Source organism: Thermococcus sp., from assembly GCF_027012695.1.
Classification (GTDB): Archaea; Methanobacteriota_B; Thermococci; order Thermococcales; family Thermococcaceae; genus Thermococcus.
Map to the genome: position 1 here is coordinate 1 of NZ_JALUYR010000053.1, position 45486 is coordinate 45486.

Annotated in this window: 60 protein-coding genes; 44 read left to right on the forward strand and 16 right to left on the reverse strand. The window is 53.9% G+C overall.

Annotated features, from left to right (window positions below; genetic code table 11):
- The 4 genes from MV985_RS04255 to prf1 all read left to right on the forward strand — a co-directional run.
- Positions 1-248, forward strand: a 248-nt coding sequence (locus MV985_RS04255) for a hypothetical protein (RefSeq protein ID WP_297463524.1), incomplete at its 5' end; no start/stop codon positions are given.
- A gap of 42 nt (positions 249-290) precedes the next feature.
- Positions 291-863 carry a hypothetical protein gene (locus tag MV985_RS04260; RefSeq protein WP_366085186.1) on the forward strand — a complete coding sequence of 191 codons (573 nt, stop codon included), beginning with the start codon at positions 291-293 and terminating at the stop codon, positions 861-863.
- An 80-nt stretch (positions 864-943) separates the two neighbouring features.
- The gene (locus MV985_RS04265; RefSeq protein ID WP_297463525.1) at positions 944-1180 is read left to right on the forward strand and encodes a pro-sigmaK processing inhibitor BofA family protein; all 237 of its coding nucleotides are present in this window, start codon (positions 944-946) and stop codon (positions 1178-1180) included.
- Between the two features lie 63 nt (positions 1181-1243).
- A complete protein-coding gene (prf1, locus tag MV985_RS04270) occupies positions 1244-2491 on the forward strand; it encodes a peptide chain release factor aRF-1 (RefSeq protein ID WP_297463630.1) in 1248 nt (415 codons plus the stop codon).
- A gap of 267 nt (positions 2492-2758) precedes the next feature.
- On the opposite strand, the gene MV985_RS04275 is transcribed toward prf1, so the two are convergent.
- The gene (locus MV985_RS04275) at positions 2759-4687 is read right to left on the reverse strand and encodes an arginine--tRNA ligase (protein WP_297463632.1); all 1929 of its coding nucleotides are present in this window, start codon (positions 4685-4687) and stop codon (positions 2759-2761) included.
- A gap of 70 nt (positions 4688-4757) precedes the next feature.
- Here MV985_RS04275 and MV985_RS04280 point away from each other — a divergent pair, with 70 nt between their 5' ends.
- Positions 4758-5036, forward strand: coding sequence for a lipoate protein ligase C-terminal domain-containing protein (locus MV985_RS04280; RefSeq protein WP_297463527.1), 279 nt, complete (start codon positions 4758-4760; stop codon positions 5034-5036).
- A 4-nt stretch (positions 5037-5040) separates the two neighbouring features.
- Entirely contained in the window at positions 5041-5601 is a 561-nt protein-coding gene (locus tag MV985_RS04285) for a stage II sporulation protein M (protein ID WP_297463529.1), read from the forward strand.
- Here the strand turns inward: MV985_RS04285 and MV985_RS04290 are convergent.
- The gene (locus MV985_RS04290) at positions 5533-6660 is read right to left on the reverse strand and encodes a DUF354 domain-containing protein (protein ID WP_297463531.1); all 1128 of its coding nucleotides are present in this window, start codon (positions 6658-6660) and stop codon (positions 5533-5535) included. The genes MV985_RS04285 and MV985_RS04290 overlap by 69 nt on opposite strands.
- A 283-nt stretch (positions 6661-6943) precedes the next feature.
- On the opposite strand from MV985_RS04290, the gene MV985_RS04295 reads away from it, so the two are divergent.
- A complete protein-coding gene (locus MV985_RS04295; protein WP_297463634.1) occupies positions 6944-8224 on the forward strand; it encodes a UDP-N-acetyl-D-mannosamine dehydrogenase in 1281 nt (426 codons plus the stop codon).
- Entirely contained in the window at positions 8221-9354 is a 1134-nt protein-coding gene (gene wecB, locus MV985_RS04300; protein WP_297463533.1) for a UDP-N-acetylglucosamine 2-epimerase (non-hydrolyzing), read from the forward strand. The genes MV985_RS04295 and wecB overlap by 4 nt, the downstream gene beginning before the upstream one ends.
- Here the strand turns inward: wecB and MV985_RS04305 are convergent.
- Together MV985_RS04305 and MV985_RS04310 are read right to left on the reverse strand one after the other, a co-directional pair.
- Entirely contained in the window at positions 9340-10020 is a 681-nt protein-coding gene (locus MV985_RS04305) for a hypothetical protein (protein ID WP_297463535.1), read from the reverse strand. The two genes, wecB and MV985_RS04305, sit on opposite strands and share 15 nt — an antisense overlap.
- A gap of 40 nt (positions 10021-10060) precedes the next feature.
- Positions 10061-11320, reverse strand: coding sequence for a radical SAM protein (locus MV985_RS04310; RefSeq protein ID WP_297463537.1), 1260 nt, complete (start codon positions 11318-11320; stop codon positions 10061-10063).
- 163 nt (positions 11321-11483) lie between these two features.
- Between MV985_RS04310 and MV985_RS04315 the strand changes: the two genes are divergently transcribed.
- From MV985_RS04315 to MV985_RS04385, 15 genes are all read left to right on the forward strand, one after another.
- Entirely contained in the window at positions 11484-11984 is a 501-nt protein-coding gene (locus MV985_RS04315; RefSeq protein ID WP_297463635.1) for an ACT domain-containing protein, read from the forward strand.
- Between the two features lie 221 nt (positions 11985-12205).
- Entirely contained in the window at positions 12206-12736 is a 531-nt protein-coding gene (locus MV985_RS04320) for a Na+/H+ antiporter subunit E (protein ID WP_297463539.1), read from the forward strand.
- Complete coding sequence (locus MV985_RS04325; protein ID WP_297463541.1) at positions 12733-12987, forward strand: monovalent cation/H+ antiporter complex subunit F; 255 nt, start codon at positions 12733-12735, stop codon at positions 12985-12987. The genes MV985_RS04320 and MV985_RS04325 overlap by 4 nt, the downstream gene beginning before the upstream one ends.
- A complete protein-coding gene (mnhG, locus tag MV985_RS04330; protein WP_297463543.1) occupies positions 12984-13376 on the forward strand; it encodes a monovalent cation/H(+) antiporter subunit G in 393 nt (130 codons plus the stop codon). Before MV985_RS04325 ends, mnhG begins: the two co-directional genes overlap by 4 nt.
- Positions 13373-13657, forward strand: coding sequence for a DUF4040 domain-containing protein (locus MV985_RS04335; protein WP_297463545.1), 285 nt, complete (start codon positions 13373-13375; stop codon positions 13655-13657). Before mnhG ends, MV985_RS04335 begins: the two co-directional genes overlap by 4 nt.
- A gap of 2 nt (positions 13658-13659) precedes the next feature.
- A complete protein-coding gene (locus MV985_RS04340; RefSeq protein ID WP_297463637.1) occupies positions 13660-14367 on the forward strand; it encodes a Na(+)/H(+) antiporter subunit B in 708 nt (235 codons plus the stop codon).
- Complete coding sequence (locus MV985_RS04345) at positions 14364-14708, forward strand: NADH-quinone oxidoreductase subunit K (RefSeq protein ID WP_297463547.1); 345 nt, start codon at positions 14364-14366, stop codon at positions 14706-14708. Before MV985_RS04340 ends, MV985_RS04345 begins: the two co-directional genes overlap by 4 nt.
- Positions 14705-16192 carry a proton-conducting transporter membrane subunit gene (locus tag MV985_RS04350; protein ID WP_297463549.1) on the forward strand — a complete coding sequence of 496 codons (1488 nt, stop codon included), beginning with the start codon at positions 14705-14707 and terminating at the stop codon, positions 16190-16192. The genes MV985_RS04345 and MV985_RS04350 overlap by 4 nt, the downstream gene beginning before the upstream one ends.
- Positions 16189-18030, forward strand: a complete 1842-nt coding sequence (locus MV985_RS04355) for a proton-conducting transporter membrane subunit (protein ID WP_297463550.1) — start codon at positions 16189-16191, stop codon at positions 18028-18030. The genes MV985_RS04350 and MV985_RS04355 overlap by 4 nt, the downstream gene beginning before the upstream one ends.
- Positions 18031-18924, forward strand: coding sequence for a respiratory chain complex I subunit 1 family protein (locus MV985_RS04360; RefSeq protein ID WP_297463552.1), 894 nt, complete (start codon positions 18031-18033; stop codon positions 18922-18924).
- Between the two features lie 9 nt (positions 18925-18933).
- A complete protein-coding gene (locus tag MV985_RS04365; RefSeq protein ID WP_297463558.1) occupies positions 18934-19524 on the forward strand; it encodes an NADH-quinone oxidoreductase subunit B in 591 nt (196 codons plus the stop codon).
- Entirely contained in the window at positions 19515-20084 is a 570-nt protein-coding gene (locus tag MV985_RS04370) for an NADH-quinone oxidoreductase subunit C (protein ID WP_297463563.1), read from the forward strand. The genes MV985_RS04365 and MV985_RS04370 overlap by 10 nt, the downstream gene beginning before the upstream one ends.
- A gap of 10 nt (positions 20085-20094) precedes the next feature.
- Positions 20095-21279 (forward strand): NADH-quinone oxidoreductase subunit D, encoded by a 1185-nt coding sequence (locus tag MV985_RS04375; RefSeq protein ID WP_297463639.1) that lies wholly within the window; start codon positions 20095-20097, stop codon positions 21277-21279.
- A 5-nt stretch (positions 21280-21284) separates the two neighbouring features.
- Positions 21285-21914, forward strand: a complete 630-nt coding sequence (gene nuoI, locus MV985_RS04380) for an NADH-quinone oxidoreductase subunit NuoI (protein ID WP_297463641.1) — start codon at positions 21285-21287, stop codon at positions 21912-21914.
- A gap of 78 nt (positions 21915-21992) precedes the next feature.
- Entirely contained in the window at positions 21993-22622 is a 630-nt protein-coding gene (locus MV985_RS04385; RefSeq protein ID WP_297463643.1) for a DUF996 domain-containing protein, read from the forward strand.
- Between the two features lie 36 nt (positions 22623-22658).
- Here MV985_RS04385 and MV985_RS04390 read toward each other — a convergent pair whose 3' ends face one another.
- Positions 22659-23225 carry a glutaredoxin gene (locus tag MV985_RS04390; RefSeq protein WP_297463570.1) on the reverse strand — a complete coding sequence of 189 codons (567 nt, stop codon included), beginning with the start codon at positions 23223-23225 and terminating at the stop codon, positions 22659-22661.
- 114 nt (positions 23226-23339) lie between these two features.
- Between MV985_RS04390 and MV985_RS04395 the strand changes: the two genes are divergently transcribed.
- The 5 genes from MV985_RS04395 (at position 23340) to MV985_RS04415 (ending at position 26153) form a co-directional block, all read left to right on the forward strand.
- Positions 23340-23804 carry a hypothetical protein gene (locus MV985_RS04395; RefSeq protein WP_297463645.1) on the forward strand — a complete coding sequence of 155 codons (465 nt, stop codon included), beginning with the start codon at positions 23340-23342 and terminating at the stop codon, positions 23802-23804.
- A gap of 99 nt (positions 23805-23903) precedes the next feature.
- Positions 23904-24173, forward strand: coding sequence for a PQ-loop domain-containing transporter (locus MV985_RS04400; RefSeq protein ID WP_297463580.1), 270 nt, complete (start codon positions 23904-23906; stop codon positions 24171-24173).
- Positions 24174-24217: 44 nt separating this feature from the next.
- The gene (locus MV985_RS04405; RefSeq protein ID WP_297463582.1) at positions 24218-24679 is read left to right on the forward strand and encodes a DUF2284 domain-containing protein; all 462 of its coding nucleotides are present in this window, start codon (positions 24218-24220) and stop codon (positions 24677-24679) included.
- Positions 24680-24688: 9 nt separating this feature from the next.
- Positions 24689-25174 carry a hypothetical protein gene (locus MV985_RS04410; protein WP_297463584.1) on the forward strand — a complete coding sequence of 162 codons (486 nt, stop codon included), beginning with the start codon at positions 24689-24691 and terminating at the stop codon, positions 25172-25174.
- Positions 25158-26153 (forward strand): PIN domain-containing protein, encoded by a 996-nt coding sequence (locus MV985_RS04415; RefSeq protein ID WP_297463647.1) that lies wholly within the window; start codon positions 25158-25160, stop codon positions 26151-26153. Before MV985_RS04410 ends, MV985_RS04415 begins: the two co-directional genes overlap by 17 nt.
- Here MV985_RS04415 and MV985_RS04420 read toward each other — a convergent pair.
- The 5 genes from MV985_RS04420 to MV985_RS04440 all read right to left on the reverse strand — a co-directional run bounded on the left by MV985_RS04420 (position 26150) and on the right by MV985_RS04440 (position 29947).
- Positions 26150-26443, reverse strand: coding sequence for a hypothetical protein (locus tag MV985_RS04420; RefSeq protein ID WP_297463585.1), 294 nt, complete (start codon positions 26441-26443; stop codon positions 26150-26152). The two genes, MV985_RS04415 and MV985_RS04420, sit on opposite strands and share 4 nt — an antisense overlap.
- A 440-nt stretch (positions 26444-26883) precedes the next feature.
- Positions 26884-28206, reverse strand: coding sequence for a RuvB-like helicase (locus tag MV985_RS04425; protein ID WP_297463586.1), 1323 nt, complete (start codon positions 28204-28206; stop codon positions 26884-26886).
- Between the two features lie 155 nt (positions 28207-28361).
- A complete protein-coding gene (locus MV985_RS04430; RefSeq protein WP_297463588.1) occupies positions 28362-29123 on the reverse strand; it encodes a 7-carboxy-7-deazaguanine synthase QueE in 762 nt (253 codons plus the stop codon).
- Positions 29120-29386 carry a hypothetical protein gene (locus MV985_RS04435; protein ID WP_297463590.1) on the reverse strand — a complete coding sequence of 89 codons (267 nt, stop codon included), beginning with the start codon at positions 29384-29386 and terminating at the stop codon, positions 29120-29122. Before MV985_RS04435 ends, MV985_RS04430 begins: the two co-directional genes overlap by 4 nt.
- Positions 29387-29446: 60 nt before the next feature.
- The gene (locus MV985_RS04440; RefSeq protein WP_297463648.1) at positions 29447-29947 is read right to left on the reverse strand and encodes a hypothetical protein; all 501 of its coding nucleotides are present in this window, start codon (positions 29945-29947) and stop codon (positions 29447-29449) included.
- Between the two features lie 784 nt (positions 29948-30731).
- Here MV985_RS04440 and MV985_RS04445 point away from each other — a divergent pair.
- The 15 genes from MV985_RS04445 to MV985_RS04515 all read left to right on the forward strand — a co-directional run bounded on the left by MV985_RS04445 (position 30732) and on the right by MV985_RS04515 (position 40000).
- Positions 30732-30992 carry a 50S ribosomal protein L37ae gene (locus tag MV985_RS04445; RefSeq protein ID WP_297463650.1) on the forward strand — a complete coding sequence of 87 codons (261 nt, stop codon included), beginning with the start codon at positions 30732-30734 and terminating at the stop codon, positions 30990-30992.
- A 27-nt stretch (positions 30993-31019) separates the two neighbouring features.
- The gene (locus tag MV985_RS04450; protein WP_297420343.1) at positions 31020-31169 is read left to right on the forward strand and encodes a DNA-directed RNA polymerase subunit P; all 150 of its coding nucleotides are present in this window, start codon (positions 31020-31022) and stop codon (positions 31167-31169) included.
- Positions 31170-31222: 53 nt separating this feature from the next.
- Positions 31223-31861: a ribosomal biogenesis protein gene (locus MV985_RS04455; protein ID WP_297463652.1), complete on the forward strand. Its 639-nt coding sequence runs from the start codon at positions 31223-31225 to the stop codon at positions 31859-31861.
- Complete coding sequence (gene pcc1 / locus MV985_RS04460; protein ID WP_297463592.1) at positions 31807-32082, forward strand: KEOPS complex subunit Pcc1; 276 nt, start codon at positions 31807-31809, stop codon at positions 32080-32082. The genes MV985_RS04455 and pcc1 overlap by 55 nt, the downstream gene beginning before the upstream one ends.
- Positions 32083-32156: 74 nt before the next feature.
- Entirely contained in the window at positions 32157-32510 is a 354-nt protein-coding gene (locus tag MV985_RS04465; RefSeq protein WP_297463594.1) for a prefoldin subunit beta, read from the forward strand.
- A gap of 23 nt (positions 32511-32533) precedes the next feature.
- Positions 32534-32869: a DUF3194 domain-containing protein gene (locus tag MV985_RS04470; protein ID WP_297463596.1), complete on the forward strand. Its 336-nt coding sequence runs from the start codon at positions 32534-32536 to the stop codon at positions 32867-32869.
- Positions 32870-32904: 35 nt separating this feature from the next.
- The gene (locus MV985_RS04475) at positions 32905-33888 is read left to right on the forward strand and encodes a bifunctional oligoribonuclease/PAP phosphatase NrnA (protein ID WP_297463598.1); all 984 of its coding nucleotides are present in this window, start codon (positions 32905-32907) and stop codon (positions 33886-33888) included.
- 179 nt (positions 33889-34067) lie between these two features.
- Entirely contained in the window at positions 34068-34685 is a 618-nt protein-coding gene (locus tag MV985_RS04480; protein ID WP_297463600.1) for a hypothetical protein, read from the forward strand.
- The gene (locus MV985_RS04485; protein WP_297463603.1) at positions 34682-35032 is read left to right on the forward strand and encodes a hypothetical protein; all 351 of its coding nucleotides are present in this window, start codon (positions 34682-34684) and stop codon (positions 35030-35032) included. Before MV985_RS04480 ends, MV985_RS04485 begins: the two co-directional genes overlap by 4 nt.
- 295 nt (positions 35033-35327) lie before the next feature.
- Complete coding sequence (locus tag MV985_RS04490) at positions 35328-35660, forward strand: hypothetical protein (RefSeq protein WP_297463605.1); 333 nt, start codon at positions 35328-35330, stop codon at positions 35658-35660.
- Positions 35661-35665: 5 nt separating this feature from the next.
- Positions 35666-36778 (forward strand): tetratricopeptide repeat protein, encoded by a 1113-nt coding sequence (locus tag MV985_RS04495; protein ID WP_297463607.1) that lies wholly within the window; start codon positions 35666-35668, stop codon positions 36776-36778.
- Positions 36705-37430 (forward strand): tRNA-binding protein, encoded by a 726-nt coding sequence (locus tag MV985_RS04500; protein ID WP_297463609.1) that lies wholly within the window; start codon positions 36705-36707, stop codon positions 37428-37430. Before MV985_RS04495 ends, MV985_RS04500 begins: the two co-directional genes overlap by 74 nt.
- Before the next feature lie 171 nt (positions 37431-37601).
- On the forward strand, positions 37602-38864 hold the full coding sequence (locus MV985_RS04505; protein ID WP_297463654.1) for a C39 family peptidase: 1263 nt from the start codon (positions 37602-37604) through the stop codon (positions 38862-38864).
- Between the two features lie 327 nt (positions 38865-39191).
- On the forward strand, positions 39192-39500 hold the full coding sequence (locus tag MV985_RS04510) for a hypothetical protein (RefSeq protein WP_297463611.1): 309 nt from the start codon (positions 39192-39194) through the stop codon (positions 39498-39500).
- A 320-nt stretch (positions 39501-39820) separates the two neighbouring features.
- Positions 39821-40000, forward strand: a complete 180-nt coding sequence (locus MV985_RS04515) for a hypothetical protein (RefSeq protein WP_297463613.1) — start codon at positions 39821-39823, stop codon at positions 39998-40000.
- A gap of 317 nt (positions 40001-40317) precedes the next feature.
- On the opposite strand, the gene MV985_RS04520 is transcribed toward MV985_RS04515, so the two are convergent.
- The 4 genes from MV985_RS04520 to MV985_RS04535 form a co-directional block, all read right to left on the reverse strand.
- Complete coding sequence (locus MV985_RS04520) at positions 40318-40821, reverse strand: hypothetical protein (RefSeq protein WP_297463615.1); 504 nt, start codon at positions 40819-40821, stop codon at positions 40318-40320.
- A complete protein-coding gene (locus MV985_RS04525; protein ID WP_297463617.1) occupies positions 40802-41800 on the reverse strand; it encodes a hypothetical protein in 999 nt (332 codons plus the stop codon). Before MV985_RS04525 ends, MV985_RS04520 begins: the two co-directional genes overlap by 20 nt.
- Before the next feature lie 130 nt (positions 41801-41930).
- A complete protein-coding gene (locus MV985_RS04530; RefSeq protein ID WP_297463619.1) occupies positions 41931-43790 on the reverse strand; it encodes an aldehyde ferredoxin oxidoreductase family protein in 1860 nt (619 codons plus the stop codon).
- Positions 43790-44617, reverse strand: coding sequence for an aldo/keto reductase (locus MV985_RS04535; RefSeq protein ID WP_297463621.1), 828 nt, complete (start codon positions 44615-44617; stop codon positions 43790-43792). Before MV985_RS04535 ends, MV985_RS04530 begins: the two co-directional genes overlap by 1 nt.
- Before the next feature lie 247 nt (positions 44618-44864).
- Between MV985_RS04535 and MV985_RS04540 the strand changes: the two genes are divergently transcribed.
- On the forward strand, positions 44865-45032 hold the full coding sequence (locus MV985_RS04540; RefSeq protein WP_297463623.1) for a hypothetical protein: 168 nt from the start codon (positions 44865-44867) through the stop codon (positions 45030-45032).
- Here the strand turns inward: MV985_RS04540 and MV985_RS04545 are convergent.
- Positions 45029-45217 carry a hypothetical protein gene (locus MV985_RS04545; protein WP_297463625.1) on the reverse strand — a complete coding sequence of 63 codons (189 nt, stop codon included), beginning with the start codon at positions 45215-45217 and terminating at the stop codon, positions 45029-45031. The two genes, MV985_RS04540 and MV985_RS04545, sit on opposite strands and share 4 nt — an antisense overlap.
- A 23-nt stretch (positions 45218-45240) precedes the next feature.
- Positions 45241-45486: winged helix-turn-helix domain-containing protein (locus tag MV985_RS04550; protein ID WP_297463626.1), on the reverse strand; the 246-nt coding region annotated here is incomplete at its 5' end.

Sequence of the window (45486 nt, forward strand, 5' to 3'; positions counted from 1 at the left end):
ACGCCCAGTACATCGTCGTCCGCCTCAACTCCACCGGCAGGTGGGAGGATTTAAAGTCCAGGTCGGTATCCCTTTCCGAGTCCGGCGGAAAGACCACCTGCACCGTCCCGGGAACACCTTACTCGGGAACCTACTCCGGAAGCATCGGCTACGACACGACCGGAAAAACGCTGGAAGGGATCTACAATGATTGCATGGACGGAAACGCTGAGGCCTGCAGGGTGATAATCTGTGCCCTGGGAAGGTGAGATTTCAGAAAAGGCTTTAACCCCTATCGGGTATTCCCAACGGTGGTGAAGGTGGGGCTGTTTTCATTCGGGTCAAAAAAGGGCAAGATGAGGAAGCTCATCGAGGAGGAGCGCTTCGACGAGGTCGTCGGCCAGGTTCTGAAGGGAGGGAAAAACCTCCAGACTCTCCTGGAACTCCTCGATGACCCCAACCCTGGAATCGTCGGCGATGCCCTTCTGTTGCTCACCAACGTCCTTCGCGAGAGCCCGGAAACCCTCGCGCCGCTCATGAACACCGAGACCTTTCAGAAACTCCTCTCCCTCATGGAGAGCAGGAACCCCTACGTGAGGGAGAACGCGATGCTCCTCTCCTACGAGATCGTCAAAACCTTCCCAGAAGTCGTGGAGAAATACCGGGACTGGATAGTTCGGGCAGTCGAGCGGGGCCTTGAGGAGGGTGGTAAGGACCAGAAGGGCTTCCTTCTTCTCGTAATTGAGGAGCTCGAACTAAGGGAGCTCGTGCCAAAGGTTGAGGAGCTGGTGAACGTCGAGGACAAGGTCATTCTGCCATTCGAGGGCAGGAAGTGGGTGAAGCTGGGCGACATAGCCAGGGAGGTCCTTGAACGGCTCTCCTGAGCGATTCCGGTTTCATTTTACTATCTACCACCTGCGAAAAACTAATAAGGGGGTTTGCCACCAGTTATCCGGGTGATACCATGCTTGAGGAGATACTGCTGCTGTTCTTCCTCTTCCTGGCCGTCATGCTGGTGGTCAAGGTTGGATTCGGGGTTATCAAGTACCTGGTTGCGAACGCGGTTATAGGGCTCATAATACTCTGGTTCACCAACTGGATCGGCATCTCCGATGTGCCCCTGACGGCCCTGAATCTGCTGGTGGTTGCAATAGGCGGCATCCTGGGCGTCATAGCCCTGATAATCGTCTACTGGTTCTAGCCCCTAAACTTTTATAAGTTCCCTTCTTTCCATCTTCCGGGAAACTATCCGGGAGTGATGCTCATGTCTCACAAGTCAGCCGAGATGTATGAACTGAAAAAGAAGGTCGAGGAGCTCAAAAGCTATCGAGGTCGTGCCACCGAACTGGTGAGCCTCTACATTCCAGCGGGATACGACATTAACAAGGTCATGCAGCAGCTACGCGAGGAGTACGGAACCGCTCAGAACATAAAGAGCAAATCAACGCGAAAGAACGTTCTCGGTGCGTTGGAGAGGGCGATGCAGCACCTCAAACTCTACCGGAAGACCCCCGAGAACGGCCTCGCGTTGTTCGTCGGAAACGTCAGCGAGCAGGAGGGGATGAGCGACATAAGGCTCTGGGCTATAGTTCCTCCGGAACCCCTCAAGGTCCGCCTGTACCGATGCGACCAGACCTTCGTTACCGAGCCACTTGAGGAGATGCTCCGCGTTAAGGATGCCTATGGGTTAATCACCGTCGAGAAGAACGAGGCGACCATTGGTTTGCTCCGCGGAAAGAGGATAGAGGTCATTGACGAGCTCACCTCAAACGTCCCCGGAAAGACCCGCGCTGGAGGTCAGTCCGCGAGGCGTTACGAGCGCATTAGGGAGCAGGAGACCCACGAGTTCATGAAGCGCATAGGAGAACACGCCAACAAGGCCTTCCTCCCGCTCCTCGAGAGAGGCGAGCTGAGGGGCATCATAATCGGCGGCCCCGGACCGACAAAGGAGGAGTTCGTTGACGGTGACTACCTCCACCACGAGCTCAGGAAGAAAATCATCGGCGTCGTCGACATAAGCTATCACGGCGAATACGGACTGAGGGAACTCGTTGAGAAGGCCAGCGATATCCTCAGGGATCACGAGGCCGTCAAGGAGCGCCACCTCATCCAGGAGTTCTTCAGGCACCTCGTCAAGGACACCGGGATGATAACCTACGGCGAGAGGGAGGTCAGACAGGCCCTCGAGCTCGGGGCAGTAGATACTCTCCTCATCAGCGAGGGCTACGATAAGGTTCGCGTCAGAGCGAGGTGCAACAACTGCGGCTGGAGCGAGGAGAAAACGATGAGCGAGAGCGAGTTCCACATCTACCGGAAGAAGCTCACCCACTGTCCGAAGTGCGGCAGTCAGAACATAACCTTTGAGAAGTGGGACGTTGCTGAGGAGTTCATAAAGATGGCGGAGGAGGCAGGATCGAACGTCGAGATAATCTCCCTTGACACGGAAGAGGGCCAGCAGTTCTACAGGGCCTTCGGCGGAATCGGTGCCTTCCTGAGGTACAAGATACGGTGAGGCCATCAAGGGCCTCTGCCAGCAGCTTTTCCTGTCTCTTCTTCCGTTCCCTCACCGTCCGGCTTCCACTACTGGGGGATTCCATCATACTCAGGGCGATAGCGATGGGCTGACCGGATGGAGCACCATCGGGGAATACGTTGAGGCCAAAGCCGGTCCCTAACCAATGCAAGACCGAGCGAACTTCTGAGAAACCTGGAAAAGATGGGGTGGATAACCGGGAAAACGGAAAATAGGGGATTATAGACCCCGTTGTGGAAAAGCAGCTCACATCCTCTCAGGGGCTTCGATTCCGAGGAGTTCCAGGGCGTTCTTCAGGACACGCTTCACCGCGAGGACGAGGAGCAGCCTCTCCTCCACGATGCCCTCCTCTGCCTTGAGCACGGGGTGGTCCATGTAGAACCTGTTGAAGAGCGAAGCGAGTTCGTTGGCGTACCAGGGGATGAGGTGTGGCTTGACGTCTTTTCCTGCCTGCTCAACAACCTCCGGGAACCTGGCCAGGAGCTTTATTAACTCTTTCTCGCGGTTGGTGAGCTTCGAGAAGTCGGCCCTCTCGATGAGCCCCTTCCAGTCCGTTTCGATGCCCTTCTCCCCCGCCTTCCTGATTATTGAGGCACAGCGCGCGTGGGCGTACTGGATGTAGGGAGCGCTCTCGCCCTCGAAGTTGAGAACGTCATCCCAGCGGAAGGTGATTATCTTATCCGGGCTGTACTTGACGAGGTTGAAGCGCACCGCCCCAACGCCAACGGCCTCGGCTATCTCGTCTTTTTCGGCTTCACTCAGGCTCGGGTTCTTCTCTTCAACGAGCTCTCTCGCCCTCTGAACGGCCTCGTTGAGGATCTCGTCAACGGTGAAGCCGACCCAGGTTCCCTTTCTGCCGGAGAAGGACCCCTCAGGCCTGACCACGTGCTCGTAAGCCAAATGGTGGAAGTTCTTCGCCGAATCCTCGAAGCCGAGGAGCTGGAGGGCGTACTTTATCGCCATCTGTGGATGCCTCTGCTCGGCCCCGATCACGTTGATTACTATATCGGCCCTTCCGAACTTCCCCGGCATTTCCTTCCCGTCTGGAGCAGTCGTCCAGGTCTCGTGGTTTTCCCGCTTATCCCAGAGTTTGTAGAGCATATCCGCATTAACCTTGCCGAACTTCCAGAGGTGATAGGCTATGTCCTTACCCGTGTATGTGGCGGTGCCATCGCTCCTCCTGAGGACGAGGAAGGGGTTCTTCATGTCCGGGAAGAGCTTTCTCAAATCCATCACGAAGGCACCCTTATATTTGCCTTCCTCAGCCCAGAAGAAGTTCTCGTTCTTCTCGATGAGCTCGTAGGCTTCCCTGAAGATTCCGCTCCTCATTATGTCGCTCTCCCAGCTGAGTAAATCATAGGCGATGCCCATTCTGTAGGTGGTCAGCATCTGGGCCTTGACGACTCTCTCGGCCAGTTTCCTTCCAATCTCGGCTATCTCGTTGTCGCCTTCCTCGAGCTTCTTCATCAGCTCGCGGACTTCCCTATCGACATCGGGACTCTCCTCGAGTTTTTTGTTCACCTCGACGTAGAGCAGTCCCATGGCGTGGTCTATGAAGTCCTCCTTGAGACCTTTCTCTCGGAGCTGGGCTTCGATGGCCTCAAACCTCTCCCTCATGTTGAGGTAGCCCCAGAGAACCTGGGCGAACTGCACTCCAAGGTCGTCTATGTAGTTCTGAACCTCGACGGTGTAGCCGAGCTTTCTCATTATCCTCGCCATCGTGTCGCCGAGGACAGAGTTCCTCGCGTGCCCCATGTGGAGGGGCTTGGTAGGATTAACCGAGGTGTGCTCAACGATGACCTTCTTTCCCTTTCCGACCTCGCTCTCACCGTAGGAGAAGCCATTTTCAAGTATCTCCCGAACGAGTTCCCTGCCAAAGCGGTCGTAGTCCAGGTAGAAGTTTATGTAGCCGTTTACCGCTTTGACATCCGCTATCTCCTCCGGAAGCCTCTCCCTAAGGCGCTCCACGATCTCCTCCGCTATGAGCTTCGGCGCCTTCCTGAAGACCCTCGCGAGCTGGAAGGAAACCGTCGTCGCGAAGTCCCCAAGTTCAATGCTTGGAGTTTCATCGAAGGTTATTTCGCCCTTCCATTCCGTCCCTGCCCCGGTGAGCATGTCTTCAAGTGTTTCCCGAAGGAGGAGCCTGGCCCGTTCCTTAACATCACCATAACCCATTCTCACCACCGGCCCCAGTTGGGCCCAACCTTTAAAAACTTCCCCGCTTACTCCATGAGGGGGTGATAGGATGAGGCACCACGTGGGCGAACACAAAGCTAAGAAGGGCCTCATAAGGATAGAGTTTGACGAAGAAAATGGCATAGCGGAGCACGTCAAAATTACCGGGGACTTCTTCATGCATCCTGAGGAAGCGGTGCACGAGCTTGAGGAGAGACTCGAGGGGCACAGGGTTGAGGAGCTCGAGCACCTTATTGACGAGTTCTTTGCGATGAGGCTCGACGTGGAAATGCCCTATGTTAACGTTGAGGACTTCAAAATCGCCCTCAAGAAGGCCCTCAGGGAGTGATCGGATGGACTCCCCGAAAATACCAGTGAGAACCTTCGGATTAATGCTGCTGACGTTTCTGATTTTTTCCTTCCTGGGCTATGCCATTGGAAGCGCCAATCCCGAAACGGCCCTCAGGACCGTGAAAAAACTCATGGAACAGATAGGACCGATATCCGATTCCAGCTTCGAGAATTTCATCAAAATATTCGTCAACAACTCAAGCGTCGCACTCCTGATGTTTCTCTCGGGGTTGTTCTTTGGCATCGGGCCCTGGGTGATAACGGCCTTCAACGGCCTGGTCGTGGGACTCGTGGTCTACGCGGTTCACCGGAGGGGAATACCGATGGGGCAGATACTCCTAGGTCTCATCCCCCACGGGATCATTGAGATACCCGCCATCGTCCTGGCCGGTGTGGGGGGAATAGTCTGGTACAGGGAGCTGGTTGGGGGTGAGGGAAGCGCCCTGGAACGGTTCCGGAGGGGAGCCATCAGAGGGTTCAAGTTATTCCTGCTCTCACTGGGGCTCCTGCTCGTTGCGGCCTTCATAGAGGCCTACGTAACCCCGAGGGTTGCCGGCCTCTGAGTCGAGGGGCGGAACGCTGAAGCGTCCCGATTCCTCGAAGGTTTCTATTTCCCCCAGGATCACGTCCATCGGGTTTTCGAGGGAACCCACGATGCTCCTGATGTAGGAGCGGTAGCTTCCGTTGAGATCCATCATTCTCTCCGCCATTGAGGCGACCTTAATCGGGTCGGTGGAGTGAAACTTGAGTCCCATCTCGACGAGCCATCTCGTCACCGCGAGAAGCCTTCCCGGATAGGTTGAGATGGTCGGCGTTCCGAGGGCTATGGCCTCCCTGTTCATCGTCCCACCGGCCCCTATCATCAGCTTGGCGTAGTGGAGAAGGTTCAGGCTGTCAACGGGGCTTTCCGGCATTATCAGGTTGTCAAAGCGCTCAAACCTCTTCCTCTGTTCGCTGGTCCTCGGAAAGAGGACTACCGGGACATCGGGCAGGAGCGGGATGACGTCCTCGAGGACGCTCTTCTCGGGGCCGTTGAAGTAGTTGGCCTTGACCGGCTCCGTTCTCATCACGATGTAGCCGTTTTTTCTAACCCCGAGCTCCCTCAGGACTCTCCTATCTGGCCTGAACCCGTAGAGGTGGGCCAGCTCAGAGAAGCCGTTGACGGGCTTAATCCCGTTGGGATCCGCGCCGCCCCGGAGGAGGTCGTAAACGTCAATGGCCCTGGGATACAGGAGGAGCTTCGTGTAGGGGAGAATAAGCTTGTTCTGACCGATGGCCGTTTCATTGTCGATGAAACCAATGGAGGGGATCTGAAGACCAAAGGCGACGCGGGGCGCTTCGGCCGAGTGTTTGTAAAGTGAGAGATCGGGCTTTTCCTCGATTATCAGCTTGCTCAACCGGTACATCCTCTCGGTTCCGGCTATGAGCTTGCCCTCCAGGGTGGCCCCCCCGTGCCTGCCTACGACGTAGTAGTCGAAACCGTGCATGTCGAGGATCTCCGTGAGACCGTCGAACTCCCGGGTTGTGATCAGAACCTCATGCCCGGCCCTTTCAAGCTCCCGGATGATGCCCTTGAAGAAGTGGACGTGGGGGGCGTTGGTGATATCAATCCAAACCTTCATCTCTCACACCGTACTACTGGACAGCCCTGTTCAATATAAGGGTTTCCCAAAAACGGTTGCCCGACTCCGGTTTTTCGGCTCTGAACAGCCGTCTCTGTCAAAGAGATCGTTCAAAACGCTTTCTCTTGATGAAAATGTGTTCCACCACGGACTCATGGAGAAACCCGGGCATGGCTCGTTCCGGACAGGAGATTCTACCGCCCCCGGGCGGGAAAACGACCTGGAAACCGTTTTCTGGAAAAGGCTTTTATGGATCCCGGCCCAGACTGAAGCGGTGGAAAAGATGGGAAAAGACGGTCAATCCGGGGAGATAGCGGTCATAGGTCTCGGATACATCGGCCTCCCCACGGCCATAATGTTTGCCAACGCGGGTTTCAGGGTCACGGGCTACGAGGTAAGGAAAGAGGTCGTTGACAAAATAAACTCCGGGAAGGCCCACATCGTTGAGCCCGAGATAGAGGAACTGCTCGCGAGGGCCATCGAGAGCGGCAACCTGAGGGCCACCTCGGACCCCGGGGAGATACGGGACAAGGACGCCTACATAATCTGTGTCCAGACTCCCCTTCGGAAGGACAAGACCCCGGATCTGAGCTACCTCGAGAACGCGGTCAAAACCGTGGCAAAGGCCATGAAGAAGGGCTCACTGGTCGTCATAGAGAGCACGGTTCCACCGCTCACCACAGTTAAGATGGCAAAGCTCATCGAAGAGCTTAGCGGTCTCAAAGCCGGCGAGGATTTCCACATGGTTCACGCCCCGGAGAGGGTGATGCCCGGGAGGATTTTCAAGGAGCTGGTCTACAACTCAAGGATTTTCGGTGGGATAACCCCCGAGAGCTCCGAGATGGCGGAGAAGCTCTACCGCTCCTTCGTCAGGGGACAGACCTTCAAAACCAGCTCCACCGTCAGCGAGGTCGTTAAGCTCATGGAGAACACCTTCAGGGATGTGAACATAGCCCTAGCGAACGAGTTCGCCTTTTTGGCCCATCAGTACGGCATAAACGTTTTCGAGGCCATAGAACTCGCCAATACCCATCCGCGGGTAAGGGTGCACAGGCCCGGAATAGGGGTTGGGGGCCACTGCCTGCCGAAGGACCCCCACCTGCTCCTCTGGCCGGCCCGGGAAGATTTTGGACTCATCAGACTCGCGAGGGAGGTAAACGACTCGATGCCCCTCTTCACGAAGGATCTGCTCTTTGCCGCGTTGAAGGAGCTGAACGTTCCCCCCGAGGATGCCGTCGTTACTGTCCTCGGTCTCGCCTACAAGGGCGACAGCGACGACACGAGAAACTCCCCGGCCAAGGCCTTCATCGACGCCATAAGGGACGACGTGAAGGCCGTTAAGACCTACGATCCCTACGTCGGGGGCACCAGTGGAAGCGTTGAGGAGGCCGTTGAGGGAAGCGACGCGATCGTCGTAGCCACCGATCACACCGAATTTAAGTCCCTCAACTGGGAGGAACTCGGAAAACTCATGAGAACGAGGATTCTCGTAGACGGAAGGCACGTCGTTGAAGAGCCCCCGAGGGGGTTCCTCTTTAAGGGCATAGGGAGGGGTGACTGTTGAAGCCGGCCTTCATCTTCGGCACCAGGCCCGAGATAATAAAGCTCTCCCCGGTCATAAGGGCGTTCCTTGGGAGGGGCGTTGAGCCGCTCTTAATCCACACCGGGCAGCACTACGACTACGAGATGAGCAGGGTCTTTCTTGAGGAACTTGAACTACCCGAGATCGACTATCACCTAGAGGTCGGCTCCGGGACCCAGGCGGAGCAGACGGGAACGGCAATGATCAAAATCGAGAGGGTTTTGATAGAGGAAAAGCCCGACGTGGTAGTTGTTCAGGGCGACACCAATACGGTTTTAGCGGGAGCCTTAGCCAGCGTCAAGCTCAAGATTCCGGTGGCCCACGTTGAAGCGGGCCTGAGGAGCTTTGACCGGACGATGCCGGAGGAGATAAACAGAATTTTAGCGGACCATGCGAGCGAGATCCTCTTCCCCCCAACGGAGGAAGCGAAGAGGAACCTGGAGCGCGAGGGAATAACCGGGAACGTTTACGTTACGGGAAACACGATCGTTGATGCGGTTTTACAGAACGCCGAGGTTGCGGAGGAAAAAAGCGACGTCCTCGAAAGGCTGGGTCTCGAACCCAAGGAGTACCTCCTCATCACCGCCCACCGTGCGGAGAACACGGACAGCAGGGAGAACTTAAGAAAGCTGGTTGAAATCCTCGAGAACCTTCCAATGAGGGCGGTTTATCCAATGCATCCAAGGACGAGGAACAGGCTGAAGGAGTTCGGACTGCTGAAGAGGGTCGAAAACATAGAGAACCTGATAATCACGAAGCCGCTCGGCTACCTCGACTTCCTAAAATTAGAGAGGAACGCCTTCGCGATAATGACCGACTCCGGCGGAATCCAGGAAGAGGCGATAATCCTCAACGTGCCATGCCTGACGCTCCGCTACAACACCGAGCGGCCCGAGACGGTTGAAGCCGGTGGGAACGTCCTCGTTGGCCTTGAGAAGGAGAGGGCAATGGATTATCTGAGACGGCTGATGGAGGACCCGGAGTTCTACGAGAAAATGGCCAAAGCTAAAAATCCCTTCGGCGATGGAAAGGCCGGTGAGAGGATAGCTGGGATACTGCTGGAGCTCTATAAAAAAGGTGAGCTGAGGGTTAAAAGCTCAAGGTTCATATGATTCATCGCTTTTGAGGAACTGGTCGAGCCGGGAGGCTATCTCCTTTGCGATCATCTCATGGGGACTGCCTCCCCTTAATCTTCCGACCCTTGCCTTCAGGTTCCACCAGTAGGCAACCGATACGGACTGGTTCAAAATGTGTTCCTCCTTCAGTCTCCTAAGGCTCGAAGAACTCAGCTCGAGTGCCAGCTTTTCGAGGGTTTCTCCGGTTTCCTCGGGAACGTTTCTGCTGAGCGTGAGCTCGACGAAGGTTTTAGCGTCGCCGGGGTAGGAGTAGTAGAGGATCCCCGAGACGCCGTACTCTCCGCTGAAGAACCCGTCTCTCCAGAAGTCCACTGGGAGGTAAACGATCACGATCCTTCCCCGGAGGTCGTAGTCGGTTATCGATCCGTTGACGTGGACCGGCCTCAGGCCGTGGGAGCGGGTCACGTTGTCAAGGGAGTTTTTAATGGCCTCCTTAAGTCTGACGTTTGGGGCCATGATCGATATGTAAAGGGTTTGCGGGTCCTCCGGGGCACTTCTACCTCCGGGAACATTTGGGATAACGAAGGAGTACCGGTGTTCCCCCGAGAGGTCTGAGAAAACGCCGGATTCGCTGGCCAATTCCAACGCAACGAGCGAAAGAATGATCACAAAGGAGAGGCCGAGGAAGAGTAAGCGCCCCATGTTTTCACCCGATGGAGTTTGGAAGAGCACCTTAAAAGGGTTAAACCTCGGTCCCGATGTAAATCCCGTGCCTCGTTCTGACGATTCTCACCCTTATCCTGTCCCCGACCTCGGCTTTCGTGCCTACGACCTCGATGAGCCTGTTCCTCGCTTTGGCGAGCATTTCACCCTCTATCCTGCCCGGCAGAACGACCTCGGCCTTGACAACTTCCCCGGGCCTGAAGGCCAGGGGAATGAACTCGCGCTTCTCCATTCCGAAGTGGCCCGGCTTTAGAACCAGTGGCTTCATTCCGGTCTTTTCCTCCAGCTGTCTGAGCCAGGCGTAGAACTCCTTGAAGGGCTTTACCCTGGCTATCGTTGGGTTCCTCCCGAACTTGTAGGGTATGTAGTTCTGAAAGCCGAGTGCCGGCCAGCGATTTCCGGCGCCTATTTTCCTGGCGAACTCTATGAAGGCCTCAGCTTCATCATCGTTTATTCCGAAGATTATGACGGGGGCGATTAGGACGTCGATTCCCGCGTTCACCAGCGCTTCCGCCATCTCAAGGACGTGCTCGAGGTCGTAGCTTTTCATCCCCATGAGCATCTTGGCCTTCTCCGGGTCGAGGGAGTGAAGCGAGAGGTTCACCCTGTCGAGGCCGGCCTCCGCCAGCTCCTCGACGAGCTTATCCGTCAAAAGCGTCCCGTTGCTCTGCATCGATATGACGGAGACGTTCGGGTGCTCGCGGAGGGCCTGAACAAGCTCGACGCGGAAGGGATAGATGAGCGGCTCTCCCTGGCCGTCGAGGTGGGCCTCCAAACCCTTTCCCTTTATCCTCGCGACCTCATCAAACCACCTCATCAGGTAGTCGATGTCCACCACGTAGTCCAGCTTTCTCGTCCTTGAATACGGCCCCTCGTCAACGGAGCAGAAGATGCAGCTGAGGTTGCAGCCGCTAACTCCTCTTATTTGAATGAGGTTCGTTCCCCGGTCAATCAGCCCGAAGGCGTTATAGCCCAGGAGGGGAACGTCCATCGCCTCGTGGATGTAGATGACCCTTCTCTTCGTGTAGCGGTTCCTCAGGAGCGCGCCGAGGTTGTTCTGGATGTAGATGACCAGGTAGGATGAGATCCTGTCGTCCTCCGTGTTGAGGAAGAGCCTGCCCTTTTCAACGCTTATCTCGGGTTTCTCCCTGAACTTCCTCCATATCACTTTCCTGAGCTCGTCCTTCCCGAAGTCGGCGTAGAGGGTATCCCTCCATATCAACCTGATCGAGTCCCCGAGATCCTGGAAGGTTACGTGCGGAAGGCTAACCTCAACCATGGGCTGGGCTTTGAGGGAGCTCTTAAAAAACCGACGATGGATAAAAAATCCCGTAGCTCTTTCCCCGGTCGATTCGGGGTCTCTTTGCCAGCATGCGGGCATGGAAACATTTTAATATCATTGGATTAAAGAGTCTAGTGATGGACTATCATGGGTGATGAGAATGTGGGGGAAGATAGAGCACTACTTTGACGAATATCCAGTTCGGAAGCAGATAGCCAAGACACTCCTCAAGTACGGCCTTAAGGTTTCCGAGGACCTCAAGATCAAGGCCGGCGACATAGAGGTTCCGTACACGAAAATAGCCAAGGCCCTCGACGTGGACAGGCGCGTTGTTAAGGAAACGGTCAACATGATCCTCAAGATCCCGGAGCTGAGGGACATATACCTCAACCTCGAGCCGACGGTTCACATGAAGTACGTTGGGAAGCACGTTGGTTATGGCGTTATCGAAATCGAGCCCGAGCCAAGGGCGATTGGAATCCTGGCCAAGATCGCCCAGAAGATCGCCGAGCGGGACATAAACATCATCCAGGTCGTTGCCGAGGATCCCGAACTCTACCCCGAGGCGACGCTCACCATCATCACGGAGAAGCCGGTTCCCGGGGACCTCATTAACGAACTCTCCAAGCTCGAGGGAGTGAAGCGGATCTCCATATACTGAGGTTTTAGGCGAATCGAATTCGCCCGCGACATCTTTTTTTCTCCCGTTGACCCATAGGGAACGCCAGTTGTCATTAAAGAACAAATCTGATGCCCCCATTTTAACCTAGGGTTTTAAACCAGGGCCCTTCGTTGGTAACGTTTATAAGCGATTGGCCTGAACCTGAGGTTAGCCCCGGTTGACCCCAACGGGCGCGTTATCAACGACTGGGGGTTGATGCTATGGGAGAAGTGAGTAAGGCAAGCAGGTACCTGTACACCGTTATCATACTGTTCTTGATATGGTTGATGCTGACCGCCAGCCTTGATCCCCAGGAGGTGGGGTTCGGGCTGTTGCTGTCGCTCATCGTCGCGGCATTCACCTACGAGATATTCACAACCGGCGGGCTCTCCAACCTCCATCCCAGGAGGATAGCCTACATGCTCGCCTACCTGCCCTACTTCCTGTGGGCGATGATAATGGCCAACATCGATGTGGCCTACAGGGTCCTTCACCCGGCCAGGCCCATACGGCCCGGGATAGTCCACTGCAAGACCGTTCTCAAGAGCGACGTTGGAAAGCTCAGTCTGGCAAACTCCATAACTCTGACGCCGGGAACCATAACCCTCGATGTTGACGATGACAACTACTTCATACACTGGATATGGGTTCCGGATGAGGCCCTCACCGGGGACGAGGAGGAGCACGTTAAGGTTGCGTCTGAAAATATCACCAGGCCCTTTGAAAAGTTCCTGAAGGTGATCTTCGGATGATCGGGATCAACGTCTACCTCATACTCATAGCAATAGCGACGCTGCTGAGCACCTACAGGGTGTTCAGGGGACCGACTGCAGTTGACAGGCTCGTGGCGGTTGACATAATGACCACCATAACGACCGGTCTGATGGTGCTCTTCGCGCTCTATTACAGGAGAATGATATTCCTCGATGTCGCGCTCGTCTACGCCCTGCTCGCCTTCGGTGGAGTCATAGCCTTCGCAAGGTACATGGAGGGAGGCCTATGAACGCATTCACGGTCCTCGGGGAGCTCCTCGTCCTGCTCGGGACGTTCTTCTACTTCCTGTCAACGCTGGGCCTCATCAGAATGCCCGACGTTTACAACAGGATGCAGACATCGACCAAGAGCGCCACCCTCGGCTCTCTCGGTGTTATAGCCGGTGTGGGCATATGGGCCCTAGGCACCGATTTTGGAAGCGCCGCCTGGCTCACCAAGACCATGGCCATAGCCCTCTTCCTCCTGATGACCAACCCCATAAGCGCCCACGCCCTCATAAGGGCCGCCTACAAGCGCGGGATTCCGCTCTGGCACGGCAGCGTGGTGGACAAGTACGCCGAGTACCTCGAGAAATCCGGAGGAGATGGAGAGACCCCCGAGGGGGGTGGTGAGGAATGAACTGCATGTCATGTATCGAGTACATAATCGTTGGGGTGATGATAGCCTCGGCAGTCCTCGCCGTGGAGTGGCGGGACCTGCTGGCTGCTGCGGTGGGGATGGCGGCGGTAAGTCTCTTCGCGTCGCTGCTGTTCTTCATGCTCCAGGCGCCAGATGTTGCCATGACGGAAGCGGCAATAGGAGCAGCTTTAAGCGGCGCGGTTTTCATCTTCGCCATCAAGAGAACCCAGCGCTATGAGACCGAAGAGGAGGAGAAGCCCGGCTGGTGGGTGAGGTGGTGAAGATGCTCAAGCGTTTGCTCGCAATAACCACGCTCATCATAATCGGTTACTGGCTCGCCCAGGGCCTCGCTGGAGTCCCCTTCGGCCAGGACAGGATGCTCGTGGGAAAGTACTACCTTGAGCACGTGGTGGAGCAGACGGGCGCGGTCAACGCCGTCACCGCGGTGGTTGTCAACTACCGTGGTTTTGATACCCTCGGTGAGGTCACCGTGCTGTTTATAGCCTCAACCGGTGTGGGAGCGCTCCTCTGGAGCAGGAAAAAGAGGAGAACCGCCAGAACGGAGGGTTCGATCGTCCTCACAACGGGAACCAGGCTCCTGGCCCCCTTCGTGATGCTCTTCGGTGTATACATATTCATTCACGGACACCTCACCCCGGGTGGAGGTTTCCCGGGAGGAGCGACCATAGCGACCGCCTTCCTGCTGCTCTACATGGCCTTCGTGACCTACGAGATACCCCACAGGGCCTTTGAGAAGATCGAGGGAGCGGTGGGAATGACCTACGTCATCGTTGGTCTGATCGGGCTGGCAATAGGCGGCTACTTCCTCTACGACTGGATATGGCAGACATGGGGATGGGGACACGACAACATCGGCAGGCTCTTCAGCGGCGGCTTCATCCCGATCATCTACACCATAATCGGCATCAAAGTCGGCACCGAGCTGAGCGGGATCATTGACAACATGATCAAGGAGGAGGTGAGCAAATGATCTCGGTCTACTACTTCGGGGCGATAAGCCTGATTCTCATCGGCCTGTACGCGGTCCTCGTCAAGAAGAACGTGCTCAAAATGCTCATAGGTCTCAGCATAATGGAAACCGGTGTCAACCTCCTCCTGGTGAGCATCGGTTACATCTCCGGAAGGAGCGCCCCGATACTGAGCGAGGGGATAGGCCCGAATCAGGCCGTTGACCCGATACCTCAGGCGCTGGTTCTCACGGCAATAGTCATAGGCGTTGCCACGACAGCCATGGCCCTTAGCGTTGCTATAATCCTCTACGGAAAGTACGGTACCCTCAACGTTGAGGAGATCAGGAGGTTGAGAGGATGAACGGGCAGTACGCTTCACTCCTCATAGCGTTGCCCCTCCTAAGTGCGTTCTTCGTGCCCCTGATAAAAGGGCTCGGTGAGAGGGGCATAAAATACTACCTGGCGGTCATAACTGCCCTCCAGACGGGAATAGCGGCCTGGGTTTTCCAGCAGGTCTATTCAACAGGAAAGCCGATAATCGTCATGGCGGGCGGCTGGAAGCCACCGGTTGGAATTAACCTCTACATCGGCCACTTCGCGGCCCTCTTCGTGCTCATCGTCGCGGTGGTCAGCTTCTTCACCGCGGTGTTCAGCATCTGGTCAATGAAGGTGCAGCCCATAGACAAGTACGCCATGCTCTTCCTCCTGCTGATGCTCGGAGCGACCGGAATGATAGCGACCGGCGATATCTTCAACCTCTTCGTCTTCATGGAGATAACGGCGATAAGCGCCTACGCTCTAACGGCATACAACAAGACGGGCGAAGCGGCCGAGGCGTCGCTCAAGTACATGATCCTCGGTGGAATCGGCTCGAGCTTCTTCCTCATCGGCGTGGCCCTTATCTACGGCTCCCTCGGAACGCTCAACATGGCCCAGATAGCCCAGCTCGCAGGGAACATGAACCCAACAGTCGCACAGGTGGGATTGGCCCTCATAGTGTTCGGGCTTGCAGTTGAGGCTGAACTGTTCCCGCTCAACGCCTGGGCGCCCGATGCATACCAGGCGGCTCCACACGCTATAACAGTCATGTTCTCGGCCTTCGTCGTTAAGGCCGGACTCTACGCCACCGCGAGGCTCCTCTACCTCATGCAGGCCGTTGGAAGCTGGCACGACGTCCTGAAGCTGCTCGTTGCCATGGCCACCCTCACCGTCGTCGTGGCTGAGTTCGCGGCCCTGAGGCAGAAGGACGTCAAGAGAATGATAGCTTACTCGTCAATAAGCCAGGTCGGAATGATAGCATTTGCCCTCGCCCTCGGAAGCCAGGCCGGAGTCGACGCGGGAGTCTTCCACATGGTCAACCACGCCGTTGTAAAGGCCCTCCTGTTCCTCGGCGTCGGCTACGTCGGGATAAAGCTCGGCGGAACGGCCATGGAGAACTTCCAGGGGCTTGGAAAGAGGATGCCGCTGACGGCCTTTGCCCTCACCATCGGTTCGCTAGCCGCGGTGGGAATCCCGCTGTTCAACATCTTCTGGAGCAAGGTCAGAATCCTCATAGCGGGCGTTGAAGCGGGCTACACATGGGGCGTCGCCCTTATCCTCGGCGCGAGCGTCGTGGAGGCGGTCTATTACCTCCGCTTCATCCACGCCATGTGGTTTGCCGGGGAAGGGGAGAGGATGCGCGAGGGGCTGGCCATAAGCCTGATACTGCTCCTCCTCGCTGCCCTCGTGATAGTCATAGGAATTTACCCGGACTACATCTGGTCTCTCGCCCAGAAAGCGGGTAGCGACATCTTCAACGTCGGTCAGTACATCAAGAACGTTCCTCTGATGGAGGTGGGAGCATGAACGAGATACTGATTATCCTCTTTACGCCCCTCCTCGCGGGGGTTCTCGCGTGGGCCTTTGACTTCAGGGGGGTTAGAGAGGTTATAGGCCTCATCGGTGCCGCGGTGCCGCTGGCCTACTTGGTCAAACTCTATCCCGCGGTGATTGAGAAGCCGGTGGACTATGCCCTCACCGTCGGCGGCTTCACCCTCCAGTTCCAGCTGGGTACGATGAGCTGGTACTTCGCGGCGGTGGCCTCGCTCGTCGGCCTCGCCATGGCCTTCGGGCTTGTTGCCACCTCCAGGAGCGGGTACGACTGGCTCTTCGCCCTCATGAGCTTCACGGGTGTGCTGGGCGTCTTCCTCAGCCAGGACTTCATCGGCTTCTTCCTGCTCTGGGAGCTGATGACCTTCGCGAGCTTCATGATGGTCCTTAAGAGGAACAGGCACGAGTCGCTCAAGTACTTCGTGCTCAGCGTCATCGGTGCCTACGCCATGCTCCTCGCGATAGGCATACTCTACGCCAGGACTGGAGCGCTCGACTTCGAGACCATAAGGCAGGCCCTCATCATAGACGTCTCGCTCGGAACCATAGGTAAGGGCGAGACAATACTGCTCTTCACGCTGTTCCTCACCGCGTTCGGCGTTAAGGCCGGGGCCGTTCCGCTCCACGTCTGGGCACCTGGAGCCTACAGCGAGACGGACCAGAGCTACACCGCGTTCTTCAGCGGCGCCCTGAGCAAGGCGGGCGTTTACGGAATACTGCTCATCTACATGCTCATGGGCTACAAGCTCTACGCCGAACTCGGAACCTTCCACGGCCACCTCACCTTCGCCTACGTAATAGCGTGGATAGGGGCCATAACAGTCGTCGTCGCAAGCTTCCTGGCGGTCCTCCAGGAGGACATAAGGAAGCTCTTCGCCTACTCCTCGGTCGGACAGGTCGGCTACATCCTCCTGGCCTTCGGGGTGGGCAGTCCGCTCGGCTTTGCCGGAGGTCTCTTCCACGTGCTCAGCCACGCGATATTCAAGGGCCTCTTCTGGCTCGTGACCGCGGCAATAATCCTCCAGACCGGAAGGACCAGGTTCAGGGATATGGGCGGCCTCGCGGAGAAGATGCCCTTCACTTTTGCGATGGGGCTCATAGCAGTACTCAGCCTCGCGGGAATACCGCCGATGGCGGGTTTCGCGAGCAAGTGGCTCATCTACGAGGCAGCGATACAGGCCCACATGCCCCTAGTTGCCGGTGCGATATTCCTCGGAAGCGGCCTAGCCTTCGCCTACGTCGTCAGGTTCCTTTACGGGGTCTGGTTCGGCCAGAGACCCTCAGAACTGGAGGACGTTAAAGAGGCACCCCTCCCGCTCCTCCTAGCAATGACGATACTGGCGATACCGAACCTCGTCTTCGGCGTTGCTCCCGGCGTCGTTACCGGTTACATCAACAGGATACTCATGGGGGATGTGGTTGGAGGCGACTACTACAGGCTCGTCACCCAGACCGGAACCTACAACGCCCTGCTGGTCAGCACGGCTCTCGTCATAGGACTCGCCATAGCCGGACTGGTATACCTCTACGGAGCAAAGGCCAGGAGAGTTCCCGTAACCGACACCTACCAGTCGGGTAACCCCGTCACGGAGGAGTTCAACCTCAGCATAAGGAGGAACTTCTATAGGCCTCTAGCTGAGGCCCTCGAGTTCTGGCTCAGGTACAGCTGGGACCGCTTTTACGAAAGGCTGGCGAAACTGTCGGAGGACTTCGCGGATGCGCTCAGACAGGCGTTCTACAACGGAAACGTCCAGAGCTACTCCTGGTATCTGGCGATAGTGCTGCTCATCTTAGCGCTGTGGGGGGTGTTGTGAATGATCGACTGGAAGCTCATCCTCGAGGTCATTGGGATACTGCTCTACGCGACATTCATGGGCTTTATATTCATGGGCATAGAGAGGAAGGCAATGGCGAGGATACAGCGCAGGGTTGGACCTCCCCTCTACCAGCCCATCATCGACACCCTTAAGCTCTTGGGCAAAAAGGAGAGCATTAGCCACGGCTTCATCTACGACTTTGGACCGGTCTTTGCCCTCGGAGCGAGCATAGCGGCGCTCCTCTTCATCCCGATAGCGAACTTCCAGCTCTTCAGCAGCAACGCCGACTTAATCGTCGTGGCTTACCTCCTTGAGGTGCCAATGCTCGGAATAATGCTCGGTGCGATGAGCTCGGGCAACCCGTTCTCAGCGGTTGGTGTCCAGCGTGGGCTCTTAACCATGGTGGCAATGCAGCTTCCCTACGGTCTGGCACTGATAGCCCTCATCCAGCACTGGGGAACCTTCAAGCTGAGCGAGATAGTTGCGCTCCAAGGGGCACAGGGATGGAGCGTAACCGTTCCGGCCCTGCTCATAGCCATGATAGTCTTCGACATAGTCTTCCAGGCGATGCTCGGTCTGGAACCCTTCGACATCATAACCGCTCCCGCGGAAATCTCAATGGGTCCGATGGTCGAGTACGGCGGCAAGCACGCAGCGATACTCTTTACCCAGCACGCGGTCCAGATATTCGCCGAGACGGCCTTCTTTGCCGTGCTATTCCTCGGAGGGGCCAGCAACCTCCTGGAGCTGCTCATCAAGCAGATAGCGGTGCTCTTCATAGCGATATTCGTGGCAAGTATCTACCCGCGCTTTACGATTGATCAAGCCGCGAAGTTCTTCTGGAAGTGGCCGACCATACTGGGAATAATAGCCGTTCTCCTAACGGTGTGAGGTGAGAACATGAGCGAGATTGGGAACGACGGTGTCATAAGCTACGAACTCAAGGAGTTCAAACTGTTTGAGCCCCTCTTCAAGTGGGCCCGGAAGAAGAGCCTCTGGATAGTGGCCTTCTGTACCGGATGCGGTGGAATAGAGATACCACCGCTGGCCACCGCGAGGTATGACTTCGAGCGCTTTGGGATAATGCCAAACCCCTCCCCAAGGATGGGCGACCTGTTCCTCATAACCGGCTACGTGACACCGAAGACCCTCAAGAGAATAATCATAACCTACGAGATGATGCAGGATCCAAAGTACATCCTCGCCCACGGCTCCTGCCCGATAAACGGGGGAGTTTACTGGGACTCCTACAATGTGGTGAAGCAGCTCGACAGGTACATACCCGTTGATGTTGCCATAGCCGGCTGCATGCCGAGACCCGAGGCGGTCATGGACGGGATAATGGAGATGATGCGCAGGATAGAGGATGGAACCGCCGATGGGTGGAAGAGATATAGGGAGAACTACGAGTACTACCGGAGGAACCAGGACGAGCTCTTCGGTGAGGGCTGGCGCGAGAAGGAAGCGAGGAGGTGGCTCGCATGGATATGAACGAAAAGAATGTTGAGGAGAAGGTCGAAGAGAGCAGGCCGGAACTTCCCGACACCAGAGAGGGGAGGCTCGTCAAAGCGCTCATCGAAAAGGCACCGTACGCTGAAGGAAGCGTCAGGCGCGAGAGGCGCGTTGAGTTCAGAGTTTCAGTGGAGAGGATACACGAGTTCCTCGAACTGGCGAGCGAAACCTTCGAGATGCTCATGCAGATAAGCGTCGTGGACTGGATCAAGGAGGGGGAATTCGAACTCGTCTACCAGCTCTGGAGCGTGAGCGAAAGCGTTCACGCCTTCGTCAGGACGAGGATTCCGAGGGAGAACGCGAAACTCCCGACGGTTATGGACGTCTGGCCGGTTGCCGAGACCTACGAGAGGGAGGCTCATGAGTTCTTCGGAATTATATTCGAGGGCAACCCGCGCCTTGGACCGTTCATCCTGGAGGAGAGGGAGTACAAAAAGCACCCGCTCAGGAAGGACTTCAACATGCTCGGCCACGTGAAGGCCATCTACGGAGAGGACTTCGACCGCTATGACGAGAGCAAGACGAACTACGTGATATGAGGTGATGATCATGGCTGATTTGGAGGTTCCGAATGAACTCAGGCGGGAGGCAAAGGAGCACGATATGTACCTCCACCCTATAGACAGGGACACCTACGAACTGTTCTTCGGCCCGCAGCACATGGCGACGGAGAACTTCAGCATAATCCTCAAGATGGACGGCAACAGGATAGAGAAGGCGATAGTCAACCCGGGCTTCCTCCACAGGGGCTTTGAAAAGCTCGCCGAGGGGAGACCCTACTTCACGAACATCGCGTTACTCCTCCGTATCTGCGTCCCGGAGAGCGACGTTCCCGAGAACATCTACTCCATGGCCGTCGACGAAATTGTCGGCTGGGAGGTTCCTGAAAGGGCCATCTGGATAAGGACCACCGTCCTCGAGATGGCAAGGGTTTCGGCATGGATGTTCTGGATAATGGGCTTTGGGAACGAGATAGGCCTCTACACCCCCGGCCAGTGGGCAGCAGCGTATCGTGAGAGGTTCATGCGCCTCTACGAGGAGCTAACCGGCGGAAGAGTTTACCACATCTACACGGTGCCCGGTGGGGTTAGAAGGGACATCCCGGGCGACCGCTGGTTGAGACAGCTCCGCGACACCGTGGAGTACGTCAAGGGCAAGATGAAGGACTTCGACGAGATACTCTTCGATAACTACATCACCTTCGAGAGGACTGAGGGAGTTGGCGTTATGGACAAGCGCTTTGCCCTCAAGCATGCTGTAACTGGTCCAAACCTCCGCGCCACCGGAGTGCCCTACGACGTCAGGAAGGACGACCCCTACTACCTCTACGACCAGCTCGACTTCGAGGTTCCCGTTCTCAAAGAGGGCGACAGCCTGGCCAGAGTTCTCATCAGGAGATACGAGCTGGAGCAGGACCTCTACATCCTCGAGCAGCTCCTCGACATGGGGCCGCCGAGCGGACCTTACATGGTCCAGGACGCCAGACTCAAGGCTCTGCCGAGGTTCAAGCCGCCAAAGGGAGATGCATACGCGCACGTCGAGTCAACGAAGGGCGACTTCGGTGCCTACGTTGTCAGCGACGGAAGCCACAAACCCTACCGCGTTCACGTCCGCGGACCGAGCCAGAGCCACGGTGTTACTGTGCTGGAGGAACTCCTGAAGGGAGCACGTCTTGCTGATGTACCGGTCATACTGAAGACCCTTGACAACTGCCCTCCGGACATAGACAGGTGATGAAGATGGAGAGCGTTGAGAAGCCAAGGGTTAGGGTCGTGGGAGAGGAGAAGGTCAGGATCAAGAAGTCCTTCATCAAACCCTGGATGGGTGTGAAGTACCTGTTCAGGAAGCCCGTAACGATAAAGATACCCTTCGAGAAGATAGAACCGGCACCGAAGTACAGGGGCTTCCACACTCTGAACTGGAAGACCTGCGTCGGCTGTAACTTCTGCGGCCAGATATGCCCGGCGAGGGCCATAGAGATGACGTGGATGGAGGGTGAGAAGAGGCCGCACCCGAAGATCGACTACGGCCGCTGTACCTTCTGCCAGTTCTGCGTGGATGTGTGCCCGACGGGAGCGCTCGGCTTCAGCGAGAACTTCTACCTGACCACTGGCGGCCTCGAGGAGGACCTCGAGCTCTACGACTGGGTTCCGATACACCCGGACAAGGTCAGAGAACTCAACGAGAAGTTCGGCGACTACCGCTTCCCGGTCGAAAGGATAGAAAAGAAGGGCGATGGTGTCTACGTCTACCACCTTCGCGACGGCTCCAGGATAGAGTTCAAAATACTCGGCTACGGTCTGAGACCACCGGCAGCCGCGAAGCCCAAGCCAGCGGCAAAGTCCTCCGGTGGGGCCCCGAAGGAGTAAACACCCTTTTTCTTTACCCCTGTTTTGTACCTCCGCTAGAATTTTAAGCTCAGCCGTTAATACCATGTGGTGGTTGGAATGGCCGTGAACGTACGAAGCGAAAAGAATCTCGGGCTTTGGGGTTCGATCCTATCCCTCCTGGGAGTTTTCGTGCCCTACATTGGAAACGTGCTGTCCCTGGTCGGGCTGATACTCGTTCTGGTGGCACTTCACGGAATCGGTAAGGCCGTTGGGGACGACAGACCCTTCAGGTACTATCTCTATGCAGTTCTCTCCTGGATCGCGGCAATAATCGTCCTCGTCCTGGTGGTGCTCGCCATGTTCCTTTCCACGGGACCGGTACTCCACTGGGGAATCTCCGCGGACGGTGCCATACCCGGTGAACCGTGGATTGGCCCAATGGGCCATGAAATGGAACCCCACCCCTGGATCGGCCTGGGCGCTGTGGTACTGATAATCCTGGTGCTGATCATCGCGGTGGTGGTTTCAGTGTACTTTGAGATAAAGACCTGGCGCGCGATGTACGAGATAACCGGAACCAAAGAGTTCGATGAGGCCGCCACCTGGTTCAAGTGGGGGGCTATAACTCTCATATTCGTCGTCGGCCTGCTGCTGCTCCTAATCGCCAAGATATTCGTGATCCTCGGCTTCAGCAACATGCCAGAGGAACTTGGTGTGGAACCCGCCCCAGAATCGCCCATGTTTTGATCTACCTTCCCGGTAAAAAAGATTCGGAGCGCGGGTTTACCCGGTGGAGTTGTCGGGTAACCTGTGCTCCACGTATATCTCATAGAGTTTTTTCAGATCCTCCCTGACTTCGGGGTCGGTGCGGGGAAGTATGTACGCCTTCCCGCGGACAAAGAGCACCGTTCCGTTGTTCTGCATCGCGACCGCGATTATCTTGGGCGTCATCGAAACGTTGAACTCCCCCTCGATGAGGGCGTATATCGTTCCATTGTAGGTTATCGCTATCGCCGGTACTCCACCTATGCCCGTGATGTTGTACTGGGCCCTGAAGAGCTCGATGTTCTCCTCGTTTCCAACGAGCTCGTAGTAGGTCAGGCTGTCATTGCCGTAGGTCTCGGGAATGAGCGTGTGCATCCTCCTGCAGTGGGGACAAGTCTTCATGCCGTACATATAGAAGTGGATTTTGTCGAGGTATATCTTCGTGCCGTTGACCACGACGTAATCCCCTGAAGTTGCCGTCCCGCTGGTCTGGGTCCTCGATGGGTGAGAGTCAGATATACATCCGGCCGCGAGACCGACGAGGAGCACGAGCAACAGCAACAGTCCGATCTTTCTCACCACCATCACCCGATGAACCCTCTCGGGCAGGGGTTATAAAACCTTGGTACCCTTCGAGACCGATTGAAGCAATGGGGGAACCCTTAAATCGGGATGGGTGTACTCCCCAGGGGGATCATCATGCAGGAGTGGTACCGTTCCAGGGCCCTCTATGAGGCGGTTCTCAAACTGATGGAGTCAGGGAAGATTGAGGAAGCCCTCACCATGGCCGATGGAATACCCGACAGGATGATACGTTCAAAGGCCTTTTCAAGGATTGCCGTCGAGGTTGCGAAAAGGGGAGGCGACTACTCGGAACCCCTGAGGCGGGCGGTGGAGGCTGCCCTCGACGTACCCAGGAAAGAGGAGAGCACCAAGGCATTGATGGGACTGGCCTTTGATTTTCTGAACCTTGGAAAGCCCGAGGAAGCGCTCAGGATAGCGGGCCACATAAGGGACCTCTCGAATAGGGCCAAGGTGGAGGCAGAGGTTGCACTGACCCTCGCGAAGAAGGGGGATGTCTCCGGGGCTATGGAGATAATCAACGGCATAATGGACGAGGACGTCAAGACCTGGGCAATGTCCAGGCTCGCGAGCCAGCTTTAGCTTGAATCTGTCTATCCATAGACATCGAACCGGAAAGTTTAACAGGAGTAAGGCCACAAGCCTTTTCTGGCCCTTTTCCATCAAAATCGGGGTGAGAAAATGAACGTTGCGTCCATTATAGGCCTAATCGGAATGCTCCTGCTCGTGGGTTCGTGGATACCCCAGACATTGGAGACAATAAGAACCAGACACTGTCCCCTGAACCTCCAGTTCATAGTGATCTACGTTACCGCCTCAACGCTCCTTACCCTCTACGCCTACTTCCAGAGGGACTGGATATTCTTTGTCCTGAACTTTCTCGCCGCCCTCCAGAGTGCCGTAAACCTGGTCGTGAAACTCACGGAGCGGGAAGCAACACCGGAACGGTGAGGGGGATTTTTTAAGGAGCCGGTTCCATCCGGGAAGGATTAATCATGAGAGTGCTCTGGGAGAAGGAAATTGATGCCTCCGGGATAGTGGTCTCGCCGAGACCCGTCTGGAAGTGCCGCGCCTGTCCGATGTACGGGAAGAGACCGAGCTGTCCCCCCTATGTCCCGGAATGGAGGGAAGCGAGGGAATGGGTAGGGCACTTCAGGAGGGCACTCCTGATAAAGTTTGAAATCAACATGGACGACTTTGAAAACGAGAAGAGAAAGGTAATACTCCACCTTCTCAAAAGAGAAGCGGAACTCTTCAGGGAGGGGAAGTTCTACGCGATGGCCCTGTTTCCGGGCAGCTGCAACCTCTGCGACGACTGTCCCTTTGAGAGGGGAGAGCCCTGCAGGATGCCAACCAGGGTCAGGCCAAGCGTTGATGCCATCGGAATAGAAATCGGGAAGCTGGTGAAAATAGACTTCTCCGAAAGCGTTTTGTACGGGATAATATTAGTGGATTAGGGCGTTAACATGACGAAGGTTGCCTACGTTACCCTGCTCGGAAGATCACCCTGGGCGGTCATCAACACATACTACAAGCTTTTAACGATGGGGAAGAAGGCAGACCTGATATACGTCTTCACAGAGGAACGCTATAGGCACAACCTCCCGAAGGTCGTCCGCGCCATCGAGGCAATCTCTGAGGCCTATAATCTTAGCCCCGCAATAAAAACGGAGGTCGTGCCGGATTACGGCTTCTTCGTGGCGGACAGGAAGTTCAGGGAGCTTTTCTCAAAGTTAGGGCGTGAGGGCTACAGAATGGGCTTGGACATAACCTCGGGGAGGAAGGCACTCGTTGCGGCTGCGATAGTCCAGATAAGAGCATTTCCAGTGGCGTTCATCGTCTATATGGGACTTCTGGATCAGGACTTCCCTGACAGGCCTTACATGATGATACCAACCCACCTGCAGCCGATAAAGAACTTCCTCGGTGATGAGAATGAGGGGGACGAGTGAAGTCATAGAGAAGCCCGAACTCCAGGTACTCATGAACGTCCTTGGGGAGATGCGCGTCAGCTATCCCCTCTATGGACTGGAGCTCCTCCGGGCGAAGCCCACCGAGAGGGGTTACAGGGTTAACGTAACCGTGGGCAGAAACGAGTTCAACTCCCGCGTTCCGGATTACCTGGCGAACGAGCTGCCCACCTACACGGACTTCTACGAGAGTTTCATCTCCTCAGGGATAATAAGGTACGATAACATCGGCGAGTTCCTCCAGAACCTGGAGCTCTACGAGCGGCTGAAAAAGGGAGTCGCCTTCGCCCCGGACACCAACATCTTCTACCACCGCTTCATATCCTCCTGCCGGGCCCTCGACGGCTACCAGATAGTGGTCGCCGAGGGAGTGAAGAAGGAGATCGAGGATGCCATGAACTACAAGTACCGGAACAGGCAGCTGGAGGAGATAGGCAGGGAGGTTCAGAACGGGAGCCTCCTTAGGGAGTTCAGTAACAGGAGGACGAAAAAGAGCAGGAAAGCTGCCTACATAGCCCTCAAGGAGTTCGAAAGGCTCAAGCCCAGGATAATCATCGCGGAGGACGTTAAAGAACCCGCCCATAACAACGACGAGCGCATAGTTAAGTCCCTGAAACGTTACGATAGAATGACACCGACGCTTCTCGTCTTCCTAACTGCGGACATAGCGGTCACCGATGTGGCAGAGATGGAGGGGCTGGAGTACTTCCTCTTCAGGTATCCCCGCGAAAAGCTGGGAAAACACGACGTCACAGCGTATCAGCTGAGGACTCTCCTCTTTAACCTCGCAGCGGTCTTCGGTGTCATCGAGATCAACAGGGCCCTGATATTCGGTGAGTTCGGCGGAAAAGGAGGATTGAACGAACTCAAGGTCGTCTTCCCTGCCGAAAACAGAACCTACCACGAGTTTAAGTTCCACCTTAAGCTGAGCAGGAAGCTGATGGAAATAATGAAAGGTTAACATCCTTTGGCTTTCACCAGGACTGCAAAAAACTCGAAAGCAAACATAAAAACCGTGAAAACCTCCGCAAACAGGGTTATGTACCCTCCCAACGGCAGGAGAATGAGGGCCATTGAAACGCCAAAGGCCACCAGTTCTTCTCCTTCCCTCGATTCGCCCCCGTAGCGATACTCAAGCAAAAAGGTAAGCCAGTTGAGGATAACAAAGAAGGCAAGAATCGGTCGGAACATCCAGAACAGATATGCTCCGCTGTACAGAAGGAACGGAACTGCCAGGTAGAGGCGCCTCATGGGGTATCCCCCCAATTATCAATCCGTCCCGACGGACCTCAACGTTCCCCGGCTCCTTAGAGACCACGAGATGGTAACGGCCGGGTTCAACAACTTCTAAGGCAAGCACCAGTTCGTCCACATTGAGGAGTCTGCTGCCGTTTGCACCGTTGAGATGCTCCTCGTTCCCTTCTCCGGAGGATCTGACGAGGAGCGTTGGATGGACGGTAAGAACCGACCGATAGCTGTGTCCCATGTACCTAACGCTGACCGGCATGCCCTCTGCGTAGGGAATGTAAAGGGTCCCCTCACCGGGATGCGCGTCCACAGGAGTCCTAAAATCGCGAGTGCAGCAGGAAATACGAAGATGACCCCCCGCGATTGAGTCCCCTTCATCTTCCCACCGGCAGGGGTTAAAATCTCAAAACTTAAAAGGTTTATGGGGGGATAAAGAAAACTGTTTACCGCAGCATTCCCTCGAGCTTCTCCACGAACTCCGTGCTTCTCCTGAGGTCGGCGAAGTACTCCTTTGCCCTCTCAACGTGCTCCCTCTCGACCCGCCCTCCTTTCGCCAAAACGCTCGCCGGAGCCAGAAGCTGAACGGCATAGCGCAGACTGGTCTTCTCGCCGAGTTCCGCAAGGTACTCTATCGCCTCATCGCTGGCCTCTATCTTCTCCTCCTTTGCACGGATTTTGATGATCTCGCGGATTTCTTCCCTCTTATAGGGCTCGGTGTTGATTATCAGGAGCCTGTCAAGCATGTCGAGGGGCATTCCATGCGGCGCCTCGATGTCCGTTCCCCTTATCTTCGTCCTCCCCCTGTTGGTGGCCATGATGAGGATTGGAGCGAGTTCGCTCTCCATCGCCCTCGCGAGGAAGGAGAAGGCCTCGATATCGAGCATGTGGGCCTCATCGATGAAGAGCACTCCGGGAACGAGCGTTGCCTTGCCCTCCTCTATCCAGCTTTTGACAGTTTCATCAACGCGCCTCCTTACCTCATCGCTTATCTCGGCACCGGTACTGAAGAGCAGACCGAAGATGTTCCCGCGGGCGTTGGCAACATCCAGGTCATGGAGCGTAACCGTGTAGGTAAACTCCTTTATCTTCAGCACGGGCCCACTGGGAAGGTCCACCTTGCGCTTGAAGAACAGTCCCTCTTCCTCCCTCGTGGTTCCAACCTTTGAAACCTTGCCGGTTTCGGCGTCAATCTGTATGACGTCGCCCTCCTCAACACCGAGTTCCATGAGCTGGTAGGCTATCTCCTTCCCGGCCCTTATGGTTTTCTCGTCGTCCTTCGTGCGGAGGGTTATGAGAACGCTCTCAGGGATTTCGACGTAGGGGTTTAACGGGTGCCTCGTTTTGTTGATCCGGATCTCCCTGACCTCTCCTTCATAGACCTTCCTCTCCTCGCTTATTCTAACGCCTATTGCCCTCCTGAGGGCCTCCTTGAGGAACTCGGTCTTCTTGATCTCGGCTGAATAGATCTCGCTGCCCGAGATCTGGACGAAGGGGACGTCTTCACCGAGTTCCCTGGCTATGCCCATCGCGATTGCTGTCTTACCGCTTCCCGTCGGTCCGACGAGGAGGATTCCCTTCCCGGCAAGCTTTCCCTCTTTAATAAGCTCAACCGCTATCCCGGCCGCTTCTCTAGCTTTAATCTGCCCCACCATACCGTCGGCCATGAAGAGTGCCCTGCCTTTCTCGTCCAGGCCAAGGCCCTTTATGTGAGAGTGGCTGCCAATCCTTTCAAAGGTCCTCTTCGTGACCTCCTCGATGACCGCCATTCAACCACCCCCTTATTCTTCCTTGTAGTTACTAAAATAGAAAGGCTTAAAAATTTGACTGTGTGGCTCAGACCGTCGATCCCGGGCATCGATTTACCCCAAAGGCCAATTTCATCATCGCCGGGAAAAGTTGGAGGGAAACTTTAAAAACTCTCTCAAAGCACGTTGAGGTACTTATGCACCTGAAAGCTTAAGCCTACGTTCTTCCTGCCCATTATCAGGGAAGCTTCGCGGTAGAACTCCATAAGCTTTTCCTGAGAGACGTCAATCGGCTCCCTCGGCTGGATGACGAGTGGAACTAAATCTTTCAAAAGCTCCCCATACCAGCGGACGTTTTCGAGCTTGGTCCCCTTTGTGACGACGAGCTTGGCATAGGTTTTCGCGCCGGCTTCCTTCAGGATTCTGATGCTCTTCACCTCTCTAAGAACGAGGTTCTTCCAGTCCTCCGTGGCCTTGGCCGTCTCGTCCTTTATGTCCACGCTCGCGTAATCAACGAGGTGAGCGACCTCCTCAATCAGCTCCGGAAGGCCTCCGTGAGTTTCGAGAAAGTTGTCGAAGCCGAGTTCCTTCATGCGTTCCATGAGGACCTTCAAGGCCTTAACCTGGAGGGTGGGCTCGCCGCCGGTGTAGCTTATCGAGTGAATATCGCCGGTATCAAGCCTCAGGACTGCATCAACGACTTCATCAACGCTCGCTGGATTTGGCCGGTACTCAAACTTTCCGGTGAAGGGCTCGACCTCATAGCGCCAGCGGGAGACGCGGGAGGCGTCTATGTACTGCTTTGAGTCGCACCACTGGCAATGAAGGTCACAGCCCGCGAACCTGACGAAGATTTGCCTTCTCCCAAAGGCGCTTCCCTCAACGCTCCCCCCCTCCCCCTGCCAGCTGTTGAAGACCTCGGCCATTACGAGCTTCATGTTCCCAGCTCCTCCACGTTCAGCCCCTTCACCTTATCACTCACGAAGCCCTCGAGTATCTCGACTTTAACACTTCTCTCCTCCCTGGTCATGTCCGCCATGAGCTGAACGGCCCTCGCGTAGTCCCAGAGCCTTCTCTTCGCCTCGGGGGTAACGCTCTCGGCCATCACGATGAGCTCCCTTTCCTCCGGGTGAGAGCCCATCCACTCCACAACCTTTCTCGCGTCTTCCTCCGTAAAGACACCCTTCTTCGTGAAGAGCACGTTCCCCCCTCCATAAGCTATTACATAATTCCAGAGCTATGGAATTAAGTAGGTACTCAATTAAAGGTATTTCATCAGCAGCTCGACGGCCTCCTCGAATACCTCCCTGTCCTTACCCTCGAGAATGCTGTCGAGGTAATGTAAGCTGGCCAGGTTGAGGATTATGTAGGCCGTGTTCCTGTCCAGGCCCAGATCGTAGGCCTCGTAGTGAACCATCTGCCTCCCCAGGGCCTCGTTTAGCATGTCCACGAAGTATTTTATTTCCTCAACGGTTAACTCCCCCAGGCGGTTCTCCATCTCCCCGAAGTAGCGCTTCAGGATGCCGAGTGTTTCCAGGTCTAGCTTGAGGGTCCCCATGAAGTAGGGAAACTCTCCAATTCGGAAGACCTTAACGCCTTCCTCGTCCTGAACGCCAACGTAATCCCAGAGCAGAATACCTTCGATGGGATTGTGCCCGTACCTGCTCGCCAGGTAAGAAAAGCGTTCCATAGCGGCGCTCATATCCTCAAGGAATTCCTCCTCATCGCGGAAGGGTATTATTTTGCTTATCGTTCCAGCCATCTTTCGCACCATTAGGGGGTTGGGTCAATGGTTATAAGGCTTTGCGAGTAAAGCTGAACGCCCGACGAGTATGGGGTTGCGATGACGTCGGGACCCCCAGGGGGCCGACATCCTCAATGGCCCCCTTACAAACTTCGCCTTCGCGAAGTTTGATCAAGGTTTGTGGCTCCTCCTCAGGGCTTGTTTCTAAAAGTGTGATTATAGTGTGAGTTTAAGCCTTAGAATGTTGGAATTCGTTAAGGCACGCTCTTTTTAGAGGAGTTCGTTTTTAAACCGACGCCCGGAGGGCATCAATAGAGGAGAACTCTCTTTTAACTTGTAAAGCGAATGGATTTCGGGTTGAAAGTTCCCCACTTAGAATAATCACACTTAAGCACGTTCAAGTTTAGTGGAGCCACAAACTTTTGGTGAAGCTTTTTCCAAAAGCTTCAACGCCGCTTTCACTGTCGTTCAAGCGTCCTTACGGATGGCGGAAGTGAGGTGCATTTTCTACAAGCTTCAGAAGGGTTTTGTTACTCCCTTGCTCCTTTGGTGAGTGTTTCACTGCACAAACTTCTCCGAAGGACGCCAAAGATAAAGTGTGGAAACCAGATGAATGGGGTGTGAACAACAGGAAACCCACAGAAAGCTTTAAATTCTGGGGTGCACACCCGGTTTGAAGTTTAAGGGGTTTAACATCCCCGATCAGGCTTTGCTGACGCAAAGCTTGTTATGCAAAGGTTTATAAAACGTCCCCGGAAACAGTCACCGATCGTGAAATCGGTAATAATTAGGGGTGATGCTCATGGGAAGGACTGCTAAGGTCGGTTCCGCTGGGAGGTTTGGTCCCAGGTACGGTCTCAAGATTAGGAGAAGAGTAGCCACCGTTGAGGCCAAGATGAAACAGAAGCACGTCTGCCCGGTCTGCGGAAGGAAGGCCGTCAGGAGAATAAGCACCGGCATCTGGCAGTGCCAGAAGTGCGGGGCAACCTTCGCCGGTGGCGCCTACCTGCCGACCACTCCGGCCGGAAAGGTTGCGAAGCGCGTTGTCGCTTCCAAAGCCTGATTCCTTCCTTCTATTCGGGTGATGACTATGGTTTTGGCCGTTTATCGCTGTGCGAAGTGCGGAAGGGAGGTCGAACTCGACCTCGAGAACACGAGGGAAGTTCGCTGCCCCTACTGCGGCAGCAAGATACTCTACAAGCCCAGGCCGAGGGTGGCCAGGCGCGTTAAGGCCATCTGATTCTTTCGTTTCGAAAGCTTTTTAGTGACCAAAGCGGGTTTTGAGTGAGGGCTATGATGCTGATAACGACATCCCACAGACCGACGAGGAGGACGAGGAGTTTCGGCCACGATCTGGAGAAGGTGTTCCCCAACTCCCTCTACCTGACGAGGGGAAAGAAAACGCTCCAGGATCTTCTGATGGAGGCCTACGACAGGAACTATGAGAGACTCCTAATAATCAACGTCTGGAAGGGAAATCCTCTCAAGATGACCTTTATCAAGGTTGATCCGGATGACTGGGGCTACCTCGGCTACCTCTACCTCCACGGTATAAAGCTCCAGCGCGAGATGGGGTACAGGGACATTCGTCCCATCCGCGAGGAGATGCCCCTCGTGGTTACCACCGCCAAGCGCGTCGGTCCGGATCACGTGGCCTTCGCGAGGGTCTTTGCGGAACTCACGGGCGGAACCTTCGTGCCCAGACGGGAGCGCTCTCTCCTTGGCATAGCGGACAGGTACAACACGAACGTCCTCGGTGTCATCGAGAGGCACCCGCGCGGGATGGCGGTCAATTTCTACCGCTTCGACGTTGATAAGGAAAACCCCGTTGGGCCCCTAATAGGCGTCAAGATATGGGCAATGGAGGACGGTCGAAGATGGGACTACAGGGAAGCTACGGGCCCGAAGAAGACTGGCCAATCGAGGGAGTGATAGAGCTCTCCTTTCCTGACGAAGAAACGGCCAGGATTGTTTACGAGAGCGTTTTCCACGAACACAGAACCGTTCCATACCGAAGGAGCAGGATAGAGTTTCTGCGCGAGGGGAACAGGATAGTAATTCGCTTCCTCGCGAGGGACAACTCCGCTCTGAGGGGAACGCTGAACTCATATCTGAGATGGATTAAGGTCGCGATGGATTCGCTGGAAGTCTGAGAAATCTACCGGCCGAAACTATTTAAAGCCCGGCCACTACTCTATCCTGATCGCGAGTACGGAGGTGTGTTGGAATGCAGAACATACCACCCCAGGTTCAGTCAATGCTCGCCCAGCTCGAGAGCTACCAGCAACAGCTCCAGCTCGTCGTCCAGCAGAAGCAGAAGGTTCAGCTCGAGCTCACCGAGGCGAAGAAGGCCCTCGAGGAGATAGAGAAGCTCCCCGACAACGCGGTTGTCTACAAGACCGTCGGGACACTCATAGTCAAGACCACCAAGGAGAAGGCCCTCGAGGAGCTCAGAAGCAAGATAGAAACGCTCGAGGTTCGCCTCAACGCCCTCGAGAGGCAGGAGAAGAAGCTCAACGAAAAGATCAAAGAGCTTACCGCCCAGATCCAGAACGCCCTCAGGCCGCCCACGGCGGGCTGATCCCTTTTAAACTCTTTTTACCGATGGGAGGGAAGGGAATGGTCGGGGAGGGTGGCAAGAGGAGGGTTATGCACATAGGTCTTCCGAAGTTGAGCGGAGATCAGCTGGTGGAGATAGGTGAGATAGCTCAGGAGACAGTCGTGCGGGAGATCTTTGATGCCCTCAGGAGGAGCGACGTCAAAGACATTGAGGTGACGGCTAGAATAAACCGCGGCGAAACCCTCGACCTGGAGCTTGAAACGTACCTTGAGGTTCCCGTGTTTGTGAAGGTGGACGTTGATAGACTCGTTGAGAGAGCCGTTGAAAAGGCCTACGAGGCCGTCGAGAAAAGGTTGAAAGAACTGGCCGCTAGGGAGTAACCCCTAATGGGGAATCAAGAGCCGGAGGAACCCGGATGAGGGGAAAGATTAAGCTCAGGCGCCTTCTCGAGAGTTCGAAGGACAGGTCCTTCTTGCTCCTCTGCCACCACAATGCGGACCCGGATTCCCTCGGCTCGGCGATAGCCTTTGCCAGATACCTGAGATCCAGCGGCGTGGAAAGGGTAAGGATAGGGGTCGCCCAGAGTGTTTCCTCCTATGCAAAACGGCTTCTGGCCCTCTCCCCCGTTCCCGTTGAGAGAAATCCCCGGGTTGATGAAGACATCGTCGTTATCTTTGACACATCCTCGGTTGAGCAGCTCGAACCCATCGAGATCCCGCCGGAAAAAACCGTCGTTGTCATCGACCACCACGTGGAAAAGAAGAAACCGATAAGAGCGGATGTAATGGTCCTAGATTCTTCGAGAACTTCCACGGCTGAGATCGTATGGGAGCTCTTTAGATACTTCCGTTTTGCCGATGAGGATAGCGTAAAGGCCCTTTTATCGGGGATAGTGACGGACACGGCCAACTTTCGCTTCGCCAACTCAAAAACGTTCAAAGCCGTCTCCGAGATGCTCGAGCGCTTTCCCCTTCGGATGGGGGAAATTTTCCAGCTCGTTGCACCGGTCAGCGATGAAAACACTGACCAGGCGAAGAGGATTGCCCTGCTCAAGGCCTGCCAGAGACTTGAAATCCGGAAGTTCAGGGGGTACATCATAGCGGTCTCGCGAGTTTCGGCCTATGAATCCCTGGCGTGCAAAACCTTCCTCCAGCTCGGCGCGGACATAGCAATCGTGGGAAGCGAGAAAAAGGGTGTGAGGATTTCGGCGAGGGCTAAGGAGAGCCTGGTAAAGAAGGGCCTTCACCTCGGCAAGATCATGGAGAAGGTCGGGCCCGTTATAGAAGGCTCCGGAGGGGGTCACGCCGGTGCGGCCGGGGCGAACGGCAAGAAGAACCTCGACGAGGCGATTAATGTCATCCTAAAAGAGATTGAAAAGTTTTTGATGGAAAGCGGGTAGTTCCCTTTAGTGCTTATTGGATGTGTTTTCATTATTGGACATCCCTTCTTTTACTTTGGGCTTCTTTTGGTTTGTTTTCTCTGTAAGACTAACAACCGAAAAAATTAACACTTAAAGAAAGAATAGATCTGTCTTCTAATAAACGGAAAAGCTTATAAAAGCAGGTTGCCTAAATGGGAATGCAGAACTTCGTAGGAGGTGCCAACTTGAAGTGGAAACCCCTGTTGGGGATCCTGTTAGGACTGTTAGTAATATCTAGAATGGCTACGGCCTCTTTAGATGAGCCCGCATCCCCTAGGACAATGGGATCAATAGAACCTCCAACGGACTTTGAGAATATCGTTTTGACAAAAGTTTTTTCCGGAAAAGATGCGTCACTGGAAGCAATGAACTTCCTTGCCAGACATCGTGGACGACTCACTCTTGAGGTAGATCTCAGAAATCTTGAAAACATTACTTTCATAGGTATATCACTAAGACCCCTCAAAGAGGGATATTACATTCCTGCGTATTATATTGTAGACAAGAGCGCTCCTATGAGCAGGCAAGAGTTCCAAAAGAGGTTCGATGAGATCACTGCAACCTTGGCCAAGGAGCCTCTCATAATGGCGGGGGATGTTCTAAATGTGGAACCTAAAGTTAATTGGGAATATGTTGGGGGAATAGATTATGTGACATCTCATGTCACAAGAAATGGAAGGACTGGCACAATACAACAGACTGGATGGTACTACTATTACTTTGTAGACAATTACAGAGTAGAATACCATGCAAAGATTAAAATCCGGGGGACATGAACTCTAAGGATGTGGCACTCAAAGAACTAAACCTTCACGTTGATAGGAATGGATATACCCATGAAACTCTTGGCGATTTCTTGCCTGATGGTCATATAGGGCCCATAACGAGCTATTCTGAGTCACTCATGATTGAAGTCGACTCAGGAAAAACTCTAAGGATATCGGCCCATGGAGGATACACAAAAGATACCAACGATGGGATATACTTCAGGGGAGATACCCACACCCTAAACCCCAATGACTACGTGAACTTTCACTTCTATGACTCCAAGCGTAACATAAGGTTCTTCCCGGACCCCCCGCATGGGGCGAGTCCTTTTACATATACCTGGCAGTCACTATGAGCGCGAGTTACAAAAATATTAAGTATGGAGTACTGAGGCAGAAACTTAATGGGTCATTCTACTTTAATGGACAACATATAACTGTAAAATCAGCCCCAACAGTGGAGATAGTAGTCCGTATAAAACCAAATCCCGCGAGCGTCTGGTATATTAGAAGATGAGTATTTTCCAGTTTTCTTTTGTTTTAGGGACGTCTTTTTAGTATTCAAACATCTCCCTGATGTTCCAAGTAGTGAAACGTACTGGGAAACATTTAAAATTGATCATTTTATCATTTAGGTTTAAGGTGATCCAAGTGGCAAGGTGCCCCCTCTGTGGAAAGCCCCTTGACTGGGGCGAGCTAATCGAACAGATGCTCTCCCTTGAGAACGCGGAGGAAATTCTACGGGATAGGGAAAAGTTCATGAAAGCGTTTCGAGACTTCGTTTTCAGGTGTCCCCACTGCAGCGGGGAGTTCTATGGCAGGAACCTTCCCCTGGAGGAAGCAGAGAAGGTTTTCGAACTGCTCAACGAGTTCAGGGGATCTATAGACTGGGAGAATAAAAAGGTTAAGCTGAAGCTGAACAACCTCCTGGCCCTGGACACAATGCTCGAGCAGTGGGACGAGAAGGTTAAGGGCCAGCGGTGATCCCTTTGGGGAGGATCAGATACCTGCTGGAGGGAGGAAACTATCGAAAGGCCCTGAAGGAAGCAATGAACATTCAAAATCCCCTGCCGAGGCTTATCGCCCTCGCGAAGATCCTTGAGGTGTTCCCCCGGGACGAGGTTCTGGCAGGGATGTTCGACACCCTCGACTCCATTAGGGGAACACCCGAGAGGGCAGTTGCCCACTCCATCCTCGGCCGTGCGCTCTACTCCCTCGATAGAGACAGGGAGGCCGAGCTCCACTTTGATCGTGCCCTCGAGCTCGCGGAAACGATAGGGTCGCCAAGGATCAGAGGAGAAGTTCTCGCGGCGGTGTCCAGAAACTTGGTCCTCTCCGAGAGATACGGAGACGCGCTGGACCTCTTTACCAGATCGGTCGAACTTCTTCAGAGGTCACGGGGTCTTTCTCCCTCTGCCGTAGAGTCTCTTATCGGGGTCGCGAGGCTTATCGAGAAAAGTGCCGACGGGGTTCCGAACGAGATGGCCCTGGCATTTTACAGGCTCGCACGCGACGTTTATACGTCCATTTCATTTAACCTGCAGGCGAAGTATCTGGAAGAGAAAATGAGACTGGTGGAGGATGTTCTGAAGCGCGGAAAGGCTGCAGTCAGGGAGCTCATAGAAACAGGTGACGTGGAACCCGCTATCGAGATGGCCCGCTTCCTGCCGCTGGAGGAGAGGGCAGTGGTGATGCTCGAACTTTCCTACTGGTTCCATCTCCACGAGCAGCCCAAGCTTGGAAGGAGGGTTTTCGACGATGCCCTCGAGATAATCCTTGTTGGAAAGTTCAAACCGCCCGATAGGGAGCTCATGGGGGTGGCCAGACGTTTTCTGCGCATTGGTCTCCTTGAGGAGCCCCTCCTACTCGCTGGAATAGTGGGGGATGAAAAACTCGCCTCCCGGCTTCTCGGGGAGATAGCCCTGGCCTATTCAAAGAGAGATCCAGAGAAGGCCCGCTCGATAGCCGAAGGCATAAGGGACGAAAGCGTTAAGAGACGGGTTTTAAAGGCACTGGAGGGTGGTAGTGATGTGGGATACGAGCAAGGATTACCGCTTATTAGTGGCGGAGAAGGCGATAGAGCTCTTTCTGAAGACGATTGAGGCAGCGAAGTTCAAGGGGCACTGGGACAAGAAGAGAGCGATAAAGCTCGGCAAGGAGATGTTGCCTGAGATACAGGCGATGCGTTATTCCTACATTGAGCCGAAGGAACTCATTGAGACACCCCAGATGAAGGCCCTCAAGGAGAAGGCCCTTGAAATAATCGAGGCCTTGGGTGGCGAGGACTGGCACCACAAGTTCATAAGCAACGCCTCCAAAGATGAAAGGGAGAAGGTTGAGGAGCAGGTTGCTAAAATCCGCTTCTTCCTGAACACAATACTCGGCCTCGACAAACGATTGGCCCTCGGAAAGATAAACGACCCCGTAATAGCTGTGGATATAAAGGTCGGCGAGGTCATGAGCGTCGCTAAACATCCGAACGCTGACAGGCTGCTCGTCACCAACGTCAACATCGGCGACAGAGCTATCACCGTCGTTACCAACGACCTGACTGTTAAGGAAGGCAACCGCGTTGCCGTTGCTCTGCTTCCGCCGGCTAACTTCCGCGGAATAGTCAGCGAGGGCATGTTTCTTGGGGCTGGAGAGGGCGTCCTCAAGGACGTTAAAGGGGAAATCGGGGGCCTTCCAAAGGGCATTCCACTTGAAGCTCTCAATGAGACGAGGAACCTTGTCGAGGCTTTCCTGAAGGGCTGATTTTCGTTTTTGTTCCGAGGTATTCACTAGCTTACTCGATTACTCCTCTTTCTTTTGAGCTATCCTAATCGTAAAACCTAACTCCGAATAAATTTGTACTCGAAAAAAGAGGAAGAAGCTTCACTAGTAACAAAAGGAAAAGTTTATATAATACAATGGTAAATAGTGGTTATGAAAAACCCTCCGATGGTGGACGACTTGAGATGGAAGTTCCTGCTTGCAGTCCTTTTGGGACTGCTGATGGTTGGAGTGACTGCTGGAAGTGCAGGTGCGTTGCCTCAAGATTCCTCTGGGATACCCGTGGGGATAACGCCCCAGACCGCAGAAAAAGTTGCCCTGACCTATGTGGAGTGGATATCAAAAAACATCCCGCTATATAAAGCGTGGGAAGGATCAAGAGTATCAAAGATACCCAAAATATACTATCTGCCAGATGGGAGTAAAGCTGCATACGAATTCACAATCCTTAAAAATGGCAAAATAGTGGGTTATATCATGATAAGCGCCAGAGAAGATCTCCCACCTGTTCTTGAATTCGGAAAATCCAAGCCACCTAGCATGAATATTGAGAAAGTTAAGGTCAAGTATAGAGTTAAACGACTTCTCTATCTCGGAGCACTTCTTTATGCTGCGGATATTGGGAACGAAAAGGCGGTGCATCTGAGGGATATGAGAATCATGGAATATCCCCAGAAAGTTACCTTCAACGTGGATCGTAAAGCAGCTGAAGCCTCTTGGATGAGTATTCTGAAAGAAACGAACAAAGACGTGTTTTTGAAGTCTGACGTTGGAATCCACTCCTCGACACCTGTTGTCTCAGATTGGGGATACATATGGGGTGTTCCTTCTTGGACCTCTGAAGATGCAGGAAATGCTAACATTCCGTATCCAGACAATGTGGGGGACCTACCTGACCCATGGGATACATGGGATGGATGCACCCCAATAGCTGCTTCAATGGTTATCGGATATTATATAAGTTATCCAGACAAAGAGAGCATAATTGACATTCTTCATCACACCATGAATACGGGTGGTCATTGGTATACTAATCCCTGGGAAACAGCCATACAAGACGTAGATGATGGGATCGACAACTTTGCTGAGGAGTATCACAGAATATCCAGGCAGACGATTCCCCATGACTTTGATGGAAGCAACGACTATTATGTTTCTATGGATGATGTAAAACGCCAAATCAAAACGTATGGACGTCCCTTTGTTCTGTCTATCAATGGAGGCCCCTACGGGCTAACTACGGGTCATAGTGTTGCAGTTGTGGGATTTACAGAGTGGAAGAACTTAGAGGATGGTGTCACATGGATGTATCTGACAATTCACAACACATGGTACAATGGAGACGAAGGCGTGGATAGTATCCTTTTTGGAGATTGGCGTATTGCAGTAGCAACGTATGTGACGGCAAATGGTTAGAGGGTTGTCAATGAAAGGCCATGACGTCATTGTAATGCTACTTTATGGAGTTTTTCTCTTTATTTCATCTTTATACTTCATCCTCGCAGGTTCAGCCGTGGTTGACTACCTCGGGATTGACAGACACTTACCTTATTCGTTGACCCCTATTATAGTGTCATTTATCTCATCCCTCATGTTTACGGCCCTGTCATCGGTGTCCCTAATCTTCACAAAGAGAAGCAGTATAAGAAAAGCCGTTTTCATGGTGTTTTCGACGAGTTTTGCGTTCTATTCAATTATTGTCTGGTTCTTTTTGGGATCCAAATAATCTTTGGAGGTGTTTAGATGAAGACGGAGAAAGCGGGTATGATAATCGGGTATGGGGTCTCTTTACTTATCCTTTCCCCTTTGCTTCTCTATGGAAGCTTTGCATTCGTTGACAGCTTTGGAATTGACAGGCTTTTACCCGGAGGTCTAACCACTCTGCTTATACTTCTCCTTCCTGCGGTTGTCTTCACGCTTTTAGGATCGGTGCCGTTGATTGTTCTCGGGAAGGGCAAAGAACTTATCAAACAAGTGGCTGTTGGGTTATTTGTTGCAAGTTTCGTTTTCAACATCCTACTGCTGTTCGTCGGCTTTATGGTCTTCAGGTGATTTCCGCCATCTGGCGGAGAGAAGTCTCCCGGGCTTTCCGCTTCCTGTTCCTTCAAGCTAACCACAAAAGTTACCTCCCTCAGGCGGGGCACCGCGTTTCTTGAAAACGCCGGCGAGGTCAGAAGAGTTTCCTTCGTGAAGTTCAGCGTTGACGTCTACGGTAGAACCAACGTGAGCACGGGAGGATTAACCGCCAAAGTGCCGGTCGTGGTTTTATGCGCCCGGGCATCGATGGGAATCCTCTCTGGACCTTCACGCTTTCAGATTACGCTTGGACCCACGACGTGGGCTTTGAACGTCCCCTGCCGGATGGCTCTCCGATGTCCGACTACGTCATGGTTCCGAACGGAACCGAGGTAGTCTGGAGCAGAATCTTCCAGATGGACGACCCGGGCTGGAGGAAAATAGACGGGAACGGCTGCGCCACCTTCGGGCTGTACGGTGGCTACGCCACCTACTGCAACGGGACGATGACGTTCCATCAGAACTCCGACGGGTGAGTGTTGAGGATAAGGGAAATACTTCTGGCTCCGCTCCCGGCGGTATACGAGGCGATGCCCCGTGAGAAAGCTGACGTTACAGCGGGCGTTCTTTACGCCCTCTTCCTGCTTCCATCCTCCTTTTACTTCACCTTCGTAAGTGCGGCGATGATCGACACCTCTGGAATCCCTCCCCCTGATAAGGAAGAAGAGGGGAATAAAGAGGCCCGTCGTTGGGATTTTTGCGGCTTACCTGTTCCTCTACTTGGCTGTTCTGCTTCTCTTTGGTGCTATTGGTCCCAGAACTCCATCCTCTTTCCCACTACATACGGCTCAACTCAAGTTCTGTCCCCATCCTCCGTTCCAATAACTGCGGGGATTACACAGATACCCGTTTCATTTTTCAGCTTAATTCCCTCTCCAAAGGAGGACTTAACCGTCGAATTGCAGGGGATTACTTTGCCACCATTCTTCTCAAAGAAGCTTAGATACTCCTCAAGTTTGACATCGTCAGCGGGGGTGAGGTTCAGGCTTCCATTCCGGAGGTCAAAAATGGCGAGATACGTGACATTTCCTGCCCTCACGATTCCCTCGACGCGGAGGACTCTGCAGTCGGGACAGTCACCGACGACCCAGTAGGTGAGCTGTGGCTGGAGGGAATTATCGCCAAGGTTGTTATCATAAATTAGGTTTAAAATGTCCTCCATAGTTAATGCCATTGGATTGGGAGTAGGTTTTGACATGGAAAAACTTATTTTCGAAAAGAATACTCCACAAAACATTAAAACTAAAAGAGATAAAAAAACAATAATCTGCTTATGATTACGTTTCATCAGGTTCACCTCTCTCAATGTAACTCTCAATCTTCAAAACTTTAACTTGGGGATTCTCTGCTACGTAAATTGGCTCTCCTCTCTTTTGTGCCCTATAAATGATAAAATCCGGGATGTTAAATTGCTTTTTATAAATCTCGGCATATTTGGGATTTATTACGTAAAGAGTATGTAATGTGCCATTGGAATTTATGGTATATTTAGCAATTCCTGAAGTTCTGTAGCTCATTCCTTGAGTCATCTTACTAAAGATGTTGACTTGCTTCAGTATGCTGTATGGTGTATATGACGGTGCTCTAATCTCAAAACTGCCGGAAACGACGGCAGCTTGCCACGGATCCCAGTATATTTTTGATTTAACTGTAAAATCTGCGTAGCTACCTGAGTCAATCTCTATGAGCCAATGTGCAAAGTGTCCAACATCACTTCCATACGTTGTCCATCTAAAGTACACATTTCCTGGGTCATTTAGCTCATCATATCCCTTTTTCAAGTTATAAGCAAATTCTGCTGCTGTGTATGCATAACCCACTCCATGGGGTAGATTACCAACTACAATCTCTGCTATATCCTGTGCAATGTCTTCAAATAAACCTGCAGTTCCGGAATATGGAAACGCTGCCGCAACTCTTTCGTCATTTGGATTTGCCATGAACGAGAAGCTACCCCCGTCTTTTATAAGGTCTACTCCCTGCTTTACTATCATCCCTGGTCCACAGGAGATATCACATTCTCTTGCTGCACCGGCAGCAGACTCTTTAAGTGAATATAACCATCCATATCCATCCCACCAATAGTACTTGTACATCTCAACAGCTGCACTGTTATATACAGTGCCCCAACCGAGAGGGGTCTCATAATATCCTGTTGAATACCCCTCTCCGAGTTCACTCCAATCTCCTGAAGCTACTACAACTTCTGTTGTTGCTCCAATCACCAGCAGTCCCAAAAGGACTGCTACCAAACATCCCCATCTCAGGTCGTTCACCTTCTGGGAGTTTTCACAACGCTTATGTACGTCATGATATATAAGCTTTTCTTTTTGCTATTTGTAACTTTTCTTTCTTTTTTTTTCGAGTACAAATTTATTCAGAGACGGGTTTTATAAAGTGAACGGGTCAAAAGAAAGAAAAGTAATCTACCACATTATCCAGAGCCCTCTTGGCATCTTCTTTGAACTCGGAGAGGCCGAGCTCCTCCATGGTCTCGGGCAGGGGAACGCCGAGCTCCTCGTCCCAGCCCCTCAGCCTGTAGAACTCCTTTCTTGCCTCGAGGAAGTCGTTGTAGTCGATGAATGCTTTGTTGCCCTTTGCCGGGCCGTCAGGCTCCGGCTCCCACCAGCGCGGCGGAATCGTGTCGTCGAGATATGGTGTAACCCAGTCGAGAGCGTTGTGGATTCTCGCTATGCTCTCAACGCCCCAGGCTCTCTTCCTCAGCTCCTCAACGCTCCATTCCTCACCAGTGACGAGAGAGTAGAGTCTCGCGAGGTCTTCCATCCTGTAGGGAACGAACTTGCAGGTTCCAAGCATGTCGGTGATGTAGCTCTCATCTCTACTCTCTATGAGCGAAGGCACGAGTTCTTTGGCAGGTCCCTGGTTTGGCAACTGGTGTGGCCTCGGCCAGCCGCGGAGGTGGCTTGCTCCGACGTCCGCTGTGGCGTAGCTTAAAGCATACGTCCTCCTTCCGCGCGGGTCCCAGGCAGGTGCCTCCATTCCCTTGACGTGGACAGCAAGCTCGCAACCTCTACCAAGCCTCTCACAGGCCCTCTTAACGCCGTCCGCCAGAATAGCGCCAAAACCTTTCCTCTCGGCCATCAGTTTAATGAGCCTCTCCTCAGCCTCCTCGTCGCCGAAGCCCTTGACCGGGAAGCCTATCTCCTCCTCGCTTATCAGCCCTTTCTCGACCATCTCAAAGAGCCAGGCTATGGTGTTGCCCGTCGCTATGCTGTCCAGTCCGAGGTTGTTGACGAGCCAGTTGAAGTACGCAACCGCTGGAAAGTTGAAGACGCCCGTGGCCGCTCCGAGCATCGCTATGCTCTCGTATTCAGGCTTGACGCGGATTTTCCTGCCTTTGTATTCCACCTCAACGTAGCGGGCGCACTTTATCGGGCAGCTCTTGCCGTGGACGAACCATTCTGGCTCAACTTCATACTTCTTGACCTCGTCTCCGGCGAGCTTTGAAGCCAGCTCGTCCGGGATGTATGGTCTTGAGAAGTTGTAGGCCGGGCTCATGCCCAGGGAAGCGGAGCTCCGCAAAGCATCTGTGGTTCCGTAGTTCCTCGTGTGTTCATACTTCGGGTTGGTTGAAAACTCGTTGTAGTACTCCTGCCAGAGTTTCTGGAACTCCTCTGGATTGGCTACGCTCGGCTTCTCGCCGGGCTCAACGACAACCGCTTTGACCTTCTTGCTTCCCAAGACCGCTCCCAGTCCACCTCTTCCGCTGGCCCTCTCGGTGTCGTAAACAACGTTGGCAATCCTGCTCAGCTTCTCACCTGCTGGGCCTATCATGGCTATACTCGCCTTTGGATGCTCCTTCCATATCTCCTTGGCAACCTCATAGTTGCCCCTTCCCCAGAGGTGCTCCGCTGGGAGAATCTCGACCTCTCCATCGTGGACGTAGAGATAGACGGGTTCCTCGCTCTTCCCTTCGATTATAAGGGCATCGAAGTGGCCCTTCAGCTTCGGCCCGAAGGCGTCTCCACCGCTTGAGTCGCTTATCAGTCTCGTCTCGGGGCTCTTGCTGACGGCTATAACCTTGCTCGAACCCGGAACGAGGCCCGTCATTCCCCCGGGTGCGAAGACGAACTTGTTGGCCTCGCTCAACGGGTCGGTGCCCGGTGGGACCTCGCGGTAAATCAGGTAGTAGCCGAGGCCCTTCCCGCCTATGAACTTCCTTATCGCCTCATCAGGCAGTTCCTCGTAGGTAACCTTTCCCTCCGTCAGGTTTACACGCGCAATCCTGTTGTGGTAGCCGTACATCAAACACACCTCCTTGCTTTTTCCCTATCCTCCTTCGAGAGGCGCCAGCCCATCGCCCCAAAGTTCTCCTCCACGTGCTCCTTCCTACCGGCCTTGGGAATCGCTATAACGTTCTCCTCCCAGATGAGGTAGTTTAAAGCGACCTGAGCGGCAGTTCTTTCGTATTTCCTCCCAATCTCGGCAAGGCATTCGTTTTTAGCTAACGTTCCCTTCTCCAGTGGAGTGTAGGCAATCAACGCCATCTTTTCCTTTTTCATGTAATCGAGCAGACCACTCGTTTCGGGCCACCTATCGCGGAGCGAATATTTTACCTCGTTCGCCACAATCTCGTACTTTCTCATGGCTTCCTGGCTTCTTTTGAGCAGTTCAAGGTCGAAGTTGCTGACTCCAATGTATCTGATAAGCCCCTCATCAACGAGCTCTTCCAAAGCGTGAAGGGTCTCCTCTATCTTTTTCCAGCTTTCCCCCGGCCAGTGGAGGAGGTAGAGGTCTATGTAGGTGCCGAGTCTCTTTACGCTCGCCCTAGCGGCCTTCTTGGCCTCGCTGTGGCCGAAGTGGGTCGGCCAGACCTTGCTGATGATAAATAGCTCCTCCCGATCAAAGCCCTCTATCGCTTTTCCAACGAGCTCTTCACTGTGGCCTGCTCCGTAGAATTCGGCAGTATCGATGAGGTTCATTCCAAGCTCAAGGCCGTACCTGAGAACTTCAACGCTTTCTCTATCCCTCGAGTAGTCGGGACTTTCCTTTCCCCCTATTCCCCACGTCCCCATTCCTATTGCTGTGACATTATCATCGCCTATCCTCTTGAGGTCAGAAACCCGTGGCATTTCTCACACCGCTCAAATTAGGAATCCGAACTTAATTAAGGTTTCCGTCTGAACGCTAAAATGGTCAGATGTGTGGAGCGAAGGTTTATAAAAGCGTGGCCGTTGGGGGAGTGGTGATACCATGGACCCAGTGTCAAAGGTTTTTGAAGAGGCCAAGAAAAATCCAAAGATGAAGTAAAAGCTCAGGATGAAGGCGGTGTTTTCGCTGGTTCTGTTTGTAGCCTTCTTAGGTGTCATTTTTATAACGGTGGGAACCTTCCTCTCTGCAAAGCAGGGAAGCTTCCTCGGTATGAACCAGCTTGACTTTTTGAGGCTCCGGGCAAGATACGGGCTGTTAATGATGGCCCTGATACTGATTCACCTAGCTATGAACGGGAACCTCATGAAAAAGGAACTTGGACTCCTTTTTGGTTAAACCTCTTCAAGTTTCTTCCTCACTTCTTCTGTGTTCCTCCTCGTTTCTTCGAGCACGTTCTTTAGCTTTTCAAGCTCGACTTTGAAGTCGTTCAGCGTCTTGTTCACCTGGTAGAACGCAAAGATTAACACGACGAGAATGATAAGGCCGAGGATTATACTTATCCATCCGCTTGGGGTCTGCATGTGTTCACCTCCCCCGGGCATTTTCATCCCTCCAGGCGCTTTACAACGTCGTTGTCTATGACCAGCTTGAAGGGCTTGGCCCGATAGTACTTCTTGGCCCTCGGGTCGTCAGGCTCAAGTCGGAGCTCGCTCTCGACAAGGCTGGCTTTTTCAAGCTTTTTGAGGTGAAGGTAAAGTAACTGCCTTGAAATTCCGAGGGTCTTGGCGAGTTCATAAACATACCACTCCTTTTCGCAGAGCAACTTTAGTATCTTAACCCTCACTGGATT

What these genes read in the sequence shown, in the direction of transcription:
- MV985_RS04515 (WP_297463613.1), top strand. Translation starts at nt 39,821, where the DNA reads ATGTCCGACTACGTCATGGTTCCGAACGGAACCGAGGTAGTCTGGAGC.
- MV985_RS04265 (WP_297463525.1), top strand. Translation starts at nt 944, where the DNA reads ATGCTTGAGGAGATACTGCTGCTGTTCTTCCTCTTCCTGGCCGTCATG.
- MV985_RS04290 (WP_297463531.1), bottom strand. Translation starts at nt 6,660, where the DNA reads ATGAAGGTTTGGATTGATATCACCAACGCCCCCCACGTCCACTTCTTC.
- MV985_RS04480 (WP_297463600.1), top strand. Translation starts at nt 34,068, where the DNA reads ATGCAGAACTTCGTAGGAGGTGCCAACTTGAAGTGGAAACCCCTGTTG.
- MV985_RS04345 (WP_297463547.1), top strand. Translation starts at nt 14,364, where the DNA reads ATGATCTCGGTCTACTACTTCGGGGCGATAAGCCTGATTCTCATCGGC.
- MV985_RS04285 (WP_297463529.1), top strand. Translation starts at nt 5,041, where the DNA reads ATGGACTCCCCGAAAATACCAGTGAGAACCTTCGGATTAATGCTGCTG.
- mnhG (WP_297463543.1), top strand. Translation starts at nt 12,984, where the DNA reads ATGAACGCATTCACGGTCCTCGGGGAGCTCCTCGTCCTGCTCGGGACG.
- MV985_RS04455 (WP_297463652.1), top strand. Translation starts at nt 31,223, where the DNA reads ATGATGCTGATAACGACATCCCACAGACCGACGAGGAGGACGAGGAGT.
- MV985_RS04320 (WP_297463539.1), top strand. Translation starts at nt 12,206, where the DNA reads ATGGGAGAAGTGAGTAAGGCAAGCAGGTACCTGTACACCGTTATCATA.
- MV985_RS04420 (WP_297463585.1), bottom strand. Translation starts at nt 26,443, where the DNA reads ATGAGGCGCCTCTACCTGGCAGTTCCGTTCCTTCTGTACAGCGGAGCA.
- MV985_RS04430 (WP_297463588.1), bottom strand. Translation starts at nt 29,123, where the DNA reads ATGAAGCTCGTAATGGCCGAGGTCTTCAACAGCTGGCAGGGGGAGGGG.
- MV985_RS04405 (WP_297463582.1), top strand. Translation starts at nt 24,218, where the DNA reads ATGAGAGTGCTCTGGGAGAAGGAAATTGATGCCTCCGGGATAGTGGTC.
- MV985_RS04365 (WP_297463558.1), top strand. Translation starts at nt 18,934, where the DNA reads ATGAGCGAGATTGGGAACGACGGTGTCATAAGCTACGAACTCAAGGAG.
- MV985_RS04315 (WP_297463635.1), top strand. Translation starts at nt 11,484, where the DNA reads ATGTGGGGGAAGATAGAGCACTACTTTGACGAATATCCAGTTCGGAAG.
- pcc1 (WP_297463592.1), top strand. Translation starts at nt 31,807, where the DNA reads ATGGGACTACAGGGAAGCTACGGGCCCGAAGAAGACTGGCCAATCGAG.
- MV985_RS04360 (WP_297463552.1), top strand. Translation starts at nt 18,031, where the DNA reads ATGATCGACTGGAAGCTCATCCTCGAGGTCATTGGGATACTGCTCTAC.
- MV985_RS04415 (WP_297463647.1), top strand. Translation starts at nt 25,158, where the DNA reads ATGAGGGGGACGAGTGAAGTCATAGAGAAGCCCGAACTCCAGGTACTC.
- MV985_RS04340 (WP_297463637.1), top strand. Translation starts at nt 13,660, where the DNA reads ATGCTCAAGCGTTTGCTCGCAATAACCACGCTCATCATAATCGGTTAC.
- MV985_RS04325 (WP_297463541.1), top strand. Translation starts at nt 12,733, where the DNA reads ATGATCGGGATCAACGTCTACCTCATACTCATAGCAATAGCGACGCTG.
- MV985_RS04450 (WP_297420343.1), top strand. Translation starts at nt 31,020, where the DNA reads ATGGTTTTGGCCGTTTATCGCTGTGCGAAGTGCGGAAGGGAGGTCGAA.
- MV985_RS04385 (WP_297463643.1), top strand. Translation starts at nt 21,993, where the DNA reads ATGGCCGTGAACGTACGAAGCGAAAAGAATCTCGGGCTTTGGGGTTCG.
- MV985_RS04530 (WP_297463619.1), bottom strand. Translation starts at nt 43,790, where the DNA reads ATGTACGGCTACCACAACAGGATTGCGCGTGTAAACCTGACGGAGGGA.
- MV985_RS04375 (WP_297463639.1), top strand. Translation starts at nt 20,095, where the DNA reads ATGGCTGATTTGGAGGTTCCGAATGAACTCAGGCGGGAGGCAAAGGAG.
- MV985_RS04545 (WP_297463625.1), bottom strand. Translation starts at nt 45,217, where the DNA reads ATGCAGACCCCAAGCGGATGGATAAGTATAATCCTCGGCCTTATCATT.
- MV985_RS04425 (WP_297463586.1), bottom strand. Translation starts at nt 28,206, where the DNA reads ATGGCGGTCATCGAGGAGGTCACGAAGAGGACCTTTGAAAGGATTGGC.
- MV985_RS04355 (WP_297463550.1), top strand. Translation starts at nt 16,189, where the DNA reads ATGAACGAGATACTGATTATCCTCTTTACGCCCCTCCTCGCGGGGGTT.
- MV985_RS04335 (WP_297463545.1), top strand. Translation starts at nt 13,373, where the DNA reads ATGAACTGCATGTCATGTATCGAGTACATAATCGTTGGGGTGATGATA.
- MV985_RS04445 (WP_297463650.1), top strand. Translation starts at nt 30,732, where the DNA reads ATGGGAAGGACTGCTAAGGTCGGTTCCGCTGGGAGGTTTGGTCCCAGG.
- MV985_RS04275 (WP_297463632.1), bottom strand. Translation starts at nt 4,687, where the DNA reads ATGGGTTATGGTGATGTTAAGGAACGGGCCAGGCTCCTCCTTCGGGAA.
- MV985_RS04305 (WP_297463535.1), bottom strand. Translation starts at nt 10,020, where the DNA reads ATGGGGCGCTTACTCTTCCTCGGCCTCTCCTTTGTGATCATTCTTTCG.
- MV985_RS04410 (WP_297463584.1), top strand. Translation starts at nt 24,689, where the DNA reads ATGACGAAGGTTGCCTACGTTACCCTGCTCGGAAGATCACCCTGGGCG.
- MV985_RS04310 (WP_297463537.1), bottom strand. Translation starts at nt 11,320, where the DNA reads ATGGTTGAGGTTAGCCTTCCGCACGTAACCTTCCAGGATCTCGGGGAC.
- MV985_RS04295 (WP_297463634.1), top strand. Translation starts at nt 6,944, where the DNA reads ATGGGAAAAGACGGTCAATCCGGGGAGATAGCGGTCATAGGTCTCGGA.
- MV985_RS04390 (WP_297463570.1), bottom strand. Translation starts at nt 23,225, where the DNA reads ATGGTGGTGAGAAAGATCGGACTGTTGCTGTTGCTCGTGCTCCTCGTC.
- MV985_RS04440 (WP_297463648.1), bottom strand. Translation starts at nt 29,947, where the DNA reads ATGGCTGGAACGATAAGCAAAATAATACCCTTCCGCGATGAGGAGGAA.
- MV985_RS04350 (WP_297463549.1), top strand. Translation starts at nt 14,705, where the DNA reads ATGAACGGGCAGTACGCTTCACTCCTCATAGCGTTGCCCCTCCTAAGT.
- prf1 (WP_297463630.1), top strand. Translation starts at nt 1,244, where the DNA reads ATGTCTCACAAGTCAGCCGAGATGTATGAACTGAAAAAGAAGGTCGAG.
- MV985_RS04370 (WP_297463563.1), top strand. Translation starts at nt 19,515, where the DNA reads ATGGATATGAACGAAAAGAATGTTGAGGAGAAGGTCGAAGAGAGCAGG.
- nuoI (WP_297463641.1), top strand. Translation starts at nt 21,285, where the DNA reads ATGGAGAGCGTTGAGAAGCCAAGGGTTAGGGTCGTGGGAGAGGAGAAG.
- MV985_RS04500 (WP_297463609.1), top strand. Translation starts at nt 36,705, where the DNA reads ATGTGGGATACGAGCAAGGATTACCGCTTATTAGTGGCGGAGAAGGCG.
- MV985_RS04510 (WP_297463611.1), top strand. Translation starts at nt 39,192, where the DNA reads ATGAAGACGGAGAAAGCGGGTATGATAATCGGGTATGGGGTCTCTTTA.
- MV985_RS04535 (WP_297463621.1), bottom strand. Translation starts at nt 44,617, where the DNA reads ATGCCACGGGTTTCTGACCTCAAGAGGATAGGCGATGATAATGTCACA.
- MV985_RS04470 (WP_297463596.1), top strand. Translation starts at nt 32,534, where the DNA reads ATGGGAGGGAAGGGAATGGTCGGGGAGGGTGGCAAGAGGAGGGTTATG.
- MV985_RS04465 (WP_297463594.1), top strand. Translation starts at nt 32,157, where the DNA reads ATGCAGAACATACCACCCCAGGTTCAGTCAATGCTCGCCCAGCTCGAG.
- MV985_RS04505 (WP_297463654.1), top strand. Translation starts at nt 37,602, where the DNA reads ATGAAAAACCCTCCGATGGTGGACGACTTGAGATGGAAGTTCCTGCTT.
- MV985_RS04395 (WP_297463645.1), top strand. Translation starts at nt 23,340, where the DNA reads ATGCAGGAGTGGTACCGTTCCAGGGCCCTCTATGAGGCGGTTCTCAAA.
- MV985_RS04400 (WP_297463580.1), top strand. Translation starts at nt 23,904, where the DNA reads ATGAACGTTGCGTCCATTATAGGCCTAATCGGAATGCTCCTGCTCGTG.
- MV985_RS04485 (WP_297463603.1), top strand. Translation starts at nt 34,682, where the DNA reads ATGAACTCTAAGGATGTGGCACTCAAAGAACTAAACCTTCACGTTGAT.
- MV985_RS04475 (WP_297463598.1), top strand. Translation starts at nt 32,905, where the DNA reads ATGAGGGGAAAGATTAAGCTCAGGCGCCTTCTCGAGAGTTCGAAGGAC.
- MV985_RS04280 (WP_297463527.1), top strand. Translation starts at nt 4,758, where the DNA reads ATGAGGCACCACGTGGGCGAACACAAAGCTAAGAAGGGCCTCATAAGG.